At 67.7% G+C, this 57,215-nt stretch carries 51 protein-coding genes, 1 tRNA gene and 1 pseudogene (2 of these 53 only partly in view); 32 read left to right on the top strand and 21 right to left on the bottom strand.

From position 1 onward, the window contains the following. Positions 1-21, top strand: partial view of a division/cell wall cluster transcriptional repressor MraZ gene (gene mraZ, locus AC5Y4H_RS22815; RefSeq protein WP_067352892.1) — the end only. It extends 411 nt beyond the left edge of the window; the window shows 21 of its 432 coding nt (coding positions 412-432); the start codon falls outside the window, past its left edge; the stop codon is at positions 19-21. Further along, on the top strand, positions 1-1,261 hold the 3' portion of the coding sequence (gene rsmH, locus AC5Y4H_RS22810) for a 16S rRNA (cytosine(1402)-N(4))-methyltransferase RsmH (protein ID WP_499985422.1). It extends 5 nt beyond the left edge of the window; 1,261 of the gene's 1,266 nt are visible here — the last part of the coding sequence; its start codon lies off the left edge, out of view; it ends in the stop codon at positions 1,259-1,261. The genes mraZ and rsmH overlap by 26 nt, the downstream gene beginning before the upstream one ends. Next, on the top strand, positions 1,258-2,520 hold the full coding sequence (gene ftsL, locus AC5Y4H_RS22805; protein WP_499985420.1) for a cell division protein FtsL: 1,263 nt from the start codon (positions 1,258-1,260) through the stop codon (positions 2,518-2,520). Before rsmH ends, ftsL begins: the two co-directional genes overlap by 4 nt. Continuing rightward, positions 2,517-4,580, top strand: a complete 2,064-nt coding sequence (locus tag AC5Y4H_RS22800) for a peptidoglycan D,D-transpeptidase FtsI family protein (RefSeq protein ID WP_499985418.1) — start codon at positions 2,517-2,519, stop codon at positions 4,578-4,580. Before ftsL ends, AC5Y4H_RS22800 begins: the two co-directional genes overlap by 4 nt. A gap of 105 nt (positions 4,581-4,685) precedes the next feature. Further along, a complete protein-coding gene (locus AC5Y4H_RS22795; protein WP_499985414.1) occupies positions 4,686-6,272 on the top strand; it encodes a UDP-N-acetylmuramoyl-L-alanyl-D-glutamate--2,6-diaminopimelate ligase in 1,587 nt (528 codons plus the stop codon). Continuing rightward, positions 6,269-7,804, top strand: coding sequence for a UDP-N-acetylmuramoyl-tripeptide--D-alanyl-D-alanine ligase (locus tag AC5Y4H_RS22790; RefSeq protein WP_499985412.1), 1,536 nt, complete (start codon positions 6,269-6,271; stop codon positions 7,802-7,804). The genes AC5Y4H_RS22795 and AC5Y4H_RS22790 overlap by 4 nt, the downstream gene beginning before the upstream one ends. Beyond that, positions 7,801-8,880: a phospho-N-acetylmuramoyl-pentapeptide-transferase gene (mraY, locus tag AC5Y4H_RS22785; RefSeq protein WP_499985409.1), complete on the top strand. Its 1,080-nt coding sequence runs from the start codon at positions 7,801-7,803 to the stop codon at positions 8,878-8,880. The genes AC5Y4H_RS22790 and mraY overlap by 4 nt, the downstream gene beginning before the upstream one ends. Further along, entirely contained in the window at positions 8,880-10,349 is a 1,470-nt protein-coding gene (gene murD, locus AC5Y4H_RS22780; RefSeq protein ID WP_499985406.1) for a UDP-N-acetylmuramoyl-L-alanine--D-glutamate ligase, read from the top strand. Before mraY ends, murD begins: the two co-directional genes overlap by 1 nt. A 7-nt stretch (positions 10,350-10,356) precedes the next feature. Next, complete coding sequence (gene ftsW / locus AC5Y4H_RS22775; protein ID WP_499985404.1) at positions 10,357-12,048, top strand: putative lipid II flippase FtsW; 1,692 nt, start codon at positions 10,357-10,359, stop codon at positions 12,046-12,048. Next, complete coding sequence (murG, locus tag AC5Y4H_RS22770) at positions 12,045-13,271, top strand: undecaprenyldiphospho-muramoylpentapeptide beta-N-acetylglucosaminyltransferase (RefSeq protein ID WP_499985399.1); 1,227 nt, start codon at positions 12,045-12,047, stop codon at positions 13,269-13,271. The genes ftsW and murG overlap by 4 nt, the downstream gene beginning before the upstream one ends. Beyond that, positions 13,268-14,734: a UDP-N-acetylmuramate--L-alanine ligase gene (gene murC, locus AC5Y4H_RS22765; RefSeq protein ID WP_499985395.1), complete on the top strand. Its 1,467-nt coding sequence runs from the start codon at positions 13,268-13,270 to the stop codon at positions 14,732-14,734. The genes murG and murC overlap by 4 nt, the downstream gene beginning before the upstream one ends. Continuing rightward, positions 14,731-15,711 carry a cell division protein FtsQ/DivIB gene (locus AC5Y4H_RS22760; protein ID WP_499985391.1) on the top strand — a complete coding sequence of 327 codons (981 nt, stop codon included), beginning with the start codon at positions 14,731-14,733 and terminating at the stop codon, positions 15,709-15,711. The genes murC and AC5Y4H_RS22760 overlap by 4 nt, the downstream gene beginning before the upstream one ends. A gap of 282 nt (positions 15,712-15,993) precedes the next feature. Continuing rightward, the gene (gene ftsZ, locus AC5Y4H_RS22755) at positions 15,994-17,151 is read left to right on the top strand and encodes a cell division protein FtsZ (protein ID WP_007770764.1); all 1,158 of its coding nucleotides are present in this window, start codon (positions 15,994-15,996) and stop codon (positions 17,149-17,151) included. A gap of 91 nt (positions 17,152-17,242) precedes the next feature. After that, positions 17,243-17,950, top strand: a complete 708-nt coding sequence (gene pgeF, locus AC5Y4H_RS22750) for a peptidoglycan editing factor PgeF (RefSeq protein ID WP_499985386.1) — start codon at positions 17,243-17,245, stop codon at positions 17,948-17,950. 5 nt (positions 17,951-17,955) lie between these two features. Further along, the gene (locus AC5Y4H_RS22745; protein WP_499985383.1) at positions 17,956-18,741 is read left to right on the top strand and encodes a YggS family pyridoxal phosphate-dependent enzyme; all 786 of its coding nucleotides are present in this window, start codon (positions 17,956-17,958) and stop codon (positions 18,739-18,741) included. A 66-nt stretch (positions 18,742-18,807) separates the two neighbouring features. Next, positions 18,808-19,452 (top strand): cell division protein SepF, encoded by a 645-nt coding sequence (locus AC5Y4H_RS22740; protein ID WP_499985380.1) that lies wholly within the window; start codon positions 18,808-18,810, stop codon positions 19,450-19,452. A 156-nt stretch (positions 19,453-19,608) separates the two neighbouring features. Next, complete coding sequence (locus AC5Y4H_RS22735; protein WP_499985378.1) at positions 19,609-19,902, top strand: YggT family protein; 294 nt, start codon at positions 19,609-19,611, stop codon at positions 19,900-19,902. Positions 19,903-20,162: 260 nt separating this feature from the next. Further along, positions 20,163-20,972 (top strand): DivIVA-like cell division protein Wag31, encoded by an 810-nt coding sequence (gene wag31 / locus AC5Y4H_RS22730; protein WP_499985376.1) that lies wholly within the window; start codon positions 20,163-20,165, stop codon positions 20,970-20,972. Between the two features lie 91 nt (positions 20,973-21,063). Continuing rightward, positions 21,064-21,396 (top strand): phage holin family protein, encoded by a 333-nt coding sequence (locus AC5Y4H_RS22725; protein WP_499985374.1) that lies wholly within the window; start codon positions 21,064-21,066, stop codon positions 21,394-21,396. 34 nt (positions 21,397-21,430) lie between these two features. Here AC5Y4H_RS22725 and AC5Y4H_RS22720 read toward each other — a convergent pair. After that, positions 21,431-22,096 (bottom strand): annotated as a pseudogene (locus tag AC5Y4H_RS22720) (phosphoribosyltransferase); the annotation flags it as partial. A 125-nt stretch (positions 22,097-22,221) separates the two neighbouring features. On the opposite strand from AC5Y4H_RS22720, the gene AC5Y4H_RS22715 reads away from it, so the two are divergent. Further along, a complete protein-coding gene (locus AC5Y4H_RS22715; RefSeq protein WP_499985372.1) occupies positions 22,222-22,428 on the top strand; it encodes a hypothetical protein in 207 nt (68 codons plus the stop codon). A gap of 171 nt (positions 22,429-22,599) precedes the next feature. Here the strand turns inward: AC5Y4H_RS22715 and AC5Y4H_RS22710 are convergent. After that, positions 22,600-22,685, bottom strand: a tRNA-Leu gene (locus tag AC5Y4H_RS22710). Positions 22,686-22,797: 112 nt separating this feature from the next. Between AC5Y4H_RS22710 and AC5Y4H_RS22705 the strand changes: the two genes are divergently transcribed. The 4 genes from AC5Y4H_RS22705 to AC5Y4H_RS22690 all read left to right on the top strand — a co-directional run bounded on the left by AC5Y4H_RS22705 (position 22,798) and on the right by AC5Y4H_RS22690 (position 26,466). After that, the gene (locus AC5Y4H_RS22705) at positions 22,798-24,171 is read left to right on the top strand and encodes a M20/M25/M40 family metallo-hydrolase (RefSeq protein ID WP_499985370.1); all 1,374 of its coding nucleotides are present in this window, start codon (positions 22,798-22,800) and stop codon (positions 24,169-24,171) included. Between the two features lie 36 nt (positions 24,172-24,207). Continuing rightward, entirely contained in the window at positions 24,208-24,738 is a 531-nt protein-coding gene (locus tag AC5Y4H_RS22700; protein ID WP_499985368.1) for a YbhB/YbcL family Raf kinase inhibitor-like protein, read from the top strand. Between the two features lie 139 nt (positions 24,739-24,877). Further along, positions 24,878-25,087 (top strand): hypothetical protein, encoded by a 210-nt coding sequence (locus tag AC5Y4H_RS22695; protein WP_499985364.1) that lies wholly within the window; start codon positions 24,878-24,880, stop codon positions 25,085-25,087. Next, positions 25,084-26,466, top strand: coding sequence for an HNH endonuclease signature motif containing protein (locus tag AC5Y4H_RS22690; protein ID WP_499985361.1), 1,383 nt, complete (start codon positions 25,084-25,086; stop codon positions 26,464-26,466). Before AC5Y4H_RS22695 ends, AC5Y4H_RS22690 begins: the two co-directional genes overlap by 4 nt. A gap of 250 nt (positions 26,467-26,716) precedes the next feature. Here the strand turns inward: AC5Y4H_RS22690 and AC5Y4H_RS22685 are convergent, their stop codons facing one another. The 6 genes from AC5Y4H_RS22685 to AC5Y4H_RS22660 all read right to left on the bottom strand — a co-directional run bounded on the left by AC5Y4H_RS22685 (position 26,717) and on the right by AC5Y4H_RS22660 (position 32,420). Continuing rightward, a complete protein-coding gene (locus AC5Y4H_RS22685) occupies positions 26,717-27,193 on the bottom strand; it encodes a GreA/GreB family elongation factor (RefSeq protein WP_499985356.1) in 477 nt (158 codons plus the stop codon). 413 nt (positions 27,194-27,606) lie between these two features. Next, positions 27,607-28,230 carry an Rv1733c family protein gene (locus AC5Y4H_RS22680; protein WP_499985353.1) on the bottom strand — a complete coding sequence of 208 codons (624 nt, stop codon included), beginning with the start codon at positions 28,228-28,230 and terminating at the stop codon, positions 27,607-27,609. Positions 28,231-28,418: 188 nt separating this feature from the next. Further along, a complete protein-coding gene (locus tag AC5Y4H_RS22675; RefSeq protein WP_499985350.1) occupies positions 28,419-29,942 on the bottom strand; it encodes a PucR family transcriptional regulator in 1,524 nt (507 codons plus the stop codon). 68 nt (positions 29,943-30,010) lie between these two features. Continuing rightward, a complete protein-coding gene (locus AC5Y4H_RS22670; protein ID WP_499985347.1) occupies positions 30,011-31,081 on the bottom strand; it encodes a quinone-dependent dihydroorotate dehydrogenase in 1,071 nt (356 codons plus the stop codon). Between the two features lie 32 nt (positions 31,082-31,113). After that, a complete protein-coding gene (locus AC5Y4H_RS22665) occupies positions 31,114-31,383 on the bottom strand; it encodes a DUF5703 family protein (RefSeq protein ID WP_499985345.1) in 270 nt (89 codons plus the stop codon). Beyond that, positions 31,380-32,420 (bottom strand): YncE family protein, encoded by a 1,041-nt coding sequence (locus AC5Y4H_RS22660; RefSeq protein ID WP_499985343.1) that lies wholly within the window; start codon positions 32,418-32,420, stop codon positions 31,380-31,382. Before AC5Y4H_RS22660 ends, AC5Y4H_RS22665 begins: the two co-directional genes overlap by 4 nt. Positions 32,421-32,557: 137 nt before the next feature. Between AC5Y4H_RS22660 and AC5Y4H_RS22655 the strand changes: the two genes are divergently transcribed. The 5 genes from AC5Y4H_RS22655 to AC5Y4H_RS22635 all read left to right on the top strand — a co-directional run bounded on the left by AC5Y4H_RS22655 (position 32,558) and on the right by AC5Y4H_RS22635 (position 35,959). After that, complete coding sequence (locus tag AC5Y4H_RS22655; RefSeq protein WP_499985341.1) at positions 32,558-32,860, top strand: hypothetical protein; 303 nt, start codon at positions 32,558-32,560, stop codon at positions 32,858-32,860. Positions 32,861-32,900: 40 nt separating this feature from the next. Continuing rightward, complete coding sequence (locus AC5Y4H_RS22650) at positions 32,901-33,650, top strand: histidine phosphatase family protein (RefSeq protein ID WP_499985339.1); 750 nt, start codon at positions 32,901-32,903, stop codon at positions 33,648-33,650. A 62-nt stretch (positions 33,651-33,712) separates the two neighbouring features. After that, positions 33,713-34,300: a DUF3090 domain-containing protein gene (locus AC5Y4H_RS22645; RefSeq protein WP_499985336.1), complete on the top strand. Its 588-nt coding sequence runs from the start codon at positions 33,713-33,715 to the stop codon at positions 34,298-34,300. Continuing rightward, the gene (locus AC5Y4H_RS22640; RefSeq protein ID WP_499985333.1) at positions 34,284-35,099 is read left to right on the top strand and encodes an SCO1664 family protein; all 816 of its coding nucleotides are present in this window, start codon (positions 34,284-34,286) and stop codon (positions 35,097-35,099) included. Before AC5Y4H_RS22645 ends, AC5Y4H_RS22640 begins: the two co-directional genes overlap by 17 nt. Positions 35,100-35,164: 65 nt before the next feature. Then, on the top strand, positions 35,165-35,959 hold the full coding sequence (locus AC5Y4H_RS22635; protein WP_499985330.1) for a 3'(2'),5'-bisphosphate nucleotidase CysQ: 795 nt from the start codon (positions 35,165-35,167) through the stop codon (positions 35,957-35,959). 13 nt (positions 35,960-35,972) lie between these two features. On the opposite strand, the gene AC5Y4H_RS22630 is transcribed toward AC5Y4H_RS22635, so the two are convergent. Beyond that, positions 35,973-37,526 (bottom strand): aldehyde dehydrogenase family protein, encoded by a 1,554-nt coding sequence (locus tag AC5Y4H_RS22630; protein ID WP_499985328.1) that lies wholly within the window; start codon positions 37,524-37,526, stop codon positions 35,973-35,975. 213 nt (positions 37,527-37,739) lie between these two features. Between AC5Y4H_RS22630 and mshC the strand changes: the two genes are divergently transcribed. Further along, positions 37,740-38,975, top strand: coding sequence for a cysteine--1-D-myo-inosityl 2-amino-2-deoxy-alpha-D-glucopyranoside ligase (gene mshC / locus AC5Y4H_RS22625; protein WP_499985325.1), 1,236 nt, complete (start codon positions 37,740-37,742; stop codon positions 38,973-38,975). Positions 38,976-39,006: 31 nt separating this feature from the next. Then, complete coding sequence (locus tag AC5Y4H_RS22620; RefSeq protein ID WP_499985323.1) at positions 39,007-39,885, top strand: SDR family oxidoreductase; 879 nt, start codon at positions 39,007-39,009, stop codon at positions 39,883-39,885. On the opposite strand, the gene AC5Y4H_RS22615 is transcribed toward AC5Y4H_RS22620, so the two are convergent. Both AC5Y4H_RS22615 and AC5Y4H_RS22610 read right to left on the bottom strand, forming a co-directional pair. Beyond that, positions 39,882-41,345 carry an amino acid permease gene (locus tag AC5Y4H_RS22615; protein WP_499985321.1) on the bottom strand — a complete coding sequence of 488 codons (1,464 nt, stop codon included), beginning with the start codon at positions 41,343-41,345 and terminating at the stop codon, positions 39,882-39,884. The genes AC5Y4H_RS22620 and AC5Y4H_RS22615 overlap by 4 nt on opposite strands. 159 nt (positions 41,346-41,504) lie before the next feature. Next, complete coding sequence (locus tag AC5Y4H_RS22610) at positions 41,505-42,395, bottom strand: PAC2 family protein (protein ID WP_499985318.1); 891 nt, start codon at positions 42,393-42,395, stop codon at positions 41,505-41,507. 479 nt (positions 42,396-42,874) lie between these two features. Between AC5Y4H_RS22610 and metH the strand changes: the two genes are divergently transcribed. Then, positions 42,875-46,633, top strand: coding sequence for a methionine synthase (gene metH, locus AC5Y4H_RS22605; protein ID WP_499985314.1), 3,759 nt, complete (start codon positions 42,875-42,877; stop codon positions 46,631-46,633). Between the two features lie 48 nt (positions 46,634-46,681). Here the strand turns inward: metH and AC5Y4H_RS22600 are convergent, their stop codons facing one another. The 10 genes from AC5Y4H_RS22600 to AC5Y4H_RS22555 are packed head-to-tail and all read right to left on the bottom strand — an operon-like array spanning position 46,682 to position 57,214. Next, positions 46,682-47,449: a mannan-binding family protein gene (locus tag AC5Y4H_RS22600; RefSeq protein WP_499985312.1), complete on the bottom strand. Its 768-nt coding sequence runs from the start codon at positions 47,447-47,449 to the stop codon at positions 46,682-46,684. An 18-nt stretch (positions 47,450-47,467) separates the two neighbouring features. After that, positions 47,468-48,220, bottom strand: coding sequence for an Rv1363c family protein (locus tag AC5Y4H_RS22595; protein WP_499985310.1), 753 nt, complete (start codon positions 48,218-48,220; stop codon positions 47,468-47,470). Positions 48,221-48,247: 27 nt separating this feature from the next. After that, positions 48,248-49,507: an MlaD family protein gene (locus AC5Y4H_RS22590; RefSeq protein ID WP_499985306.1), complete on the bottom strand. Its 1,260-nt coding sequence runs from the start codon at positions 49,505-49,507 to the stop codon at positions 48,248-48,250. Next, complete coding sequence (locus AC5Y4H_RS22585; RefSeq protein ID WP_499985304.1) at positions 49,504-50,742, bottom strand: MlaD family protein; 1,239 nt, start codon at positions 50,740-50,742, stop codon at positions 49,504-49,506. The genes AC5Y4H_RS22590 and AC5Y4H_RS22585 overlap by 4 nt, the downstream gene beginning before the upstream one ends. Further along, complete coding sequence (locus tag AC5Y4H_RS22580) at positions 50,739-51,854, bottom strand: MCE family protein (RefSeq protein ID WP_499985302.1); 1,116 nt, start codon at positions 51,852-51,854, stop codon at positions 50,739-50,741. Before AC5Y4H_RS22580 ends, AC5Y4H_RS22585 begins: the two co-directional genes overlap by 4 nt. Next, entirely contained in the window at positions 51,851-52,906 is a 1,056-nt protein-coding gene (locus tag AC5Y4H_RS22575; protein ID WP_499985299.1) for an MCE family protein, read from the bottom strand. The genes AC5Y4H_RS22580 and AC5Y4H_RS22575 overlap by 4 nt, the downstream gene beginning before the upstream one ends. After that, complete coding sequence (locus tag AC5Y4H_RS22570; protein WP_499985295.1) at positions 52,899-53,954, bottom strand: MlaD family protein; 1,056 nt, start codon at positions 53,952-53,954, stop codon at positions 52,899-52,901. Before AC5Y4H_RS22570 ends, AC5Y4H_RS22575 begins: the two co-directional genes overlap by 8 nt. Next, positions 53,951-55,519, bottom strand: coding sequence for an MlaD family protein (locus AC5Y4H_RS22565; protein ID WP_499985293.1), 1,569 nt, complete (start codon positions 55,517-55,519; stop codon positions 53,951-53,953). The genes AC5Y4H_RS22570 and AC5Y4H_RS22565 overlap by 4 nt, the downstream gene beginning before the upstream one ends. An 11-nt stretch (positions 55,520-55,530) precedes the next feature. Beyond that, complete coding sequence (locus tag AC5Y4H_RS22560) at positions 55,531-56,394, bottom strand: ABC transporter permease (protein ID WP_499985289.1); 864 nt, start codon at positions 56,392-56,394, stop codon at positions 55,531-55,533. Between the two features lies 1 nt (position 56,395). Continuing rightward, on the bottom strand, positions 56,396-57,214 hold the full coding sequence (locus AC5Y4H_RS22555) for an MlaE family ABC transporter permease (protein ID WP_499985287.1): 819 nt from the start codon (positions 57,212-57,214) through the stop codon (positions 56,396-56,398). Position 57,215 lies beyond the last annotated feature (1 nt).

Raw genomic sequence — 57,215 nt, 5'->3', positions numbered from 1 at the left:
GCACTCGGCGACATCATCTGAGGCGCATGCCCGTGCAACGTGGCCTCTGCCCGAACCGACCCTGGCGTACTTCCCCAACGCCAGGTTCGCGACTTCGGTCAGAGACCTCGATGCAGGGGCTGCCCATTTTCCCGAGCACCTGGTAAGGCCCGTCCGGGCGGCACACACCCGAAGCGGCGCGAGGACCCGTGGCATCCAGGCCCGGGTGGCCGACGGGTGCCGGCAGATCCGTGGAGGCGTTGCTGTGGCTGAGAATCCGGGTTCCGACGACTTCGGGCATGTCCCCGTCCTCCTGGAACGCTGCGTCGAACTGCTCACCCCCGCGCTGACCCGTCATCACCCTGACGGTTCGGGTGCGACGCTGCTCGATGCCACCCTGGGTGCGGGCGGGCATGCGGAACGGTTCCTCACCGACCTGCCGGGGCTGCGGCTGATCGGACTCGACCGCGATCCGGGCGCGCTGGACATCGCCCGGGGCCGGCTGGCGCGCTTTGCCGACCGGGTCGTGTTGGTTCACACGCGCTACGACGGCATCGTCGCGGCGCTGGACGAATCAGGTTATGCGGCAACGGGATCGGTGGATGGCATGCTGTTCGATCTCGGGGTGTCGTCCATGCAGCTGGATCGCCCGGAGCGGGGCTTCGCCTACGCCCAGGACGCCCCGCTGGACATGCGGATGGACCCCTCATCGCCGCTGACCGCCGCCGACATCGTCAACACCTACGACGAGGCGGAGCTGGCGACCATCTTGCACCGCTACGGCGAGGAGCGGTTCGCGCGTCGCATCGCCGCGCACATCGCGCGCCGACGCGCCCGTCAGCCGTTCACGTCGACGTCGGACCTGGTAGCCCTGCTGTACGAAGCGATTCCGGCCGCGGCCCGGCGCACCGGCGGACATCCGGCCAAGCGCACGTTCCAGGCGCTGCGGGTCGCGGTCAACGACGAACTGGACACGCTGCGCCGCGCGCTCCCGGCCGCGCTGGACGCCCTGGACGTCGGCGGCCGCATCGTGGTGATGGCCTACCAGTCCCTGGAAGACCGGATTGTCAAGCGGCTCTTCGCCCAAGCGGTCGCGTCGCGCACCCCGGTGGACCTGCCGGTGGAGCTGCCCGGCCATCAGCCGAGATTCCGGTCTCTGACGCACGGCGCCGAACGCGCCGACGAGACCGAGGTCGAACGCAATCCACGCAGTGCCACAGTGCGGTTGCGGGCGCTGCAACGAATGGAACCAGAGCAGGCTAGCGGGGAGGGCCACGCATGAGAGCAGAACGGCAGGCGTCGAAACGGCGCGCCGGCAGCGACCGTCGGGGCGGACGCGACGGTTCTGCCCGGCGGAGCAGCCGGCCCGCGGCCGATTCCGGCTCGGCGCGGCGCACTCGCAGCGGCCGGACCTCTGCGCCCGCCCGCGAAGCCCGCGCGCCCAAGCACGGACCGCAGACCAGTCCCATCGCCCGGCCGGTCGAGCGGCAGGCGCGGCCCAAGAACGCCAGCCAGGCCAAGGCGCGGGCCAAGGCACGGAAAGCCAAAGCGCCCAAGGTGGTTCGTCCCCGCTTGACCGAGCGGCTGGCCACCCGCCTGGCATCGATCGACCTGCGGCCGCGGACGTTGGCCAGCAAGGTGCCGTTCGTCGTGCTGATCATCGGTGCGTTGGGCATCGGCCTCGGGCTGACGCTCTGGCTGTCCACCGACTCCGCTGAGCGCTCCTACAAGTTGAGCCACGCCAGGGAGCGGACCCGGTTGCTGCAGCAGCAGAAGGAAGCGCTGGAGCGCGACGTGCGGGAGGCCGAGGCCGCCCCGGCCCTGGCGGAGGCGGCCCGCAAGCAGGGCATGATCCCCAGCAGGGACACCGCGCACCTGGTCCAGGACCCGTCCGGGAATTGGGTGGTGGTCGGCACACCCAAGCCGGCCGACGGCGTTCCGCCGCCGCCGCTGAACAACAAGCTTCCCGACGAAGTTCCGCAGCCTCCCAAGCCGCCGGCCGCGCCCCCGGAGGTCTCGACCCGGATCGAGCCGGCCCCCGGCGGCCCCACCCCGGCCAGGTCCGGACCCGAAGCGCTGCTGCGCGCCCCCGACGGTGCGTCGACGGTCGGGGGCCAACACCTGCCGCCCGTGGTGCCCCCCGCGCCCGGCGCGCCTGCCGCCCCCGGGCTGCCGGTGACGGGTACGCTGCCCGGCATGCCAGGCGGACCGGCGACGGGTGCATTGCCCGGCATACCCCCTGCACCGGCAACCGGCCCGATCACCGGACGCACACCCGGTGTGCTGCCGGGGTTGCCGACACCGGGATTGCCCGTGCCGGCCGGACCCGCGACCGCCCCAGCCCCGGCCGAGGTGCCGATTCCCCTGGGCGGGCTGCCCATTCCGGCTCCTGGCCAGGTGCCCGTGCCGTTACCCGCCGAGATTCCGGTCCCGCTGCAGTTGGGCCGTCCGGCGGCGCCGGCTCAACCGGTGGCCCCCGGCGCTCCGGCCGGCGCCCTGCCCGGGCCCGCGGTCGTCGCGCCGCCAGGTGCACCCAGGTGAGCCGCGGTGAATCCCCGCGGGCACGGCGGTCGCAGTCCGCACGGCCGACGCGTGGTCCCCGTAAGGACTTGCAGGCCAAGGGCGTACGGCAACCCAAGCGGCGTCTGAAGCAGCAGAAGGAAGACGTTCGCGAGCCGAAGCGATTCCGGAAAGCCAAGCAAGCCAAAGGTGTCGGGGCGGCACAGCGGTCCGAGGCGGTGGCGGCCGGGCACTCGGCGCGGCAGCGTCGCACCCGCCAGATCGTGGAGTTGACCAGCCGCGGCGGGTCATTCGTCTTCCGGCACCGGGCCGGCAACGTAGTCATCCTGGTGCTGATGCTGATGGCGGCCGCCCAGCTGTTCGTCCTGCAGGTGACCAACGCCTCGTCGCTGCGCGCCCAGGCCGCCGGACAGCTCAAGGTCACCGATGTGGAAAAAGCGGTGCGCGGCAGCATCATCGACCGCCGCAAGGACCAGCTTGCCTTCACCATCGAGTCGCGTGCGCTGACATTTCAGCCGAAACGGATCCGCAAGCAGCTGGAGGAGGCCAAAGCCAAGAACTCGACCGCCCCGGATCCGCAGCAGCGGTTGCGCGATATCGCCAAAGAGGTCTCCAGCCGCCTGGGCAACAAGCCGGACTCGGCCACCGTCTTAAAGAAGCTGCAGACCGACGACAACTTCGTCTATCTCGCGCGTGCCGTCGATCCCGCTGTCGCCAGCGCGATCTCGGACAAGTACCCCGAGGTCGGTTCCGAACGCCAGGATCTGCGCCAGTATCCCGGCGGATCGCTGGCGGCCAACATCGTCGGCGGCATCGACTGGGACGGTCACGGGCTGCTGGGACTGGAAGAGGCGATGGACTCGGTGCTGTCCGGCACCGATGGGTCGGTCACCTATGACCGCGGATCCGACGGCGTTGTCATCCCCGGCAGTTACCGCAACCGGCATCGGGCGGTCAACGGCTCGATGGTCCAGCTCACCCTCGACGACGACATCCAGTTCTATGTGCAGCAGCAGGTTCAGCAGGCCAAGAACGTGTCTGGCGCGCACAACGTTTCGGCCGTCGTGCTCGACGCCAAGACCGGCGAAGTCTTGGCCATGGCCAACGACAACACCTTTGACCCCTCCCAGGACATCGGACGTCAGGGCGACAAGCAGCTGGGCAACCTGGCGGTGTCCTCGCCGTTCGAGCCCGGCTCGGTGAACAAGGTGATCACCGCGTCGTCGGTCATCGAGTACGGCCTGTCCAATCCCGATGAGGTGTTGCAGGTTCCCGGCACCATCCAAATGGGCGGGGTGTCCATCCACGACGCGTGGGAGCACGGCGTGATGCCCTACACCACCACCGGCGTGTTCGGAAAGTCCTCCAACGTCGGCACTTTGATGCTTGCGCAGCGAGTCGGGCCGGAGCGCTTCTACGACATGGTCCGCAAATTCGGCCTGGGGCAACGCACCAACGTCGGCCTACCGGGGGAGAGCGCCGGGCTGGTGCCGCCGATCGACCAGTGGTCGGGCAGCACGTTCTCGAACCTGCCTATCGGGCAGGGTCTTTCGATGACGCTGTTGCAGATGACCGGGATGTATCAGACGATCGCCAACGACGGGCTGCGGATGCCACCGCGGATCATCAAGGCCACCATCGCGCCCGACGGCACGCGCACCGAAGAACCGCGCCCGGAGGGCGTGCGAGTGGTGTCGCCGCAGACGGCGCAGACTGTGCGCAACATGCTGCGTGCCGTCGTGCAGAAGGACCCGATGGGTTACCAGCAGGGCACGGGGGCCGCCGGTGCGGTGACGGGCTATCAGATGGCCGGCAAGACGGGCACCGCGCAGCAGATCAATCCGGCCTGCGGCTGCTATTTCGACAACGTCTACTGGATCACGTTCGCCGGAATGGCCACCGTCGACAACCCCCGGTATGTCATCGGCATCATGATGGACAACCCGGAGCGCAACGCCGACGGCACGCCGGGCCACTCGGCGGCCCCGCTGTTCCACAACATCGCCGGCTGGCTCATGCAGCGCGAGAACGTGCCGCTGTCGCCGGACCCCGGCCCGCCGCTGACGTTGCAGGCCACGTAGGGGTCACGGCCCGACGGCCGGGCACGCTGAACTCCGTTCGGGGACCCGGCGGCGCGCGGATCGCCTCACGATCGGTTGCGGCTAGGTAGGGTGTCATGGCCGATCATGAGGATGCCGCGGGCGTCGGAGGGAGGTGTGGCTGTGCCGGTGCCCACTGGGTTACGCCCCAGCGCCACCGCGGGCGTGCCGCTGCACTCGCTCGCCGAACAGGTCGGCGCGGTGCTGGCCGACGGTCCAGGTCGGGGCCGCGCCGTGCCCGACGTGACCATCACCGGCGTGACGCTGCGCGCCCAGGACGTGCTACCCGGTGACCTGTTCGCCGCGCTGCCGGGTCTGACCACCCACGGGGCCCGCTATGCCGGCGATGCGATCGAACGCGGAGCGGTCGCCGTGCTCACCGATCCCGCCGGAGCCGCCGAAATGACCGCGCCGACCGTCCCGACGCTGCTGCATCCCGACCCCCGCGGTGTGCTCGGTGGCCTGGCGGCCACGGTGTACGGCAACCCGTCCGACCGGGTGGCGGTCATCGGCATCACCGGCACGTCCGGCAAGACCACCACCACTTATCTCGTCGAATCCGGTTTGCGTGCCGCCGGCCGCACGGCCGGGCTGATCGGCACCATCGGCATTCGCATCGACGGCGCCGACGTCCCCAGTGCGCTGACCACTCCGGAGGCCCCCGCGCTGCAGGCGATGCTGGCCGCCATGGCCGAACGGGGCGTCGACACCGTCGTGATGGAAGTCTCCAGCCACGCGCTGGCGTTGGGCCGGGTGGACGGAACCGGCTTCGCGGCAGGAGGTTTCACCAACCTGTCCCGCGATCACCTCGACTTCCATCCGACCATGGAAGACTACTTCAACACCAAAGCCTTGCTGTTCGAACCGGATTCGCCGCTGCGGGCGCGCCGGGTCGTGGTGTGCGTCGACGACGAGGCCGGGCGGGCGATGGCGGACCGGGCCGGCGACGCGATCACCGTCAGCGCCGAGGGCCGGCCCGCGGACTGGCGCGCCGTCGACGTGACCCCGATGGGGGCCGGGGGCCAACAGTTCACCGTCGTCGATCCCGCCGGCGCCCGGCATCAGGTCGGGGTCCCGCTGCCGGGTCACTACAACGTCGCCAATTGCCTTGTGGCACTGGCACTTCTGGACATAGTGGGGGTGACGTCGGAGCAGGCGGCGCCGGGGCTGCTGCAGACGCGCGTGCCGGGACGCATGGAACAGATCGACGCCGGCCAGGACTTCCTGGCGCTGGTCGACTACGCGCACAAGCCGGGCGCCCTGCGTGCGGTGCTGACCACGCTGGAGCGTCCGGGGCGCCGCCTGGCGGTGGTGTTCGGCGCCGGCGGCGAGCGCGATCCGGGCAAACGGGCGCCGATGGGCGCCACGGCAGCCGAGTTGGCCGACCTGGTCGTCGTCACCGATGACAATCCGCGCGGTGAGGACCCGGCCTCGATTCGCCGGGAGATCCTGGCTGGTGCCATCGAAAGTGGTTGCGCGGCAGAGGTCGTCGAGGTGGCCGACCGGCGCGACGCGATCAGGCACGCGGTCGCCTGGGCGCGCCCGGGTGACGTGGTGCTGATCGCGGGCAAGGGCCACGAAACCGGGCAGCGCGCCGGCGGTCACACCCGCCCCTTCGACGACCGCGTGGAGCTGGCCGAGGCGCTGCGCGACCTCGACGGGGCACAGCGGTGATCGACCTGACCGTCGCCCAGATCGCCGACATCGTCGGGGGCACCCTGTCCGACATCTCCCCGCAGGATGCCGCGCAACTGCACGTCACCGGAACCGTCGAATTCGACTCGCGCGCCGTGGGTCCCGGTGGTCTGTTCCTGGCGCTCCCCGGCGCCCGCTCAGACGGGCACGACCACGCCGCCTCGGCCGTCGCGGCCGGGGCGGTTGCGGTGCTGGCCGCGCGGCCGGTCGGGGTTCCCGCCGTCGTCGTCACACCCGAGGGGGCTTCGGGATCGCGGGCCGGGGTGCTCGAGCACGACCCCGACGGGTCCGGCGCGGCAGTGCTGGACGCGCTGGCCAAGCTGGCCCGGGTGGTCGCCGCCGAACTGGTGGCCGGCGGGCTGACCATCGTCGGCATCACCGGATCCTCGGGCAAGACCTCGACGAAGGACCTGGTGGCAGCCGTGCTGACGCCGCTGGGTGAGGTGGTGGCCCCGCCCGGCTCGTTCAACAACGAGCTGGGGCATCCGTGGACGGTGCTGCGCGCGACGGCCGACACCGATTACCTGGTTCTCGAGATGTCGGCCCGCCATCCCGGAAACATCGCCGCGCTCGCCGACATCGCCACGCCATCCATCGGGGTGGTCCTCAACGTGGGCACCGCGCACCTCGGCGAGTTCGGCTCACGCGAAGCCATCGCTCAGACGAAATCCGAACTGCCACAGTCTGTTCCGGCATCCGGGGTGGTGATCTTGAACGCCGACGACCCGGCCGTGGCGGCCATGGCGGGCGTGACCGACGCCCGGGTGGTCCGGGTGAGCCGCGCCGAGCGCACCGACGGGGGCCCCAGCGACCTGTGGGCCGGGCCGGTGTCGCTCGACGAGCTGGCCAGGCCGCGATTCGCGCTGCACCGGCGCGACGCCTTCGGGGTGACCGAGGTGCCGGTGCAACTCGGCGTCTACGGCGATCATCAGGTGGGCAACGCGCTGTGCGCCGCCGCGGTCGCGCTGGAATGCGGCGCGGATCTCGAACAGGTGGCCGCCGCACTCGAGGGCACGGGCCCGGTGTCGCGGCACCGCATGCAGGTCACCACCCGGGCCGACGGGGTTACCGTGATCGACGACGCCTACAACGCCAATCCCGATTCCATGCGGGCCGGCTTGCAGGCGCTGGCCTGGATCGCCCACGGCGGCGAAGGGGGCACGCAACCGCGCAGGAGCTGGGCGGTGCTCGGCGAGATGGCCGAGCTCGGTGAGGACGCCGTAGTCGAGCACGATCGCATCGGCCGGCTCGCCGTGCGCTTAGATGTGTCTCGACTCGTTGTCGTGGGAAGTGGGAGGTCGATGAGCGCCATGCACCACGGGGCGGTCATGGAGGGTTCCTGGGGCGCAGGCGACAAGGGCGCCGTCAACGTCCCCGACAGCGACGCCGCCCTGGCATTGCTGCGGGCCGAGGTGCAACCCGGTGACGTCGTCCTGGTCAAGGCGTCGAACTCGGCGGGGCTCGGTGCGCTGGCCGACGCCCTGGCGGCCGAGGGCGGGACGCGCGCATGAGACAGATCCTCATCGCCGTCGCCGTCGCGCTGACGGTGTCGATCCTGCTGACCCCGGCGCTGATCCGGTTGTTCACCCGGCAGGGATTCGGCCACCACACCCGTGAGGACGGGCCGCCGACCCACCACGCCAAGCGGGGCACCCCGTCGATGGGCGGCGTGGCCATTCTGGCCGGCATCTGGGCGGGCTACCTGGGCACGCACCTGGCCGGGATGGCCTTCGACGGCGAAGGCGTCACCGTGTCGGGCCTGTTGGTGCTGGGTCTGGCCACCGTGCTCGGCGGCGTCGGATTCCTCGACGACCTGATCAAGATCCGCAGGTCGCGCAACCTCGGCTTGAACAAGACGGCCAAGACCATCGGACAGGTCGCCGCAGCGGTGTTGTTCGGGGTGCTGGCGCTGCAGTTCCACAACAACAACGGGCTGACACCGGGCAGCGCCGACCTGTCCTACGTGCGCGAGATCGCCACCGTCACGCTGGCCCCGGGCCTGTTCGTGTTGTTCTGCGTCATCGTCGTCAGCGCCTGGTCGAACGCGGTCAACTTCACCGACGGCCTGGACGGGCTGGCCGCCGGAAGCATGGCGATGGTCACCGCCGCATACGTGTTGATCACGTTCTGGCAGTACCGCAACGCCTGTGTCACCGCCCCCGGGCTGGGCTGCTACAACGTTCGCGACCCGTTGGACCTGGCGCTCGTCGCGGCCGCCACGGCCGGCGCCTGCATCGGCTTCCTGTGGTGGAACGCCGCGCCCGCCAAGATCTTCATGGGCGACACCGGATCCCTGGCCCTGGGCGGCATCATCGCCGGCATCTCGGTGACCAGCCGCACCGAGATCCTCGCCGTCGTGCTGGGTTCGCTGTTCGTCGCCGAGGTCAGCTCGGTTGTATTGCAGATCTTGACTTTTCGCACGACCGGGCGCCGCGTGTTCCGGATGGCCCCCTTTCACCACCATTTCGAGTTGGCCGGCTGGGCCGAGACCACGGTCATCATCCGCTTCTGGCTGCTCACCGCGATCGCGTGCGGCCTGGGCGTGGCCCTTTTCTACGGTGAGTGGCTGGGCGCGATCGGTGCCTGATGAGCGGACTTGACGCCCCGCTGGAACCCCTGGCGCCCGGGGCGCCGGTGCTGGTGGCCGGGGCCGGCATCACGGGCAAGGCGGTGCTGGCGGCGCTGAGGAGATTCGGGGCGGCGCCGACGCTGTGCGACGACGATCCCGTCAGGTTGCGGGATTACGCCGACGCGGGAGTGGCGACCGCGTCCACGTCGACGGCCATCGAGCAGCTCTCTCGCTACGTCCTGGTGGTCGCGAGTCCGGGCTTCGCGCCGACCGCGCAGCTGCTGGTCGCCGCGACGGCGGCCGGGGTGCCGATCTGGGGTGACGTGGAGCTGGCCTGGCGGCTGGACGCCGCGGGCCACTACGGGCCGCCCCGCCGCTGGCTGGTGGTGACCGGCACGAATGGCAAGACGACCACCACCTCGATGCTGCACGCCATGCTGAGCGGAGGCGGCCGGCGCAGCCTGCTGTGCGGCAACATCGGCGAACCGGTGCTCGACGTGTTGGAAGAACCCGCCGAGCTGCTGGCCGTCGAGCTGTCCAGTTTCCAATTGCATTGGGCGCCTTCGCTGAAGCCCGAGGCGGGTGTGGTGCTCAACGTCGCCGAAGACCATCTGGACTGGCACGGCAGCCTGGCCGCCTACGCCGCGGCGAAGGCGCGGGTGCTCGATGGCCGGGTGGCGGTGGTGGGCCTCGACGACGACCGGGCGGCGGCGCTGCTGGACACCGCCCGGGCGCCGGTGCGGGTCGGCTTCAGATTGGGCGAACCCGCGACGGGGGAGCTGGGAGTGCGTCGGGGTCACCTGGTGGACCGCGCCTTCGCCGACGATCTGGCCCTGCTGCCGGTCGACTCCATTCCCGTGCCGGGGCCCGTCGGGGTGCTCGACGCCCTGGCCGCCGCGGCGCTGGCGCGCTGCGTCGGCGTGCAGGCCGAGGCGATCGCGGCGGCGATCGCCTCCTTCCGGGTGGGCAGGCACCGTGCCGAGGTCGTGGCCGTCGCGGACGGCATCACCTACGTCGACGACTCCAAGGCCACCAATCCCCACGCCGCCGAGGCGTCCGTACTGGCCTACCCCCGGGTCGTCTGGATCGCCGGCGGTCTGCTCAAGGGCGCATCGGTCGACGCGCAGGTCGCCAGGATGGCATCGCGGCTGGTCGGGGCCGTGCTCATCGGCCGAGATCGGCAACAGGTTGCAGAGGCGTTATCGCGACACGCGCCGGATGTACCCGTCCTGCAGGTTGTGACAGGCGAGGATGCTGGTATGGATGCGACTGCTGTGGTTCTTGGGGCAGATGTGACAGAAGTGGAACAGCCAGGTGGCGATTTGGCCACAGCCGTGATGAACGCGGCGGTCGCCGCGGCTCGCAGCCTGGCGAACCCCGGTGACACCGTCCTGCTGGCACCCGCGGGCGCGTCGTTCGATCAATTCTCGGGTTACGCCCAACGCGGCGACGCGTTCGCGTCCGCCGTGCGCGCGGCGCTCCGGTAGGGCGGGCGTGGGTAACGCATTGGCCCGGCTGTTGGGCCGGGGTAAACACACCACCGCAACTGCCGCGGCCGAGCCCGCCCCGGGCGACGACGACGCCGCCGACGAGGCCACGGACGACGCCCCGGAAGCCAAGGCCGGCAAGAAGGCCGACAAGCCGCCAAAACGCGACAAGGCCGCCGCCAACGAAAGCGCCTCGCCCGGTCGGTTCGGCGCCTGGCTGGGCCGGCCAATGACGTCGTTTCACCTGATCATCGCGGTGGCCGGGTTGCTGACGACACTCGGGCTGATCATGGTGCTGTCGGCGTCGGGCGTGCGGTCCTATGACGCCGACGGGTCGGCCTGGGTGATCTTCGGCAAGCAGGTGCTGTGGACCGTGATCGGCCTCATCGCCTGCTACGCCTCGCTGCGGATGTCGGTGCGGTTCATCCGCCGCGTCGCGTTCACCGGCTACGTCGTCACGGTCATCCTGCTGGTGCTGGTGCTCGTCCCGGGAATCGGCAACCTGGCCAACGGATCCCGTAAGTGGTTCGTGGTCGCGGGCTTCTCGATGCAGCCGTCCGAGCTGGCCAAGATCGCTTTCGCCATCTGGGGTGCCCATATGCTGGCCGCCCGTCGCCTGGAGCGGGCGAGCCTGCGCGAACTGCTCATCCCGCTGGTGCCGGCGGCCGTGATCGCGCTGGCCCTGATCGTTGCCCAGCCCGACCTCGGGCAGACGGTGTCGCTGGGCATCATCCTGCTGGCCTTGCTGTGGTACGCGGGGCTGCCGCTGCGCGTCTTCGTCACGTCATTGATGGCCGTCTTCGTGGCCGGCGCGGTCCTGGCCATGTCGGCCGGGTACCGGTCGGACCGGGTGCGATCCTGGATCAATCCCGAGAACGACCCGCAGGACACCGGGTATCAGGCCCGACAGGCCAAATTCGCGCTGGCGCACGGCGGTATCTTCGGCGACGGTCTGGGCCAGGGGGTGGCCAAATGGAACTACCTGCCCAACGCCCACAACGACTTCATCTTCGCGATCATCGGAGAGGAGCTCGGTTTCATCGGTGCGTTCGCGTTGTTGGTGCTGTTCGGGCTGTTCGCCTACACCGGGATGCGGATCGCCCGGCGCTCGGCCGACCCATTCCTGCGGCTGCTGACCGCCACCACCACCATGTGGGTGCTGGGCCAGGCGTTCATCAACATCGGCTACGTGATCGGCATCCTCCCGGTCACCGGTATTCAGCTGCCTTTGATTTCTGCCGGTGGAACTTCCACCGCGGCAACGCTATTCATGATCGGCATCATGGCCAACGCGGCTCGTCACGAACCCGAGGCGGTGGCCGCGCTACGTGCCGGCCGCGACGACAAGATGAACAGGATCCTGCGGCTGCCGCTGCCCGAGCCCTACTCGCCGACGCGCCTGGAGTCGGTCCGCGATCGCAAGCGTGCCCGGCCGAAGTCGGCCGAGCCGTCACGCAAGGGCGCCGGCGCGCCCGCGCGCAAGGCTTCCCGCAAGGTCTCCCAGAAGGCCTCCCAGAAAGTCGATGCGCCGCTGCGGCCTGCGCCATCGCGAACGGCCGGGCGGCCGGCTCGCCAGACTGGCGGTAGCGCTCGATCACGGGCGAGGCATCATGGATCAGGCCAGCGCCGCGTCAGCCAGGCGGCCGGCCAGCGTCAGCCACGACGCGCTCGCGCACTGGAAGGTCAGCGTTACGGGTGAACGACACGGTCAACAAGCGGACCGGCGGGCGGGGGGGAAACCCTTTGCCCGCCGGTGCCGCGTTGTCCTCTTTTAAGCCTCTCAAGCCACTGTCGGTCGTGCTCGCCGGTGGCGGAACCGCCGGCCACGTCGAGCCGGCGATGGCCGTCGCCGACGCGCTGAGCGCGCTCGATCCGCAGGTCAGGATCACCGCGTTGGGCACCGCCCGGGGCCTGGAGACCCGGCTGGTGCCCGAGCGCGGCTATGACCTCGAGCTGATCACGCCGGTGCCGCTGCCGCGCAAACCCAGCGGCGACCTGGCCCGGCTGCCCTCGCGGGTATGGCGGGCCGTCCGGGAGACCCGTGCCGTGCTGAGGGCGGTCGACGCCGACGTGGTGATCGGTTTCGGTGGGTACGTGGCGCTGCCGGCCTACCTGGCCGCGCGCGGTGTCTCCTCGCGCAAGCCCCGGGTCCCGGTTTTGATCCACGAAGCCAATGCCAGCGCCGGGCTCGCGAACCGCGTCGGCGCCCGCACCGCCGAGCGGGTGCTCTCCGCGGTTGCCGATTGCGGGTTGCCGCGCGCGGAGGTGGTCGGGGTGCCGGTGCGCGAGGTCATTACCTCACTGGACCGCGCGGCGCTGCGCGACGAGGCGCGCCGCCACTTCGGTTTCGCGGACGACGCCCGGGTGTTGCTGGTGTTCGGTGGTTCGCAAGGCGCGGCCTCGTTGAACCGGGCGGTCTCCGGGGCGGCCGCCGAGCTGGCGGCCGCCGGCGTGGCCGTCTTGCATGCACACGGCCCCAAGAACACACTCGACCTGCGCGAACCCCAGCCGGGCGACCCGCCGTATGTGGCGGTTCCCTACCTCGACCGGATGGACCTTGCCTATTCGGCCGCCGACCTGGCGATCTGCCGGTCCGGTGCGATGACGGTCGCCGAGGTCTCGGCGGTGGGTCTGCCGGCCATCTACGTGCCCCTGCCGATCGGCAACGGCGAGCAGCGGCTCAACGCCCTGCCGGTGGTCAACGCGGGCGGCGGCATGATCGTCGCCGACGCCGACCTGACGCCCGAGCTGGTCGCCCGCGAGGTGGCCGGGCTGCTGGGCGACCCGCCGCGATTGGCGGCCATGACCGCCGCCGCCGCGCGGGTGGGGCATCCCGACGCGGCGCGCCAGGTCGCCCAGGCGGCGCTGGACATCGCCAGGAAGGCCCAGCTGGGTCGCCTGCCGGCCGGAGGTAGGCCGTGAGCACGGATCAGTTGCCGCCCGAGCTGCAGCGCGTCCACATGGTCGGCATCGGGGGAGCCGGCATGTCGGGCATCGCCCGCATCCTGCTCGACCGCGGCGGCCTGGTATCCGGCTCGGATGCCAAGGAGTCCCGCGGCATCCACGCGCTGCGCGCCCGGGGCGCGCAGATCAACATCGGGCACGACGCGGCCTCGCTCGACCTCCTGCCCGGCGGCGCCACCGCGGTCATCACGACGCATGCCGCCATCCCGAAAACCAATCCCGAGCTGGTCGAGGCCCGTCGGCGCGGCATCCCGGTGATTCTGCGGCCCGCCGTGCTGGCCAAGCTGATGGACGGGCGCACCACGCTGATGGTCACCGGCACGCACGGCAAGACGACGACGACGTCGATGCTGATCGTGGCGCTGCAGCACTGTGGGCGCGACCCGTCCTTCGCGGTCGGCGGCGAGATGGGGGAGGCGGGCACCAACGCCCACCACGGCAGCGGCGACTGCTTCGTGGCGGAGGCCGACGAGAGCGACGGCTCGCTGCTGGAGTACACGCCCGACGTCGCGGTGGTCACCAACATCGAGACCGACCACCTGGATTTCTACGGCAGCGCCGACGCCTATGTCGCCGTGTTCGACGCCTTCATGGAGCGGCTGGCCCCGGGCGGGGCGTTGGTGGTGTGCGTCGACGACCCCGGGGCCGCCGAGTTGGCACGGCGGACCGCCGAGCTGGGCATCCGCGTGCTGCGATACGGATCCGCGGGCTCGACCGAGGACCTGGCCGCGACGTTGTTGTCGTGGCACCAGCAGGGCGTCGAAGCTGTCGCGCAGATCCGGCTGGCCCCCGAACTGGATCCTGAGCAACGTCCGCGGGTGATGAGGTTGTCGGTGCCCGGCCGCCACATGGCGCTCAACGCGATGGGCGCGCTGCTGGCGGCGCTCGAGATCGGCGCCCCGGTCGAGGCCGTGCTGGACGGCCTGGCCGGATTCGAGGGCGTGCGCCGCCGGTTCGAGCTGGTCGGTAGCGCGGCCTCGGTGCGGGTGTTCGATGACTACGCACACCACCCCACCGAGATCGTCGCCACGCTGGCGGCGGTCCGCACCCTGCTCGAGCAGAGCGGTGACGGTCGGAGCATAGCGGTGTTCCAGCCCCATTTGTATTCTCGGACAAAAGCTTTCGCCGAGGAGTTCGGGCAGGCGCTGGACGCGGCCGACGAGGTTTTCGTTCTCGACGTCTACGGCGCCCGCGAACAATCGCTGGCCGGCGTCAGCGGGGCCACCGTCGCCGAGCACGTCAGCGCGCCGGTGCGCTATCTCCCGCACTTCTCCGCGGCCGCCGAACAGGTGGCGGCGGTCGCCGGGCCCGGCGACATCATCGTCACCATGGGGGCCGGCGATGTGACGCTGCTGGGGCCCGAGATCGTCACGGCGTTGCGGGTGCGGGCCAACCGCAGCGCCCCCGGGGCGTTGCGATGACGCAGCCGGACGACCCCGTCCCTGCCAACGCGGTCGGCGAACAGGCCGAGGCCCGGACTGCCGGCGATGCAGGCGACAGCGCGGTCACCGAACCGCTCGCCGCAGGCGCGAGCGCGGACCGGCCGGGCAGCGATGAGGGCCAGGAGGCCGATCAGGGCGAGGTCGAGGGGCCGCGCCGGCGCGCCCGGCGGGAGCGGGCCGAACGCCGCGCCGCCCAGGCGCGCGCCACCGCGATCGAAGAGGCTCGCCGCGAGGCAAAGCGCCGGGCCAGCGGACGGCTGGTCAACGAGCCCAAACCCGTTGCGCGGGGGGTTGTTCGGGGCCTGAAGATGTTGCTGGCGACGGTTCTGCTGGTGATCGTCGGCATCGGGCTGGCGTTGATCCTCTATTTCACGCCCGCGATGGCCGCCCGCAACATCGTTGTCGTCGGGACCGGGGTGGTGACCCGGGACGAGGTGCTGGATGCGGCGCGGGTGCGGATCGGAACGCCGCTGCTGCAGATCAACACCAGCCAGGTCGCGGACCGGGTGGCCGCAATCCGGCGAGTCGCCAGCGCGCGGGTGCAGCGCCAGTATCCGTCGGCGCTGCGAATCACCATCGTCGAGCGAGTTCCGGTGGCCGTCAAAGACTTCCCCGACGGGCCGCATCTCTTCGACCGGGACGGAGTGGACTTCGCCACCGGGCCGCCGCCACCGGCGCTGCCGTACCTTGATGTCGCGGATCCGGGGCCGAACGACCCCGCCACCAAGGCGGCCCTGCAGGTGCTGACCGCGTTGCGTCCCGAGGTCGAGGGCCAGGTCGGCCGCATCGCCGCGCCGTCGGTGGCCTCGATCACCCTCACGCTGGGCGACGGCCGGGTGGTGATCTGGGGCACCACCGACCGCACCGACGAGAAGGCCGAGAAGCTGGCCGCGCTGCTGACACAGCCCGGCAAGGTCTACGACGTGTCGAGCCCGGACCTGCCGACGGTCAAGTAGCGATCTCCATCACGTCGGCGGGCTCGATGCTCACCGAACGCCCGCGCGCCGGCCGGCGGGGCGAAATTGCCCAAAATTTGCGGGACGCGTTTCGGCGCGCCTGCGGGGTTAGGGCGCGCCATGCCCATACCGTTCTGGTTGCGCGGAACTACTTGACATAACTCTAACTCTATGGTTGAGGTTGAGGGTTTGCTCAGGGTTTATTCGAGGAGGACCGCGAACGTCCGGAGGAGCCCACCGCCGGGAGAGCTGAGCCAAGCCCATCAGGGAGGAAGACGAATGATGACCCCCCCGCATAACTACCTGGCCGTCATCAAGGTCGTGGGTATCGGTGGCGGCGGCGTCAACGCCGTCAACCGGATGATCGAACAAGGCCTTAAAGGCGTGGAGTTCATCGCGATCAACACCGACGCCCAGGCGCTGTTGATGAGCGATGCCGACGTCAAACTCGACGTCGGGCGCGAGTCCACGCGTGGTCTCGGGGCCGGGGCGGACCCGGAAGTCGGCCGCAAGGCCGCCGAGGACGCCAAGGATGAGATCGAAGAGCTGCTCCGCGGCGCGGACATGGTGTTCGTCACCGCCGGCGAGGGCGGCGGGACCGGGACCGGCGGGGCGCCCGTCGTCGCCAGCATCGCGCGCAAGCTGGGGGCGCTGACCGTCGGCGTGGTCACCCGGCCGTTCTCGTTCGAGGGCAAGCGGCGCGGCAACCAGGCCGAGAGCGGCATCTCGGCGCTGCGCGAGAGCTGCGACACCCTGATCGTGATCCCCAACGACCGGCTGCTGCAGATGGGCGACGCCGCGGTGTCGCTGATGGACGCCTTCCGCAGCGCCGACGAGGTGCTGCTCAACGGCGTTCAGGGCATCACCGACCTGATCACCACTCCGGGCCTGATCAACGTGGACTTCGCCGACGTCAAGGGCATCATGTCGGGGGCGGGCACAGCCCTGATGGGCATCGGTTCCGCCCGGGGCGAGGGGCGTTCACTCAAGGCCGCCGAGATCGCCATCAACTCACCGCTGCTGGAGGCGTCGATGGAGGGCGCCCACGGCGTGCTGATGTCGATCGCCGGCGGCAGCGACCTGGGGTTGTTCGAGATCAATGAGGCGGCCTCGCTGGTGCAGGACGCCGCCCATCAGGACGCCAACATCATTTTCGGCACCGTGATCGACGATTCGCTGGGCGACGAGGTGCGCGTCACCGTCATCGCCGCCGGCTTCGACGCCGCCGGCGCCGGACGCAAACCGGTGATCGGCGGCAGTGCCGATAAGGAAGAAAAAGGCGGAGCGCACCGGATCGAGTCGGCGAAGGCGGGCAAGCTCACCTCGACGCTGTTCGAACCGGTCGACGCGGTCAGCGTGCCAGTCCACACCAACGGATCGACCTTGAATATCGGCGGCGATGACGATGACGTCGATGTGCCGCCCTTCATGCGCCGCTGAGGGTCTCAATTTGCTTGCCAGCGCGCGACAAACCGGCCGCGGCCGGATGGCGCTACCCCCTGGCAGGCGCGGCGCTCCGGATACTGGTCATGTGAGCGTTCGCATCAGGCGGGTCACCACCACCCGCGCCGGTGGCGTCTCCAAGGCGCCTTTCGACACCTTCAACCTGGGTGACCACGTCGGGGACGACGCGGCGGCGGTGGCCGAGAACCGGGCCCGGCTGGCCGCCATCGTCGGCCTGCGCGCCGGCCGCGTGGTGTGGATGAACCAGGTTCACGGTGACCGCGTCGAGGTTGTCGACGGGGCGCGTGACACTGCGGTCGACGACACCGACGCGTTGGTGACCCGCACGGCGCGACTTGCCTTGGCGGTCGTCACCGCCGACTGTGTCCCGGTGTTGATGGCGGATGCGCGTGCCGGTGTTGCCGCCGCGGTGCACGCCGGCCGGGTCGGCGCCCAGCGCGGCGTGGTGGCCCGAACGGTGGAGGCGATGCTGGACCTCGGCGCGCAACCCCAAGACATCTCGGCGCTGCTGGGCCCGGCGGTCAGCGGCCGCAACTACGAAGTGCCCGCGGCCATGGTCGACGAGGTCGAGGCGGCGTTGCCGGGCAGCCGTACCACCACCGCCGCGGGGACTCCCGGGCTCGATTTGCGGGCCGGAATCGCTTGCCAGCTAAGGGATCTAGGTGTAACGGCAATCGACATAGATCCACGGTGCACGGTGGACGACCCGACTTTGTTCAGTCATCGGCGGGATGCACCAACCGGCCGGCTGGCCTCGCTGGTCTGGATGGAGTGACCGCGATGGCGGTAGGAATGCCGGTTCCTGACGGTCGGAGCGAGCGCGACTCGGAATTGACCCACGCATTGGCGTCGGTGCGCTCGCGCCTTGCGGCGGCGGCAGAGGCGGCGGGTCGCAATGTCGGTGAAATCGAAGTTTTACCGATTACCAAATACTTTCCAGCAACCGATGTCGTGACTTTGTGCCGATTGGGTTGCCGCGTCGTCGGCGAATCACGGGACCAGGAAGCGAGGGCAAAAGTGGCCGAAGTCACGCGATTGTTGGCGGCGCCGGCGCACAGGGAGGTCGGAAATCCACGCTGGCACATGGTCGGTCATATCCAGCGGAATAAAGCCAAATCGGTGGCAAGTTGGGCACACACCGCCCACTCGGTCGACAGCGCGCACCTGGTGACCGCCCTCGACAAGGGCGTGGGGGCGGCTCTGGCCGAGGGCCGCCGGACCGCCCCGATGCGGATCTACGTTCAGGTCAGCCTCGACGGCGACGAGTCCCGCGGCGGCGTCGACATATCGCGGCCGGGCGCCGTCGACCAGGTGTGCGACCAGGTCGAGGACTCGAAGAACCTGGACCTGGTCGGGCTGATGGGGATTCCGCCGCTGGACTCGGACCCGGACGAGGCCTTCGACCGGCTGCAATCCGAGCATCGGCGGGTTCTCGAGTCGCATCGCGACGCGGTCGGGTTGTCCGCGGGCATGTCGGACGACTTCGAAATTGCCGTGAAACACGGTTCGACATGTGTGCGTGTCGGTACCGCGCTATTGGGCCCGCGGCGGTTACCGTCACCGTAAGTAGTCACTGTAGTAACAGCTTTATCACTGACACCAGCACTCCCAGGGGCTAGAAGGGTCAACGCAATGAGCACACTGCACAAAGTCAAGGCCTATTTCGGTATGGCCCCGATGGACGACTACGAGGACGAGTATTACGACGACCACGCACCGTCCCGTGGTTTTCCGCGCCCCCGATTTGACGACGGCTACGGTCGCTACGAGCAAGACGAATACGACGATCCGCGCCGCGAACCGGCCGAGTACCCGCCGCCCGCCGGCTACCGCGGTGGTTATGGGGACGAGCCGCGATACGGCGCCGTCCACCCCCGCGAGTTCGACCGCGGCGAGCGGGGCGGCCCCCGCTTCGGGTCCTGGTTGCGCAACTCCACCCGCGGAGCGCTGGCGATGGACCCGCGCCGGATGGCGATGATGTTCGAAGAGGGTCACCCGCTGTCGAAGATCACCACGCTGCGGCCCAAGGACTACAGCGAGGCCCGCACCATCGGTGAGCGTTTCCGCGACGGCACCCCGGTCATCATGGACCTGGTGTCGATGGACAACGCCGATGCCAAGCGCCTCGTCGACTTCGCGGCCGGCCTGGCGTTCGCCCTGCGCGGCTCGTTCGACAAGGTGGCGACCAAGGTGTTCCTGCTGTCGCCCGCCGACGTGGACGTGTCCCCGGAGGAGCGCCGCCGGATCGCCGAAACCGGTTTCTACGCTTACCAATAGCCACGCCCGCCGCCCGCTGCGCGGCCGGGCCTCGGAGCGTCGGCGACCCGAAGTGGCCACGTGAGATAGGGCCTCTTACTCGGAGTCGGTAGGCTGGCAGGCGCCGCGCTGGTCGGCGGCGTCTGGCATCTCACGGGTAAGGTCGGGGCACTTCAGTTGGTGTTGTTCTTTCAGATCCTTGGGTTTGCGCTATTCATTTTCTGGCTGCTGCTCATCGCTCGCGTCGTGGTCGAGTTCATCCGCTCGTTCAGTCGGGACTGGCACCCGACGGGGTTCACCGTCGTCGTGCTCGAGATCATCCTGTCGATCACGGATCCACCGGTGAAACTGCTCCGCAGGCTGATCCCGCAGCTCACCATCGGAGCGGTTCGCTTCGACCTCTCGATCATGGTGCTGTTGCTCGTCGCGTTCATCGGAATGCAGCTCGCGTTCGGCGCCGCGCAGACGTGACTCAGTTCCGCCAACCGCCTGGGCCGCATTCCGGCCCGGAGACGGTTCGGCCACGTTTTAGCGTCGGCTTGGTTCCCGCGATTTAAAAACTCTAAGGTTTCGGATTTTATTGCCCTCAAAGTTTGAAATTGGTCCTTATTTATTGGCCTAAACAGCAACGGTCGCGCCTGGTGTGACAGGATGGACGGCAGTTGCACTACGGCTACCACTGCGTTCTACACTTTCCAGAACGTTCGACAGGAACTTGAGGGGACGAAACAATGCCGCTTACACCAGCCGACGTCCACAATGTGGCGTTCAGTAAGCCACCGATCGGCAAGCGGGGGTATAACGAAGACGAGGTCGATGCCTTCCTCGATCTGGTGGAAGCCGAGCTGACGCGGCTCATCGAAGAGAACAGCGATCTGCGCCAGCGGATCGAAGAACTGGACCAGGAGCTGGCCTCCGGTGGCGGCTCGGCCACCCCGGCCGCCGCCGCCGCGCCCACCCAGGCCATTCCTGTACGCGAGCCCGCTCCCGAACCCGAACCGGCCAAGCCGGCGCCGGTTTCGGCCCCGGCAGCGGCGGGCAACAACGAGGAACAGGCCATGAAGGCCGCCCGGGTGCTGACGCTGGCGCAGGACACCGCCGACCGCCTGACCACAACGGCCAGGACCGAATCGGAGAAGATGCTGGCCGACGCCCGCGCCAATGCCGACCAGATTCTCAGCGAGGCGCGCAGCACCGCCGAGACCACGGTCACCGAAGCCCGCCAGCGCGCCGACGCCATGCTCGCCGACGCGCAAACCCGCTCCGAGACCCAGCTGCGTCAGGCGCAGGAGAAGGCCGACGCCCTGCAGGCCGACGCCGAACGCAAGCACTCCGAGATCATGGGCACCATCAACCAGCAGCGCACCGTCCTCGAAGGCCGCCTCGAGCAACTCCGCACGTTCGAGCGCGAGTACCGCACCCGGCTCAAGACCTACCTGGAATCTCAGCTGGAGGAACTCGGACAGCGTGGATCCGCGGCGCCCGTGGACTCCAGCGCGGATTCCGGCAGTTTCGACCAGTTCAACCGGGGCAGCAACTAGCTTTCCGGACGTGCCGGTCACTCGCCAAGCTTCGGGGTTGGCACACTAGGTCATGAAACCGCCGTCCCACTCGTCGCTTGGAGGATGACTGATGCTCATCATTGCGCTGGTATTGGCCCTCATCGGGCTCGTCGCGTTGGTGTTCGCGGTCGTCACGAGCAACGAGCTGGTGGCCTGGGTGTGCATCGCCGCGAGTGTGGTCGGCGTGGTGCTGCTGATCCTCGACGCGCTGCGTGAGCGCCAGCGGCGTGACGTGGGAGGCGACGAAAGTACGGCTGACGAGGCCCGGGCCGACGAGGACGACTACGTCGACTACCCCGAGGAAGCCCCGGCAGAGGACGAACCGGCGGCGACCGGGGAGGCCGCGCAGACCGAGGAGTCCCGGGTGACGGCCGAGGGCCGCGGCGACGAGCCCGCCAAGTAGTTCCTGTCGACGCCCGCCAAAGGTGGTCCGGCGCTCAGCAGGTCGGCGTGATGAGCAGTTCGCGGACCTCGTCGTCACTGATCTGATGAAAGTCGTCGTAGACCTGCCCGACCGCTTCGAATCCGGGCGGCGTCGTCGCGCACACCACATCATCGGCCTCGCGTAAAAGCTCGCGGCAGGTCGACTCCGGTCCCACCGGGACGGCAACCACGATCGATTTCGGGCCGGCGGCCCGGACGGCGCGCACGGCGGCGAGCATGCTTGCGCCCGTGGCGATTCCGTCGTCGACGAGGATGACGATCCGGTCGCGCAGGTCGGCGATCGGGCGATCGCCACGGTAGGCGTGTTCGCGCCGGAGCAACTCGGCCGTCTCGCTGTCGATGACCTCGCGCACCTGCTCGTCGGTGACGTGCAGGCTGGCCACCACGTCCTGGTTCATCACCACGCCACCACCGCTGGCCAGGGCACCCATCGCCAATTCCGACCACTGCGGTACCCCGAGCTTGCGGACCAGGAAAACGTCGAGAGGCGCGCCCAGAGCCGCGGCGATTTCCCAGGCAACCGGCACACCACCGCGGGCCAGCCCGAATACCAGCACGTCGCCCCTGCCGCGGTACGTGGCCAGCCACTTTGCCAGCTCGCGGCCGGCGTCGCGTCGGTCGGCGAACGTCTTCGGTGATGTCCGCCGGACAAAGCGACTCGATCGGGTCATTCGTCTACGCTCCCGGCTGCTGGGCCTCATTCCAGGCTACGTGCGTCGGGCTGATCGCGGTGGCAGAGTTCGGGTTGGCTACGCGGTCAGGCACGACCGAGAGGATCCGCGAGATGAGACGGCGTTACGGCACCTACACGGCCTACAGCATCGGTTGCGCGATCGTTTGGGCGGTCATCTTGGCCGTGGTTTCGATGACGGGCGACGCCGCCAGCCGGCATACGTTCCTGCTCGTGTGTGGCGGGTGGGCGATCGGATGGCTGTCGGCGACGATCGCCAGGGGCGTCTACCCGCCACCGAAGCGGCATATTCGGCAGTGAGTTCCAGGGGTGTGCTCGCGGCTTCGCCGCTCAACACGCTCCATCGGCTCGGAAATGAAGGCAAGCGTCCATTCGCTCGCCTCAGTCGTGTGTGCTCGCCGCTTCACGGCTCAACACACTCCATCGCCTCAGGAATGAATGCGAGCGTTCATTCCATTCGACTCAGTCGTGTGTCCGAGGGGGGACTTGAACCCCCACGCCCATTAGTAGGGCACTAGCACCTCAAGCTAGCGCGTCTGCCATTCCGCCACTCGGACAAGGCCAAACCAGCATGGGTTGGCAGCTAAGGCTATCGGATCGCGCGCCGCGAACCCAATCCAGCTCCGAGGAAGGCCGCGACGATCGGCATCGAGCCGTTCAGCCGCGGCAATGGTAGGAAAGGTGGTTGTGACCATTCAGAGCGGGGCGACCGAGGTATCAACCAACCCGAGCGACGACGTGGTCGAGGTTGTCAGCCAGTTGATCCGGTTCGACACCACCAACACCGGCGAACCGGAAACGACCAAGGGCGAGGCCGACTGCGCCCAGTGGATCGCCGAGCGGCTCGCCGAGGTCGGTTACGCGCCGCAGTATGCCGAATCCGGCGCCCCGGGCCGCGGCAACGTGTTCGTCCGCCTGCCGGGCGCCGACAGGTCGCGCGGCGCGTTGCTGATCCACGGACACCTCGACGTGGTGCCGGCCGAGCCGGCCGAATGGAGCGTGCACCCGTTCTCCGGCGCGATCAAAGACGGTTTCGTCTGGGGCCGCGGCGCAGTCGACATGAAGGACATGGTCGGCATGATGATCGTGGTGGCCCGCCAGCTGAAACGCGCGGGCATCGTGCCGCCGCGCGACCTGGTCTTCGCGTTCATCGCCGACGAAGAACATGGTGGGACCTTCGGAGCCCAATGGCTGGTCGACAATCGGCCGGAGCTGTTCAACGGTGTCACCGAGGCGATCGGCGAGGTGGGCGGGTTCTCGCTGACGGTGCCTCAGCGCGATGGGGGAGAACGCCGGCTCTACCTGATCGAGACGGCCGAAAAGGGGCTGTCCTGGATGAGGCTCACCGCCAGGGGACCGGCCGGACACGGTTCGATGGTTCACGACCGGAACGCGGTCACCGCCGTCGCCGAGGCCGTCGCCCGATTGGGCCGCCACGAATTTCCGCTCGTGGTGACCGACACGGTCGCGCAGTTCCTCGCCGCCGTCAGTGAGGAGACCGGGCTGACCTTCGACACCGAATCGGGCGATCTGCGTGGAGTGATCGAAAAGCTGGGTCCGATGGCACGCATGCTCAAGGCCGTGCTGCACGACACCGCCAACCCCACCATGCTCAAGGCCGGATACAAGGCGAACGTCGTACCGGCGATCGCCGAGGCGGTGGTGGACTGCCGCATCCTGCCGGGGCGCAAGGAGGCGTTCGAGGCCGAGATCGACCAGCTGCTCGGGCCCGACGTGACGCGCGAGTGGATCAAGGACTTCTCGTCGTATGAGACCAGCTTCGACGGCGACCTGGTCGATGCCATGAACGAGGCAGTGCTGGCGCACGACCCTGGCGCCCGTACCGTGCCGTATATGCTTTCCGGTGGCACCGACGCGAAGTCGTTCGCGCGCTTGGGTATTCGCTGTTTCGGGTTCAGCCCGCTGCGGTTGCCGCCGGATCTCGATTTCACCGCGCTGTTCCACGGCGTGGATGAGCGGGTACCCATCGATGCGCTGCGGTTCGGCACCGACGTGCTGGCCCACTTCCTGACCCACTGCTAGACGACAAACGCACGCCGATCACACGAGAGGACCAACATGAGCACTGCTCCTGACCCGTACGCATCGTTGCCGAAGCTGCCCACCTTCGCGTTGACCTCGCAATCGGTCACCGACGGTCAGCCGTTGGCCAACCCCCAAGTCAGCGGAATCATGGGTGCGGGCGGTGAAGACGTCAGCCCCCAGCTGAGCTGGTCGGGATTCCCGGACGAGACCCGCAGCTTCGCCGTCACCGTCTATGACCCCGACGCCCCGACGGCCTCCGGGTTCTGGCACTGGGCGGTGGCGAACCTGCCGGCCGACGTCACCGAGCTGCCCGCGGGCGCCGGCGATGGCAGCAACCTGCCCGGGGGTGCGCTGACGCTGGTGAACGACGCCGGGCAGCGCCGTTATATCGGGGCCGCGCCCCCGGCGGGCCACGGCCCACACCGGTACTACATCGCCGTGCACGCCGTGGACACCGAGAAGCTGGATCTCCCAGAAGACGCCAGCCCGGCCTTCCTCGGGTTCAACCTGTTCCAGCACGCCATCGCGCGGGCGGTCATCCACGCCACCTACGAACAGAAGTAGGGCTTCGGTTCGGGTAGGGGCCTGCCCGAAAGCGGGCTTCCGGTCCGGAGGGGCTTTGGCCCCAAATCACTTGTGCCACTTCTGTCCCGGGGCTCCCACTTCGGCCCGATTTGTCGGTGGGCGGCCATAGTATTCGAACATGCGTTCGAGTTATTACGGAGAGATTGCCGCCGACATTGACGCGTTGAGCGCTGCCTTCTCCCGCTTCGAGGCGATTTCCTGGGAGACGATGACGCCCGCCGAGCTGGTTGACGTCCTGGATGAGTACGCCTTTCTGATCGGCCGACTCGAGGCAGTCGAGTATGAGCTGCTCAGCCCGTTCGCACGGCCGAGTGGGCGGCGCACGTGACTTTGACCGACCGTGAGGAGCTCCGACACGACGTTGACGCCTTGCGCGCCGTCGTCTCTCGCTTCCGTGAGCATTCGTATGATGCGCTGACCAACCCGGAGCGGCTGCAGATGCTGGAGGTGCTCGAGTACGAGGCGCGCAAACTTCAAGCGCCAAGCCATCAGCTCATCAATCAACTTGGTGAGCAAGCTGATTCAACGGAGCTCGGCGGCAAGCTGTCCTGGGTGTTGGCCGACCGGCTGCACATCACCCGGCCCGAGGCCGGCCGCCGCATCGCTGAGGCCGCCGATCTGGGCCCGCGCCGAGCGCTCTCCGGGGAGCCGCTGGCACCGGTGCTGCCGGCCACGGCTGCGGCCCAGCGCGACGGGGCGATCGACGCCGAGCACGTCGCGGTGATCCGGCGGCTGTTCCACCAGCTGCCCGAGTCGGTCGACATCGAGACGCGTGAGCATGCCGAGAAGCAGCTGGCGGCCAAGGCGACCGAATTCCGCCCCGATCAGCTCGCCAAGCTCGCCCGCCGCCTGATGGACTGCCTCAATCCCGACGGCAGCTACACCGACGAGGACCGTGCACGGGTACGCGGGCTGGTGCTCGGCAATCAGCAGGCCGACGGCATGTCGCGCCTCACCGGGTGGTTGACGCCGGAGGCTCGTGCCGGCTGGGAGGCGGTGCTGGCCAAGCTGGCCGCGCCCGGCATGTGCAACCCCGATGACGACAAGCCGACCGTTGATGGAGCCCCGCCGGAAGAGGCGGTGCAGCACGACACCCGCAGCCCCGCACAGCGCAACCACGACGGCCTCAACGCGGCGCTGCGGGCGACACTCGCCAGCGGAAAGTTGGGTCAGCACAACGGGTTGCCGGCCAGCATCATCGTGACCACCACGCTCGAGCAACTCGAAACCGCCACCGGAAAGGGTTTGACCGGCGGTGGCACCATGCTGCCGATGTCGGATGTGATCCGCCTTGCCCGCCATGCTCACCATTACCTCGCGATCTTCGACAAGGGCAAGGCGCTGGCGCTGTATCACACCAAGCGCCTCGCGTCACCGGGGCAGCGAATTGTCCTGTACGCCAAGGACCGTGGGTGTTCGCATCCCGGCTGCGACGTGTCCGGCTACTACTGCGAGGTCCACCACGTCGAAGATTGGTCCAGGACCTACCGCACCGACATCGACCAACTCACCCTCGCTTGCGGACCCCACCATCGGCTCCTCGAAAAGGGCTGGACCACCCGAAAACGCGCCAACGGCGATACCGAATGGTTACCGCCGCCGCATCTCGATCGGAGTCAACCGAGGACCAATACGTTCCATCACCCGGAGGATCTGCTGTGCGAGGAAGAAGACGGTGAAGACGACGACGCAGTGGGTGCAGCTTGAGGCCGCGACTCACATGCGTCCGTACGCGACCGCCATGATTAGGCCCAAACCCGCTAGCAAGAGAAACATGATCGTCACCGGATCGATTACTTCGAAGATCATGTGATCACCCCTGACCGCGCGGGACGGTCGGCGATGGTCGATTGGCCGCATGGTGCATGCACGGCATTGGTGTATGCAGTTGTAGTGCAACACATCCGGGCACCCTCATTGCGTCAATCCGGCCGGGTGTATTCGGTACGGCACGGCTTCACGCAGTGTAACGTTCAAGGTCGCGCCACTGGGCAGGGGTTTGGGTCGCTGTGAACGTCGAGCCGCGGTGGGTTGTCTGAGATCGGGTGCCTTTCGTCAGGTGCATTTCATAGGGGACGGCCTGCAGCAGCGTCACCAGTCGTCCCGCCTCACCGGGAATTGAGTAGATGCGTTGATCGCCGGGGCGCGCGCCGGCTATGGCGCGGCCCAACGGCGACGCCATCGAGTAGACCTTGATGTCGACGCCTTCGCTGCCGCGCCTGCCTAGCAGGAAGGTTTCGGTCTCACCGGTGGCCTCGTAGCGGATGGTCAAAACCATGCCCACTTCGGCGATGGTGTCGCTGGCGGGATTCTCGCCAATGACAGCCTTTGCCAACAGGTTTTCAACCTCACGAATACGTCGTTGGAGCGCTGAGCGTTTGGCGTCGAAGTCCATCAAGTCGTCGGGAACTTCAACGATCAGCCCTGACCGCAACGCGTTGAGTGTGTTCCGCAGCCGGATGTACCGCTGCCGTGTCATCCAGATGGATTCGTTACTCGTCATTTTGAGCGATTTCCTTTACTTTTGTCGGGAAGCGTCGTCAGGGGCGGGCCAAAGGAGGCGGCCGCCGCTGACGACTCGGGCGCCCATGGCGGGCGAAATTCCGGTGCGGTTGAGCGTTTTTCGTGACGCCGTTAATTCCATGGTGGGGTGCGGGGGCTCGACTGTGTTTGCCGGAAACCGACAATGGCGGTGCGAGGCATTGTCACGCCTCGACAACGCTGCTGCCGAGGCCGCCCGAAGCGGCCACAGCCTGAGCGGCGAGAGCATTCCGAAGATGCTCAAACTGCAATCCCTGCAGGCGCTCGCCACGGACTTGGTTGAGGCTTAACAGGTGGGCGCGCCGCTTATCGTCGCTCGATGAGGCGGTCGAAATCCTGTTGCCACTGGTCGTAGCGAACTCGGTCAAGGGTGATACGCGCGCGCGCAAATAGGGCAGCTGCCAAGAGGCTCACGGCCCACCAGGTCGCGACCGCGAAGGCCAGCGCCTCGTCCCGGGCGGTGTTCACCGGTCGGGCAACCGGAAGACCCTCGTCATCTACCCAGATTTCAATAGCGTCGCCGATCTTGGCCGTCAGCGGCGCGGTGACGTCGCCGGTGCGTTCGGCTCCGGCGGCAAACCATCGGGCAGGAACCGTCATTGTCGGGTTTTCAAGGTTACGGCGAGGGTGACTCTCCCCGATGACAGTCGCGGTCACCGGGCGGCGAGTTTGGGACTGCTCGGCGTAGAGACGGCTACGAGAATCATGGACCGCGGTGCCCACCGCGGCACTGATCGGCACGGCGATCAGCGGCACCGCAACGGCTAACACCAGAATGAGCGCTTCCACCCGGTCTACGGCGCGTATCAGCGGGTTACGGCTGAACAGCCGCGCGAACAGCTTCCGCGGCAGAGGCACGGTGAAGGTCTCCATCGCCGCGTCGTCATCTGGTCGGCGGTCATCGATCGATCGATGATCTGACGTGGACATCGAACATTTCCTGTCGGGAGTCGGCGTGGGTCTGAGGTACCGCGTGGTCGCTGAATGGCGATACCACCCGTCACTCAGACCTGCCCTCTGAGCTGGCAACCTCATGATCGCGTGGATGCCCGCCGCAAGCTTGCCGCAGCCAGACAACGACGCGGCCTCGCTTTGTCGAGTTCCGACAGCGCCGCTGCTCAATCGGTGTCAATAGCCGCGAGTTCTATCATCATCGCCAGCCGCTTTCTGGCATCGCCTAGCGGCAGGGTCGTGATCTCGGCCATCTTGCGCAGCCGGTAACGCACCGTGTTTTCGTGTACTCCCAGCCGGTCACCGGCCTCGGCCGGGTCGCCCTGGGCCTCCAGCCATGCCCGCAGCGTGGCCACGTAGTCGGTCGCGTTGGCACGGTCATGCCGGCGCAACTCGGCCACGGGCCCACGCGATGGGGACCGGCCTGAGCGCGCTGCGGTGCGCAACCGCTGCAGCAGGATGTCAGCCCATGACTCGTCGTAGACCGGAGGCGTCGCCCCGGGTGACATCTCATGTAGCGCAAGGCATTCCTCGGCTTCCTGACGCGCCGCGGCCAGGTCTGTCACTTCAGCCGCACCACTTACGCCGGCCAACACCGTCACCTGTTCGGGAAGGGCCGCCCGCAGACCGGTCACCCAGCGCCGCGCGGACGCCGCTTGCCCACCGGGAAGCAGCGTGTAAACGATATTGCCCGCCAAAGCGCTACGCCCCGGGCGTGACCAGCCGAACCCAGTCGTGGCACGCTCGAACGCCAACAACAGAGCGGCATCGCGTTCATCGCCGATGAACGCCTGCAGCGCAATAACTCTCAAATCATCGTGCGGCAGTCCCAGCCTGCTCGCCACCATCGCGGCATCGGCCGTTCCCTCCAGCAACCGAATCACCAGTTCGGATTCGACCTGGCGCTCCAAATCCGCGCTGGCGCGCGAGCGTAGAAGATGCAGGGCCACAGTGTGCGCACCATCGGTTAAGGCGGTGCGCGCCGCTTGGTCCAGCGGCGCCGAACACGCCACCCATACCGATCCGATCAACTCGCCACCGGAGCGCACGGCCACCACCATTCGGCCGATCAAGCCGTGTTCGGAGTCCGCGGGGACAAACAGCGGCTCGTCGGAGGCCCCCAGGTGAGCGAATACGCCCCGAGCATCAAACACTGTGCGCAGGTGCTCCGGTGTCTGTCGCTCCAGGATCGTCTGCACCCGCGCCGGGTCGGCATGTTGCTGCAGTTTCGAATACGCCAACACTCTCAACAGCCGATCGTGGATGACGACTGAACTGCCGACAGCGTCCGCCAGGCTGTCGGCCAGGGCGAACAAATCCGTTGGGCCACGACCGGATTCAGTCTCACGGCCCTCCAGCACCAGCCCGTAGACGACCGTACCCACCTCGCTCCACGTGACCGTCTCATCGACCACCATGACGGCGCCGACCTCGGCGCCACTGTCGAGTGTGATCGGGTCGTCACCGTCGCGTACCAACACCACGACAGCACGCGCTGAAGCCGCCCACTGCACCGCTTCGCGAAACGAGCCGGCGCCGATGGCCAGCAATACATCGCCTACCACCGCGCGATCGGGCGGCGCTTCGTGGATCACCACGCTGCGCAGCTCAGTCGACCGGGGCACGGACGACCAACGCAACCGGACTCCATAACCACCCAGCACGTTCACCAAGCGGTCCAACGTGATCATCAGCCGCTCCTCATGCCGAACTGGTAGTCAGCCTAACCAGGAGTCCAGCTGGGTGCGCGCGGCGTGACTCACTCCGGCGTGTGCGCCGCCGAGCCGACGGCGTCGGCGAGCGAGGCGAAGCCGCCGTCGTGCAGCCGCGCTGCGATGCCATCGTGAATCCGCTTGGCCCACAAGCCTCCGCCGTAGATGAAGCCCGTGTAACCCTGCAGCAGCGATGCACCCGCGGTGATCCGCTCCCAGGCGTCGTCCGCGGTCTCGATGCCCCCGACGCTGATCAGCGCCAGCCGGTCACCAACACGGCCGTACAGCCGGCGCAGCACCTCGACGGCGCGGCGTGCCAACGGCGGCCCCGAGATGCCGCCCGGGCCCAGCTCGTCGACACCCGGTGTCGTCAAACCCTGCCGCGACACCGTGGTGTTGGTGGCGACGATGCCGGCCAGGCCCAATTCGACCGCAAGATCGGCGATCTCGTCCACGTCGGAATCGGAAAGATCCGGCGCGATCTTCACCAGCACCGGCGTGGACGTCTCGGCGAGCACGGCCGACAGGATCGGCCGCAGCGACTCGACCGCCTGCAGATCACGCAGCCCGGGCGTGTTCGGCGAACTCACATTGACCACGAGGTAGGACGCCAACGGGCCGACCAGCCGGGCACTCGCCCGGTAATCGTCGACGGCCTGATCGGCCGGCGTCACCTTCGTCTTGCCGATGTTCACCCCGATCGGCACCTCGGGCCGCTGCCGCGAAAGCCGCATCGCCAACGCGCCCGCACCGAGATTGTTGAAGCCCATTCGGTTCAGCAGGGCCCTGTCGGCCGGCAACCGGAACATTCTCGGCGCGGGATTGCCCGGTTGCGGGTTTGCGGTGACGGTCCCGACTTCCGCATGCCCGAAGCCCAGGGCGCCCCAGGTGAGCAGCCCCAAACCGTCCTTGTCAAAGCCGGCTGCCAGTCCCAGTGGCCCTGGAAAGCGCACCCCGAACACGGCGCTGGCCAGCGCCGGGTCGGTCGGAGCCAGTAGCCGGCGCAGCAGCCGCCGCGTCCAGCCGACCGCGGTCGCACCCCGCAGAACGGCGAACACCAGTGTGTGAATCCGCTCCGGCGGGAGCACGAAAAACAGCCGTCGCAGCAGGCCGTACATCCGGTGTCCGCCCCCGCGTGGCTGAGCCGGCGTCACAGTTCCGGCTGGTCGGGCCGTCGCGCGTCGGAGCCGGCACCGTCCGAGCGAGACTTCTTGCGGCGCAACAACACTCGTCTGCTGCCATCGGTGTAGAGCCGCACCCTGGTCAACTCCCAGCCGCGGTACTCGGCCTCGATGGACAATCGGGTGGACGCGCTGACCCGGGTCACATCCGGTGGCAGGCGCAGGGGCGCCCACTCGTATTCGTCGGACATCTCGGTGTCCCAGCCCGCGGGCAGGCGGCTGCGCCGCGCCGCGGTCAACGCGTGCCCGCCGCGTGCTCGATGACCTGAACTCCCGCACCAGAACCCGACACCACGTAGAGGGTGTCTGACGCCTCGTCGAAGGCCAGCGAGTTCGGTTGCTGCACGGTCGGGTAACGCACCTTTTCGACGGGAATTCCGGTGGATAGATCGTAACCAATGACGATATTGGAAACGGTCTGCGAAACCCAGGCTAACGCGCGCGAGCCGGCCAGGCCGTACGGCGCCTGTGGAACCGGGTAGGCCTGCCGCAGGATCAGCGGATCGACGCCGTAGACCAGCAGCTGGCCGCCGCGGGTATCAGCGACCAGCACCCGGCCGGCCGAATCGGCGGCCATGGTGGTGGCGCCCCGGCCCGCCCGCAGCGCCTGCTGGGCATGCCCGTCGGCGTCGATGGTCGTCACCGAAGTCTGCCCCCGGTCCAGCACGACGGTCGTATTCCCCTGTGTAACAAGCCAATCGACACGCGCGAAGATCTTGGTTTTGTTCGCCACGGCCGCACTGGTCACGGTCCCGGGCGCGTGGGGCGCGAGGGTGTACACGGCGCCGTCCGCGCTGCCCAGCACCAGCCTGCCGTCGGCCCGCTGGGCCACCGCGGTGAATTCGATGTGGGGAGCGTCGGCGACTGCCACCTGCGTCACCCGACCGGTGGAAAGGTCGGCAGCGACGTAGCCGCCGCGGGTGGCCAGGTAGGCGACTCCGCGGCCGTCGTCGGCCAGCGCCGTCGCCGGTCCCGGGAGTTCGATGACGCGCGGCGCGACCTGCGGGTCGCCGAAGACGGTGACGCTGGCGGGCGCGGTCGGGTCGGCGCCCGGCGTCAGGACCGCCAGCTGGTGAGTGCCGCCGTCGAAGGCCGCCGCGGCGGTGTGACCGGCAAGCGGACGCACCGCCCCGGCCGGCCGCTGCGACGCCGGCGGCGACACCGCCGCGTGCGCCGGTTCGATGGTGCGCGGCGCGCTGTCGAGCGGATTCGATGAACAGCCGACGACCGCCATCAGCAAAGCCGACAGGCTCACCGCACCGCTTTGAACTGCCATCTTGTGACGTTGTCGTCGTGACAGCAATTCTCTTCCCTCGTGGCTCGGCGGTGCAACACAAATTGTAAGGAACGCTTTCGCGTCCAATAGGGCCATGCCGGCTGTGTCCATCCCTACGGGCGAGGTATGGTCACCCCATGGCCGTCACCGCTGACCGTCATCTGGCGCAAAAAGAGTTTGCTGTCGAGGACATGTCGACAGGCATTTCCGCAAGCGGGTATGGACAAGCCGGTGATGGGCGGAGTTTTTCGTTCCACATCGAGAACCGTTGCCTTGTCGTCGAGGTTTACCGGCCGCGCCTGGCCGGGCCCGTTCCGCAGGCCGACGAGGTGGTCGCCAGGACCGTCCGCAGCCTGGTCGGCATCGACGTCACCGACGAGCGCAGCCTGAGTGCCGCGGTGCGCGACTCCGTGGCCCACGCGGTGCCCGTTTCGCGCTAGTCATTGACGGGCCCGTCCACCGGGTACCGTCGTGGTCGATATGACCGTCATCCTGTTACGCCACGGCCGCTCGAGTTCGAACACGGCGGGCGTTCTTGCCGGTCGCTCCGAGGGCGTCGACCTGGACGAGAAGGGGCGTGAACAAGCCGACGGCCTGATCGATCGGATCGGCGACCTGCCGATCCAGGAGCTGGTGAGTTCGCCGCTGCTGCGTTGCCGTCGCACTCTCGAGCCCTTGGCCGACGCGCTATGCCTGACCCCGCTCGTCGACGATCAACTCGCCGAGGTGGACTACGGGGAATGGACGGGCCGCAAGCTCGGCGACTTGCTCAGCGAGCCGTTGTGGAAGGTCGTTCAGGCCCATCCCAGCGCGGCGGTCTTCCCCGGAGGCGAGGGCCTGGCCCAGGTGCAGGCGCGGGCGGTGCACGCCGTGCGCGAGCACGATCGCCGGCTCGCCGCCGAGCACGGCGGCGATGCGCTGTGGGTCGCTTGCACGCACGGTGATGTCATCAAGGCGGTCATCGCCGACGCATACGGGATCCATTTGGACGGCTTCCAGCGCGTCACCGCCGACCCCGCGTCGGTGAGTGTGATCCGTTACACCGAACTGCGCCCGTTTGTGTTGCACGTCAACCACACCGGTGCACGACTGTCCGCCGCCCTGCGGGCCGGCCCCGCACCGAAGGACGAGGCCAAGCCCGAGACCGACCCCACGTCCAACGGAGAGCCGCACCAAGCCGCCGCCGCGGCATCGTCGAGCGACGCGGTGGTCGGCGGTTCCACCGATTAATTCGGCGGCTACCTCCATCGGATCGCACGGCGGTGGCAACAGCCGGTATTTTGGGAAGTGCCATGGCCCGCGCAATTCATGTCTTCCGCACACCCGACCGCTTCGTGGCCGGGACCGTCGGCCAGCCCGGAAACCGCACGTTCTACATCCAGGCTGTGCACGACGCCCGAGTGGTGTCGGTGATATTGGAGAAGCAACAGGTGGCGGTGCTCTCCGAGCGCATCGGTGCGCTGCTGCTCGAGGTGAACCGGCGGTTCGGCACGCCCGTTCCGCCTGAGCCCGCCGAGGTCGAGGACCTCGATCCGTTGGTCACCCCGGTGGACGCCGAATTTCGGGTCGGAACCATGGGCCTGGGCTGGGATTCGGAGGCCCAGACCGTGGTGGTCGAGCTGCTGGCGGTCACCGATGCCGAGTTCGACGCGTCGGTGGTGCTCGACGACACCGAGGAGGGTCCCGACGCGGTGCGGGTGTTCTTGACGCCGGAGTCGGCGCGCCAGTTCGCCACCCGCTCCAATCGCGTCATCTCCGCGGGACGTCCGCCGTGTCCGTTGTGCGACGAACCGTTGGACCCGGAGGGCCATATCTGCGCACGCGCCAACGGATATCGGCGCAGTGCGCTGCTCGGGCCTGACGATGACCCAGAGGTCTGACGACCGTGAGGTGTTGCGCGACGGCGAACTGACGGTCATCGGACGGATCCGCTCGGCCAGCAACGGCACCTTCTTGTGCGAATCGACGCTTGGCGAGTCCAGCGTGCACTGCGTCTACAAGCCGGTCGCCGGGGAGGCGCCGCTGTGGGATTTCCCGGACGGAACGTTGGCCGGCCGCGAACGCGCCGCGTATCTGGTCTCCGCGAAGTTGGGCTGGAATATCGTGCCCTACACGATCATTCGGCACGGGCCGGCGGGACCCGGCATGCTGCAGCGCTGGGTTCAGCAACCCGGCGACGCGGTGGACACCGAGCCGCGGCCGGGTCCGGATCTGGTCGACCTGTTTCCCGCCGGCACCAGGCAGCCGGGCTACCTGCCGGTGTTGCGTGCTCTCGACTACGCCGGCGACGAGGTCGTCCTGATGCACGCCGACGACATTCGCCTGTGGCGGATGGCGGTGTTCGACGTGCTCATCAACAACGCCGACCGCAAGGGCGGTCACGTGCTGCGCGACCTCGACGGCCATATCTTCGGGGTCGACCACGGCGTGTGCCTGCACGTGGAGGACAAACTGCGCACGGTGCTGTGGGGATGGGCCGGCAAGCCGATCGACGATCACACCCTGGAAGCCGTCGCCGGCCTTATTGATGCGATCGATGATGGGTTCGGCGACGAATTGGCCGAGCAGATCACCCGGGCCGAGATTGCCGCGCTGCGCCTGCGCGCGCGGGCGCTGCTGGACAATCCGGTCATGCCCGGACCCAACCGGCATCGCCCCATTCCATGGCCTGCTTTCTAGCGGTAATCCCAAGAGCGCGCCGCCACAGGTGAAGGCCGCCGTTCGCCGTCGGCGATACTTGACCGGTGAGCCCCGCCGCCGACGAGACGACCGATGCCGCTTTGGCCGCCGATCTCGCCGCCGACGCGGGGGAGCTGCTGCTGAAAGTTCGCGACGAAGTCGGCTTCGGGTATCCCTGGGCGCTGGGTGATGCGGGCGACAGCCTGGCGAACGCACTGATCCTGCGGCGGCTGGCCGAGGAGCGGCCCGGCGATGCGGTGCTCAGCGAGGAGGCGTACGACGACCTGTCCCGGCTGCAGCACGACCGGGTTTGGATCATCGACCCGCTGGACGGTACCCGGGAGTTCTCGACGCCGGGCCGCGACGACTGGGCGGTGCACATCGCGTTGTGGCAACGCCCCAACGGCGACCCCTACGACGGCGAGCGCGAAATCACCGACGCGGCGGTGTCTTTGCCGGCCCGCGGGAACATCGTCTACCGCAGCGACACCGTGACCGCCGACGCCGCGCGCGTCGGCGTCACCGACACCATCCGAATCGCCGTGAGCGCCACCCGTCCTCCCGCGGTGCTGCACCGGATGCGGCAGACACTGCCCATCCAGCCCGTCGCGATCGGCTCGGCCGGTGCCAAGGCGATGGCCATCATCGACGGGGATGTCGATGCTTACGTGCACGCGGGCGGTCAGTGGGAGTGGGATTCGGCGGCCCCGGCCGGGGTGGTGATGGCCGCCGGCATGCACGCGTCGCGGCTCGACGGATCGCCGATGCGCTACAACCAGCTCGACCCGTATCTGCCCGACTTCGTGATGTGCCGCGCGGAGCTGGCGCCGATCCTGCTCGGCGCCATCCGCGGCAGGTAGCGCCGACGGGGCGTTACCGGCCCAGTCGACGCCGCCAGTCTTTCGCCGAAAGCATCCGGACCATGTTTTCGACGAGGCTGCCCTTCCTACGGCCGTAGGGGTACCAGAGCAACTCCTTTTTCATCGCGACCCGGTCGGCGACGATGGCCTTCTGTCGGCAGTATTTGCGGATGCCGTCGGCCCCGCCCGAGCGGGAACCGATTCCCGAGTCCTTCCATCCCACCATCGGAAGCCCGAACTGCAGCAGGCTGGTGATGACGTTGTTGACGTTGACGCTGCCCGTATGCATTTGCCGTGCAACGGACATCGCCTTGTCTTTGTCCCGCGTCCACACACTGCCGGACAGCCCCAGGTTCGAGTCGTTGGCCCGCTCGATGGCCTCGGCGACGTCGCGCACCTTCATGACCGGCAGCGTCGGGCCGAACGTCTCTTCTCGCATGCAATCCATATCGTGGTTCACGTCGACCAGCACGGTCGGCTCGTAGAACAGGCCGTCGCTCGCGTCGCCCGCCTTCCCGCCGACAAGCACTTTGGCGCCCTTGTTCACGGCGTCATCGACATGGCGGGACACGATCGCGAGTTGCTGCGCAGTGGTCATCGACCCAACCTCGCAGGAATAGTCGTGTCCCGAGTCCATGCCGTTGCGCAGCGCAGATGCCTTGGCTACCAACTTGTTTACGAACTCCTCGTAGACCGGCTCTTCGACATAGACCCGCTCCACCGAGATGCATACCTGCCCGGTGTACACGAACCCGCCCCACACCGCACCGTCGACGGCGCGGTCGATGTCGGCGTCGGCGCACACAATCATCGCGTCCTTGCCGCCCAGCTCCAGGCTGCAGGGGATCAGCCGCTCGGCCGCCGCCACGGCGATACGTCGTCCGGTGTTGACCGAGCCGGTGAACATCACGTAGTCGACCGTGTTCACCAGTGCCGCACCGGTTTCCCCGTAACCGAACACCACGTCGAGTACATCGGGAGCGCCGATCTCCTTCCAGCCCTCGACCGCCACCCGCCAGGCCAGGGGAGTGAACTCCGATGGCTTGGACAGCACGGCGCAGCCGGCCATCAGGGCCGCGGGAATGTCGAGCAGCGGCACCGACAGCGGTCCGTTCCACGGGGTGATGACCCCGACGAGGGGGTAGGGCTGGTAGACCAGGGTCAGCTTCTTGCCGGCGTTGGCGGCGCCGTAGGGGCGCACCGACTGGTCGGCGAGGAATTCCGCGGCGTTGTCGATCCAGTAGTTGATGATCTGGAGCGCCGCGATCTCCACACCGGTGTCGCCCCAGGACTTGCCCGTCTCGAGCTGCAGGGGCGTCAGGAGCTCGTCGCGGTGGTCCAGCATCCAGTCGCGCCACTTGCCCAGCCACCGTGCGCGTCCGTCGATCGTCATTTGCTGCCACAACGGCTGTGCCTTGCGCAGCCGCGCGGCCACGGCGTCGACTTCGGCACCGGTCGATACGGGGACGCTGCCGACAACCTGTGCCGTCGCGGGGCATCTGACCACGACTTCTTGGTTAGCGGCCGCTCCCGCGGTGTCCGGTCGGTCAGCTATATGAGTCGACATCACAACCACCTCGCTCGTTGACGGTGAGCGAATTTGCCCGATACCGGATTCAGCAAACCACAGATGGCGCGGTGGCGATACAGCCTCCAGGGGGCGCGACGGCGGGCGGCCCGGATGTGCATCGTCGGCGCGCCCCGGCTGATTGCGCGCCTCCTGCTCAGCCCCCGCGGGCTGCATCCTGCGGACCGCGTCGGCGCGCCTAGGCTGATTGCCATGCAGTCGTGGTCGTCCCCACATGTTCCCGTGTTGCCGGGACGCGGTCCGGAACTTCGGCTGTATGACACGTCTGACCGGCAGGTGCGTCCCGTGGCGGCCGGCTCGACCGCGACGATGTACGTCTGCGGCATCACCCCGTACGACGCGACCCACCTGGGGCACGCGGCGACGTATCTGGCGTTCGATCTGATTTACCGGCAATGGCTGGATCTCGGCCACGACGTCCACTACGTCCAGAACGTCACCGACGTCGACGATCCGCTGTTGGAGCGCGCCGAGCGCGACGGCATCGACTGGCGTGACCTGGCCGAGCGCGAGGTGTCGCTGTACCGCGAAGACATGGCGGCGCTGCGCATCCTGGCACCCCGCGAATACGTGGGGGCGACCGAGGCTATCGCCGAGGTCGTCGAACTCGTCGAGAAGATGCTGGCGTCGGGCGCGGCCTACGTTGTCGACGGCGAATACCCGGACATCTACTATCGCGCGGACGCCACGCCGCAGTTCGGCTACGAATCCGGCTACGACCGCGACACCATGCTGCGTCTGTTCTCCGAGCGCGGCGGCGACCCGCAACGGCCCGGCAAGACCGATGAGCTCGACGCCCTGCTGTGGCGGGCTGCGCGACCGGGAGAGCCCAGCTGGCCCTCACCATTCGGTCCCGGCCGACCGGGCTGGCATGTCGAATGCGCGGCTATCGCCCTCAGCCGGATCGGCAGCGGTCTGGACATCCAGGGCGGGGGCAGCGACCTGATCTTCCCGCATCACGAATTCACCGCCGCCCACGCGGAATGCGTCCGCGGCGAGCGAAGATTCGCGCGCCACTACGTGCATGCCGGGATGATCGGCTGGGGCGGGCACAAGATGTCCAAGAGTCGCGGCAACCTGGTGCTCGTCTCGCAGCTGCGCGCCCGGGGTGTCGAGCCGGCCGCCATCCGGCTGGGGCTGTTGGCCGGCCACTATCGCGGTGACCGCTTTTGGAGCGACCAGGTGCTCGACGAGGCCGTCGCGCGGCTGCGGCGTTGGCGCGACGCGACCGCGCTGCCGGCGGGTCCGGACGCGGCCGACGTGATCGCGCGGGTGCGCCAATACCTGGCCGATGACCTGAATACGCCCAAATCGCTTGCTGCACTTGATGGTTGGGCCACCGACGCGCTGGAATACGGCGGCCACGATGCCGACGCGCCCAAGCTGGTGGCGACCGCGATCGATGCGCTGCTGGGCGTGGCCGTCTAGCCGGCGCCGCCGCAACGGTACGTTGGCAAACATGAAGTCGCTGCAGGATCAGGTCGTTTTCATCACCGGCGGCGCGCGGGGGATCGGGGCCGAGACCGCTCGCCGGCTCTGCGCCAGGGGCGCCAAGCTTGTGCTGACCGACCTCAACGAAGGCGACCTGAAGTCGCTCGCCGCCGAACTCGGCGAAGAACGTGTGCTGACGGCGGTCGCCGATGTGCGCGATCTGCCTGCGATGGAGGCCGCCGCCGCCCGCGCCGTCGAGCGGTTCGGCGGCATCGATGTGGTGGTGGCCAACGCCGGCATCATGAGTTACGGGTCGGTGACCCAAGTCGACCCGGACGCGTTCAAACGGGTGCTCGACATCAACATTCTCGGGGTGTTCCACACGGCGCGCGCCACGTTGCCCGCGCTGATCGAACGCCGCGGCTACCTGTTGGTCGTCTCGTCGCTGGCCGCCTACACGGCCGCGCCGGGGCTGGCGCCGTACAACGCGTCGAAAGCCGGCGTCGAAATGCTGGCAAATGCTCTGCGGCTGGAAGTGGCCAGCCACGGCGTCCGCGTCGGCTCGGCGCACATGTCTTGGATCAACACCGCGCTGGTTCGTGACACCCAAACCGACCTGTCCGCCTTCAGCCAGTTGCTGGCCAGCTTCCCGTGGCCGCTGAACAAAACCACGACCGTCGACAAGTGCGCGGCCGCTTTTGTAAAGGGCATTGCGCACCGCCGCACCCGCGTCTACTGCCCGCGCTGGGTGGCGCTGTTCCGTTGGGTGAAGCCGGTGCTGTCCAGTCCGGTGGGCGAAATGCCCCTGCATAAATCCACTGCGGAGTTGTTGCCCCAATTGGACGCCCAGGTCGCCGCGCTGGGCCGCTCCACCAGCGCCTACAACCGCGACCTCGGCGCGTCCTAGCGGATCTGGGCCGCGCGCTCCGAGGCGACGGCAGCCACCCGGTTGCGGACCAGGAACCATCCGGCGCTCAGCGCCGGGACGACGACGACCACCGTCGCGATGGTCCAGGTGCCGGTCTCCTTGTCGAACGCCATCATGACCAGGACGCCGGCCAAGAACGCCAGGGTGAGATAACCGGAATACGGGGCCCACGGCATCCGGAACCGTGGCCGTTGAATGATCCCGGCCCTGGCCAGCCGGTAGGCGCGCAGCTGACACAGAACGATCGTCGCCCAGCACGCGATGATCCCCGGCGCGACGATGTTGAGCACGATCTCGAAGGCTTGGCCGGGTTTGACGGCGTTCAGGGCGATGCCGAGCAGGCAGATAGCGGCCGCCATCGCGATGCCGACATAGGGCACCCCGTTTCTGGACATCCGGGTCGCGAACCCGGGCCCACTGCCGCTGAAAGCCATCGAGTGCATGATGCGCCCGGTGGAGTACAGCCCCGCGTTAAGGCTGGACAGGGCGGCGGTGAGCACCACCACGTTCATCAGGTCTCCGGCGCCGTGGAAGCCGATTTTGGAAAAGAATGTGACGAAAGGGCTTTCGGTGGCCTTGTACGACGTGTACGGCAGCAGCAACGCTAGCAGCGCCACCGACCCGACGTAGAAGATCGCGATGCGCGCGATCACCGCATTGATGGCGCGCGGCATGACCTTCTCCGGCTCGGCGGTCTCCCCGGCGGCCGTGCCCACCAATTCGATGGCGGCGTAGGCGAACACCACGCCGGAGGTCGTCAGCAGCACCGCCAGCACGCCGGAGGGGAACAGTCCGCCATGGTCCGTCCACAGACTCAGCCCGGTGCTGCGGCCGTCGACCCGATATCGGCCCGCGAGGACGACGATCCCGACGACCAGGAAGGCGACGAGCGCGAGAACCTTGACCAGCGCCGCCCAGAATTCCAGCTCACCGAACCACTCCACCGAGATCAGGTTCATCGACATCACGACGACGAGGGCGAGCAGTGCCAGCACCCACTGCGGAATCGATTCGAAGGTCGTCCATCGACGCAGATACGTGGCGATCGCGGTGGTGTCGACGATGGCCGTCATCGACCAGCCCAGGAAGTACATCCAGCCGATCGCGTAGGCGGCCTGCTCGCCGAAGAATTCGCGGGAGTACGACACGAATGAGCCGGAAGACGGGCGATGCAGGACCAATTCGCCCAGCGCTCGCAGGATCAGGAAGACGAAAACGCCGCACACGGCATATACCAGGAACATCCCGGGTCCGCCCTTGGCCAGCCGGCCGCCCGCGCCCAGGAACAGCCCGGAGCCGATCGCGCCGCCGATGCCGATCATCTGCACTTGCCGCGGCTTGAGTCCCTTGCGATACCCGGCGTCTTCGCCGACTTCGCCGGCTGCAGGTTGTGGGCCGGCTACAGGTTGTGGGTTGCCGTCATCAGGCAACGCGGGCATGAAACGTCCAATCGGTAGGTCGCGAAGCGATGCTTCCGTACGTGATCGGTCGACGGCAAATCCGACCCGCTTCGCCCGGCTTTGCCGCGCTCGCGATCGCCCCGTAGTTTCGATGGTGGCGACCCGCTTCGCCCGGCTTCGCCGCGCTCGCGATCGCCCCTAGCGCCCGAAGCCGGGGCGACGGCGGCGCAGGTAGCGCTCGAACTCGGCCGCCAGCGCGTCGCCATCGATCTTGCCCAGGGCGTCGTTCATGTCGACCTCGGCGTCGCCGCGTTGCTCGAGCGACAGCACGTACTCGGCGAGGTCCTCGTCCTCGGCGGTCATCTCGGTGACCGCCTGCTCCCAGTCCTCGGCGTCCGTCGGCAGGTCGGCCAGCGGCACCTCGATGTCGAGCACGTCTTCGACGCGGCGCAGCAGGGCCACCGTCGCCTTCGGGTTCGGCGGCTGCGAGACGTAGTGCGGCACCGCGGCCCAGAACGTCACCGCAGGTATCCCGGCTGCCACGCAGGAGTCCTGAAACACGCCGGCGATGCCGGTCGGGCCCTCGTAGCGACTTTCTTCCAGGCCGAAACGTTTCGCCGACTCGGGGGAGTAGGCGGCGCCCGACACCGGGACCGGCCGGGTGTGTGGGGTGTCGGCCAGCAAGGCGCCCAGGATCACCACGGTGTCCACGTTGAGCTTGTCGGCGATGGCCACCAGCTCCGAACAGAAAGTGCGCCAACGCATGTTGGGTTCCACCCCATGCATCAGCACCACGTCGCGGTCGCTGCCCGGAGGCCGGCAGTGCGAGATCCGCATGGCCGGCCACACCAGCTCGCGGGTCACGCCGTCCACCTGCCGGATCACCGGGCGATTCACCTGGTAGTCGTAGTACGCCTCGTCGTCGATCTCCAAGATCGGGTCGGCTTCCCAGATCGCCTCGAGGTGCTCCAGCGCGTCGCTGGCCGCGTCACCGGCGTCGTTCCAGCCCTCGAACGCAGCCACGACGACGGTCTGGTGCAGTTCAGGCAACGCGGCTTTGCCGAAAGGGAGGCCGTCGGGCGGGGTCACAGAATTAGCGTACGGCCTAACGGCCCGATGTTCGGGGCGCGGTGGCCGTGGATTGTCGGCCGATTGACGCTCAACCGGGGACTTTGCATAGAACGACTATTCTTATGGCGTGAGCGCCGCTGACGAACACCACTACGACACCGCCATGCTCGCCACTCCGGCGCCGCGCGTGGCAGTGGGCGACGGCGCGACGGGTACGCGGTTGCGGGCTGCGGATCTGACCCCGGGCGACCTCCACATCCGGCGTCGCCGCGGTCAACACGAAATACCTTCGGCTGCAAACTGGTTAACCTTGTTAAGTACCTCGCCGCCAGTATTCGCGAACTGTCGATCGCGGCGATGAGTTGGGCGTCCAGTCGACGATCGGGTGACGACGTAGACTTTTGTGGTCGAGAGGCGTTGCAACGGTTCCGGTTTTTTGCCGGGGGCCGCCACGCTCGGCAGAGTCAAGGACGCCTTCCGCTACGGAAGGAACGTACGTGAACGCCGCTGAGTCGAAGACATTCGCGCCGAACATCCGCCCCGACTGCACCGACGAACTGACGGCTGCCCTGCGCGAGCGGATCATGGTGATCGACGGCGCGATGGGCACGGCGATTCAGCGGGACCGGCCGGACGAGGCCGGCTACCGCGGCGACCGGTTCACGGAGTGGCCGACCGCTCTTCAGGGCAACAATGACCTGCTCAACCTGACGCAGCCGCAGATCATCGAGGGTATCCACCGCGAGTACCTCGAGGCGGGCGCCGACATCCTGGAGACCAACACGTTCAACGCAAACGCGATCTCGCTCTCCGACTACGACATGGCGGACCTGGCCTACGAGCTCAACTACGCCGGCGCCGCCCTGGCGCGCAAGGCGGCCGACGAATTCAGCACCCCGGAAAAGCCCCGCTACGTCGCCGGCGCAATCGGGCCGACGACGCGCACCGCGTCGATCTCGCCCGACGTCAACGACCCCGGGGCCCGCAACGTCTCCTACGACCAACTCGTCGCCGCCTACCTCGAAGCCGCCAACGGCCTGGTCGACGGCGGTGTCGACCTCCTCATCATCGAGACGATCTTCGACTCGTTGAACGCCAAGGCGGCGGTGTTCGCGGTCGAGACGCTGTTCGAGGAGCGTGGACGCCGCTGGCCGGTGATCATCTCGGGCACCATCACCGATGCCTCCGGGCGGACACTGTCCGGCCAGGTCACCGAGGCGTTCTGGAACTCGGTCAGGCACGCCAAGCCGATCGCGGTCGGCCTCAACTGCGCCCTGGGTGCGCCGGAGATGAGGCCCTACATCGCGGAGATGTCGCGGATCGCGGACACCTTTGTCTCCTGCTACCCGAACGCGGGCCTGCCCAATGCGTTCGGCGAATACGACGAGACTCCGGCGCGTCAGGCCGGCTACATCGCCGACTTCGCCGAGGCCGGTCTGGTCAACCTGGTCGGTGGCTGTTGCGGGACCGCGCCGCCGCATATCGCCGAGATCGCCAAGGTCGTCGAGGGCAAAGCGCCGCGGCAGGTCCCCGGCGTCCCGCTGGCCACCCGGCTGTCGGGCCTGGAGCCGCTGAATATCACCGAGGACTCCCTGTTCGTGAACATCGGTGAGCGCACCAACATCACCGGCTCCGCGCGGTTCCGCAACCTGATCAAGGCCGAGGATTACGACACCGCACTGTCGGTGGCCCTGCAGCAGGTCGAGGTCGGCGCGCAGGTCATCGACATCAACATGGACGAGGGCATGATCGACGGCGTCGCCGCTATGGACCGGTTCACCAAGCTGGTCGCGGCCGAGCCGGACATCAGCCGCGTCCCGGTGATGATCGACTCCTCGAAGTTCGAGGTCATCGAGGCGGGCCTGAAGAACGTGCAGGGCAAGCCGATCGTCAACTCGATCTCCATGAAGGAGGGCGAGGAGAAGTTCGTCCGCGAGGCCCGGCTGTGCCGCAAGTACGGCGCCGCCGTCGTGGTGATGGCCTTCGACGAGCAGGGGCAGGCCGACAACCTGGAGCGCCGCAAGGAGATCTGCGGGCGCGCCTATCGGATCCTGACCGAGGAGGTCGGCTTCCCGCCCGAGGACATCATCTTCGACCCGAACTGCTTCGCGCTGGCGACCGGTATCGAGGAGCACGCGACGTACGGGATCGACTTCATCGAGGCCTGCGCCTGGATCAAGGAGAACCTGCCGGGGGTGCACATCTCCGGCGGCATCTCGAACGTGTCGTTCTCGTTCCGGGGCAACAATCCCGTCCGCGAGGCGATTCACTCGGTGTTCCTGTTTCACGCCATCAAGGCCGGGCTGGACATGGGCATCGTCAACGCCGGTGCGCTGGTGCCCTACGACTCGATCGACCCCGAGCTGCGGGACCGCATCGAGGACGTCGTCCTGAACCGTCGCGAGGACGCGGCCGAGAGGCTTTTGGAGATCGCGGAACGGTTCAACAGCTCAGAGAAGTCCGAGGACCCGGCGGCGGCCGAGTGGCGCGGCCTCCCGGTCCGGGAGCGGATCACGCACGCTCTGGTCAAGGGCATCGACGCGCACGTCGATGACGACACCGAGGAGTTGCGGGCCGAGATTGCCGCCGCGGGTGGTCGCCCGATCGAGGTGATCGAGGGCCCGCTGATGGACGGCATGAACGTTGTCGGTGACCTGTTCGGCTCGGGCAAGATGTTCCTGCCCCAGGTAGTGAAGTCGGCCCGGGTGATGAAAAAGGCCGTCGCCTACCTGCTGCCTTTCATCGAGGAGGAGAAACAGCAGAACGGCACTGCCGCCGCGAAGGACACCAACGGCACGATCGTGATGGCCACGGTGAAGGGCGACGTCCACGACATCGGCAAAAACATCGTCGGAGTCGTCTTGCAGTGCAACAACTTCGAGGTAATCGACCTCGGCGTGATGGTGCCCGCCCAGAAGATCCTCGACGCGGCGAAGGAGCACGACGCCGACATCATCGGGCTGTCCGGCCTCATCACCCCGTCGCTGGACGAGATGGCCAACTTCGCCGTCGAGATGGAACGCGAGGGGTTGGAGATCCCGCTGCTGATCGGTGGCGCGACCACCTCGCGCGCCCACACGGCCGTAAAGATATCGCCGCGTCGTAGCGGTCCGGTGGTCTGGGTCAAGGACGCGTCCCGCTCGGTGCCGGTCGCCGCGGCGCTCCTCGACGACAAGCAGCGTCCGGCCCTGCTGGAGGCCACCGAGAAGGACTACGCGTCCCTGCGCGAACGGCACTCGCAGAAGAACGAGCGGCCGATGCTGACCCTGGAGAAGGCCCGTGCCAACCGGACCCCGATCGAGTGGGACGGCTACACGCCGCCGGCGCCCGCCCAGGGCCTCGGCGTCCGGGAGTTCCTCGATTACGACCTCGCCGAGTTGCGTGAGTACATCGACTGGCAGCCGTTCTTCAACGCCTGGGAGATGAAGGGCAGGTTCCCCGACATCCTCAACAACCCGGCTTCGGGTGAGGCTGCCCGCAAGCTCTACGACGACGCCCAGCAGATGCTCGACACCCTGATCAAGGAGAAGTGGCTGACGGCCAACGGGGTGATCGGGTTCTTTCCGGCGAACGCGGTCGGCTCGGGTATTGAAGACATCGAGGTCTACACCGACGACACCCGTACCGAGGTGCTGACCACGTTGCACAACCTGCGCCAGCAGGGCGAGCACCGCGAAGGCATCCCGAACCGGTCGCTGGGCGACTACATCGCGCCCAAAGACACCGGTCTGGCCGACTACGTCGGCGCTTTCGCCGTCACCGCCGGGCTCGGCAGCCAGGAAAAGATCGCGGAGTTCAAGGCGGCCCTCGACGACTACAGCGCGATTTTGCTGGAGTCGGTCGCAGACCGGCTGGCGGAGGCCTTCGCCGAACGGATGCACCAACGGGTCCGCAAGGAGTTCTGGGGATTCCACCCGGACGAGCAGCTGGACAACGAAGCGCTCATCGATGAGAAGTACAGAGGAATCCGCCCCGCCCCCGGTTACCCCGCCTGCCCGGAGCACACCGAGAAGGTGACGCTCTGGAAGTTGATGGACGTGAAGGAGCGGACCGGCATCGAACTGACCGAGTCGATGGCGATGTGGCCCGGTGCCGCCGTCAGCGGCTGGTATTTCTCGCACCCGCAGTCGCAGTACTTCGTGGTCGGCCGGCTGGCCCAGGACCAGGTCGCCGACTACGCGAAGCGCAAGGGCTGGACCCTGGCCGAAGCCGAGCGCTGGCTCGCCCCCAACCTCGGCTACAACCCGGAGGACTGAGCCTGGGCGCCGGCGTCTGAGTCCCAGTCGTCGCCGGACTGGCAGGTCTTACACGCGGAGCACCGGGCTCAGAGCGGATAGCGGGATGTGCGCTTGCACGGTGCCGCCGTCCATGAACCATTGCGGCAGGCCGGGGGAGAAGTTGATCGGCTCGTCGTGGCCGACCGGATAGTCGGGCATGTAGATGATCAACTCGTCGGGCGTCAGCGCCCACGCCTTATACGCGCCCGAGTAGACCTTGTCGGGGGTCCAACGGTCGAGGATGAACGGGTATGTGCCCGGATCATGGGGTGGCGGAGCCTGATTGAGCGCCGTATCGATGAACGGCGCAGCCAGCGGCGGGATGGCGGTCAGCGGATTCGACGTCGTGAGATCGGCGAGCTGCACCCGTCTGCCCGCCGCCATGTCGAAGGTGAAGGTCCGGTAGGCGTTGTTGGGCTTGGGCCCGTCGGCGTGATAGTCCTCGTGGAACACCGCGCTGAGCAGGTTTCCGTGCCGGAAAACCTCGAAGTTCTCCTCGCCGTAGCTGTCGGCGGCCATGCTCCCGTTGGCGGTCTTCCAGTTGTTGACCAGGGTGCGCAGATAGTCCCGAATCACCGGACCGGTGGTCGGATTGTCGACCAGATCGTCGGGCACCGCGACCTTGATGTCGCGCACGGCATTGCGTTCCGAGGTCACCGCGGTGTGGCAGTACTGGCCGTCCCAATTACCACCGAGTTCGCCGCAGAATGACGGCGCCGACGCGTGCGCGGTGGCGACGCTGGGAATGGTTGCGGCCGCGGCCAATAGGAGGGCCGCCGACAGTCGATTGAGCATGAGATCGCTCCGCTCGGCTCAGAGGAGTTGGACTTTGCTTGCCCGCCAGCGACCGTCGACCTTTTCCATGGTCATCTTGATCCTGCTGCGGTCGATGCGCGGGTCGGGGGCGGCCGTGTTGGTGACGGTCTGGTCGATGAAGAGCAGCACGACGACCCTGTCGGTGGATTCGGACTGAATGGCAGAGTCCACCACAACTCCGTGGGCGGTCGCCTTGTTGTCGATCAGCAACTGCCGGAGTTTGACGCTGGACTGGGTGTACATGTCCTTGAATTCGCCGGTCGCGCCGTCGAGCACCTGCTTGAAGTTCTCGTCGACCTTGTTCGAGTCGATGCTCGTCAGCACCTGCGCGTAGGCGATAGCCGCCTGTCGGGCCTGTTCACCCGCCGCCTTGACCTGATGGTCCTGCCACTGCAGCCACCCGAAGTACCCCGAAACGGCAAGTGAGGCAACAACTAATGCCGGCAGCGCGCCGCGACGCAGATACTGGCGCCAGGGCCGCTTGGCGCGCTCGGCCTTGGGGCTCTTGCGTTTGAGGAGCCCGCCTTCGTCATCCTCGTCGTCGTCGGCCTGCTCGTCATCCTCGTCGTCGTCGGCCTGCTCGTCATCCTCGTCCGCAGTCGCCTCGTCGGCCGAATCCTCGGGCGCTGCGCCGGATTCGTCGGCGCGCTCCTCCTCGGCTTCTTCGCCCGCAACTTCGGGTGCCTCGGCCCCCGGTTCCGTGTGCGTTTCGGCGTTGGGGTCCTTCTTGGTGGTCACGACCACGATCATCTCCTAAGGGTCGATGGGTTCGGACGCTCAGTGCGGCGGTTCGATCGGCAACTGCGGACCGCCATACGGGGTGGGAATGGTGTAGCGGCCGCGCGGGGTCGGGTCCGTTCGCTGACCCAGGTTCGCTCCCGGCGGGGGACCGGCGGTGTCGTCGCCGCCCGGGCGTGGCGCGTTCTTGGCGCCGCGGATCGAGACCGCCGGGTCGTCGTCGCGGCAGTAGGTGTACATGAACGGCTCGTAGTAGTCGGCGGCGGACGGCGCGTGCGACGGCGTCCCGTAATCGCACACGTAGCGGGGATACAGGTCGGCCGTCGCCCAGACTCCGCCGTCGTGGAAGGCGCTCGTCACCGCGTCCAATACCGACCCGCGGTAGTCGGGGAACAGCGCGTTGAGCGCGGGCACCCGCAGATAGAACAGGTGTGACATGGTGGCCATGCTGCCCAGCAACTGCACCATGGTGTCGGAGTTGTCCGTAAACAGATTGTCGACTGCCGAGAGGGTGCGCGGCGTCTGCTGAGTCAACCGGCGGTAGCCGGCCTGCATTCGGGCCACACCGGTCAGCGTTTGATTGAGTTCGGTTGCGGTGGCGCCCAATCCGGTGTTCTTGTCGCTGGCGAGGGTGAGCACGACGCGGCTGGTCTTAATAATGCTGGTGGTTTGGGGCAGCACCGAATCCAGCGTCGAAAGCAGGAACGTGCCGCCGTCGACGATGGCGGCCAGCTTCGCCGGGCCCTCCTTGCTCAGGCTCAATTCCTTCTTGATCAACTCGATCTTGTGTGGGTCGACCTGTGCCAGCAGCCCGTCGGCGTCACCGAGCAACTGCGCCAAGCTGACCGGCACGGTCGTGTGGTCCAGTGCGATGAGGCTGCCGTCGTGCAGATACGGCCCCGCGTCGGACGTCGCTTCGAAATTGATGAACTGTTCGCCGGCCGGCGAGAGGGCCGCCACGTGCGCCACGCTGTTGGCCGGGATCCGCACCTTCGACGTGATGCTGGCGACCGCGTTCACCCCGGTGTCGGTGATCTGCAGCGACTCGATGCGGCCGATGCGCACCCCGCGCAGTGCGACGTCCTGATTGGGCAGCAGGCCGCCCGATTCCGTCAACTGCACGGTGACTCGGTAGGAAGAGGCGAAGGGCTTCACCCGCAGCGCTCCGACGAGCAGGTAGGCGGTTGCCACGACCAGGATGAGCACCAAGCCGGCCACCGACAGCCAAACCTGCTGCCGGTGAGCCGTGCGCACCGCGCGGACAACGACATTGGCGGAGTTGCCGACGGCGCGCATCATGGCTGTGGCCCTGGCGGTGGGGGTGGTCCCGCCGGTGGCGGGGCCGGAGCCGGCGGTGGCCCGGGGGCGACGTCGATTTGGCCCGGGATGTTCGGATCCGGGATGACCGGAACCTGTGGCGAATTGGGTCCCCGGCCGACCACGCGTTCCTGCAGCCGCCACAGGGTGTACTTGAGGGTGCCGACGAGCAGGTTCACGTTGTAGTGATGCGGCCCGTGCAGCCCGATGTCACCGGGGAATCCGATGTCGGGCAGCGACCCGAGCATGATCTTGTCCACGCTGACGTTCACCGAAATCGAATTCCCGGCAGTCGATTTGACCAGGGCGGGGATCAGCCGGTTGAGCGACAGCCAGCTGGTGTCCGGGCTCATTGCAACGTCGTTGGCTGCCCCGGCGATCGTGTTCAGGTCGCGGATCACGCTGCGGCCGCTGGTGTCGGTGCCGCCGATGGACGGGAACCGCGCCAGCAAGCGGGAGGTGTCGCCCACCTGGACGGCCAGATTGGAAAGCTGACTGGTGTTGTCGGCCAGGGCCGAAGTGGCGGGGCTGGCGGCGGTCATCAGGTCGCTGATGGCCTGATTCTTTGCGTCGAGTTGATCGGCCAGCCGTGACAATTGGGTCAGCGCGTGCGAGATCTGCTCGGACCGGGCATCCAACGTCCCCAGCAACTCGTTGGACTTGCGGATCATGTCGCCGAACGCCTGGCCCTGGTCGCCGGTCGCCTTGCCGAAACCGTTGATGATGTTGGTGAAGTTGCGCACCGCCCCGCCGTTCACCAGAATCGCCGCCGAGCTCAGCACCGACTCGACGGTTGCGGCGGCCGCGGTGGAATCCAGGCCGATGGTGTCGCCGTTGCGCAGCAGCGACGTATCCGCGGGATCGTCAGCCGGTGGCTTGAGCGCGACGAACACGTCGCCCAGCGGTGTCGCGGTGCGCAGTTCGGCGGTGCTGCCCCGCGGCAGTTGGACGCCGTCCCGGATCCGCAGCCGGGTGACCGCGGTGTAGTTGCGTGCGACCATCGATTCGAGCTGTCCGACGTCGGCGCCGGCGAGCTTGACCTTGGCGTTCATCGGCAGGTTCAGCGCGTTGGAGAAGATAGCGTTCAGCGAATAGCCTCCCGAGCCCAGCCCCGGGGCCGGAAGGGGCAGGCTGGCAAGGCCGTTCGTGGCGCAACCCGCGGTGACCATCGCCGCGGCCATCGCGGTCAACATGCCCCGCGCGCCCACCGTCATCATTTCTGCCCCATGGCGGCCATGCCGTCGAGCACATACGTCAGCCCGAAATCGGGGCCGAAGTCTTGGATGGTCCCCGTGCTGCAGCCCAGTTGGCGAAGGCCCATCAGGTTGCAGATCTCTTTGGTGTACTGGCTGTCGAAGAGCAACCGATCCGTGAGGAAGCGGGCCCGCACGCTGCCATTCGCGCGGTCGATCATGTTGTAGGCGTTGTCTGCCACCAGCGGAGCCAGATCCAGGAGCTCGGCCAGGTCGCGGCGTTGGTCGGTCACCGTCTTCAGCGTGTCGTTGCCGTGGAGCACGGTCTGCTTGACACTGTCCCGGTTTTCGCCGAGCAGGTCGCCGGCCCGCTGGATCAGCTGATCGAGCTTGTGTCCGGTGCTGCCGCTGCCAAGGTCCTCGTCGGCCATGATCTGACTGACTTGGTGGATGGTGGAGGCGAATTCGCGCAACTTCGTGTCATTGGCGGCCACAGCGTCGAACAGCGTGCTGATGTTTTTGACGATCGTGGTGATCTGCTCGCGGGTCGCCGCGCCGCCGTCGCTGGACAGCCGCAGCGCCTTGGACAGCTCACCCAGTGCCGCCTTGATCTTCTCGCCGTTCCCGTTGACCACCTCGGTGCCGCCGTCCAGCACGTCGGCGATCGGCCCACCGCCGTGGCCGTCGCCCTCGAGCGACTTGGTCACCTTGTCCAAAACGTTGAGGACGCTGCTGAATTCGACGGGCGTCTTGGTCCGGGGCAGCCCGATGGTGTCGTGGTTCTGCAGGGTCGGCCCGCCGTGATAGGGCGGCGTGAGCTCGATCTGCCGGTCGGTGAGGATGGAGGTCGACACCGTGACGGCCTGCGCGGTGACGGGCACTTTGACATGCCGGTCGACGGTGAACTCGACTTCGACGTAGCCGCCCTTGGCGTTGATCTTGGTGATCTTACCCACCGGCATGCCCAACACCGCCACCTCGTTGCCCTCGTAAAGACCTGAGGCACTGTCGAATTGGGCGGTCAGGGTGATCGTCTCCTGGTCGGAACTCAACATCCACCAGCCGGCGCCGACCGCCGCGACGATGACCACGACCGCGGCGACGATGGCCAGCGCCTTGGCGCCCAGGCCCCTCACTTGCAGTCCTTGAAGTACTGGATCATGCCGAACTGCTTGGCACGGCCGCTGATTGCGCACATCCAGGAGTCGATCGCCGGGACGTTGGGGGCGTTGAAGTTGATGGCGTTGCCGTCACCGGTGAGGTTCGCGGCTTCGCGGAAGAAGATCGGGCTGGTCTGCAGCATGCTGTGCAGCAGGTCGTCGTGTTGCGACATCAGGTTGGTGAAGTCGCGCATGTCTTTGATCAGCGCGTCCAGGCCCGAGCGATCGTTGACCACGACCTGACTCATCGTATCGACCAGGCTCGACAAGGACTGCATCATCGCGTGGAAAACGGCGCGACGCGCGACGAAATGACCCAACAGGTCTTGCCCCTGGTCCACCAGAGCGCCGATGCCGGCCTGCTGGCGCCGCAGCGTGTTGGTGACCTGCTCGGTGTTGCGGAGCAGCTGTCCCAACTGGTCGCGTCGTACCGCGATGATCGATGACAGCGTGTTGATGTTCGTGATCGCCTGCGGCACAACGGCGGGCAGGCCCTCGAGCTGCTTGCCCAGCACCGCCAGGGACTGCGCGAACCTGTCGGAGTCCACCTGCTCGAAAGTCGTGGTGGCGTCCTGCAATGCGGCCTGCAGGTCGTAGGGCACCTCGGTGTGCGCCAGGTCGAAGGTGTCGTGGGGCAGGCGCGCCGGGCCGTTGGGTTCCAGTGCGAGGTAGCGCGAACCCAGGATGGTGGTGACCCTGATCTGCGCTCGGGAGTCCTTGCCCAGCTTGATGTCGTCGCGGACCTTCAGGCCTGCCTCGACATGGTCGCCGACGAGTTTCATGCTGGTGACGTTGCCCACCGGGATGCCCGCGACGACGATCGGGTTGCCGGCCCGCAGCGAGGCCGCCTGGAGGAATTCCGCGGTGTAATGCCGATAGCCGGCGCCGATCGCATGCACCAGCAGCATGACTGAGATCACCACCGCGACCACCGCCACGGCGATGAACCCGAGCCAGGTCTTGTTGTAGCTTTCCAACGGACGCTTCTTCATCCCCGAAAGCCGTTGCCGTATCGATGCGTCAGCCATCGACCGTGCTCCTGCACCTCGGCGTGTGCCATGCCCTGTTTCCCGGCGTGGCGGCATTGATGATGATCGGCACCACATCGTTGAGCCCCGGGAAGAACCCCATGAAGTTCACGTCGCACACGTAGGCGTTGCCGTAGGCGCCCTGATTGCCCACCCGGGCAAGGCCTTTCAGTAGCAGCGGGATGTTGTCGCCGAAGAACGCCACCTGCGGCTCGACATCCATGATGTGTTTGGCGACGCCAGGCTGACGATCGATGAATTCGCGCAGTGCCGGGTATACATCCGTCGCCGAGGCCGACAGCCGGTCGGTCACCCGCGCCAGCGAACCCACCGAGGCGACCAGGTCCGGACGCCGCCGGTCGAGCTCGCCGACGACGCTGCGGGTCTGTGTGATGACTCCGTCGAGATTGTCGTTCTGCTGGGCAAGATTGCCGACCACCTTGTTCAGATTGGTGATCACGCTGCCGAGCGCCTGATCGCGGCCGGCGAAAGTCTCTGTGAGCGTGGAGGTCTGGCTGACCAGTGTGGTGAGCGATGACGTGTCGCCCTGCAGCGACTGGATGATGCCCTTGGTGAGGTTGTCGGCATCGTGCGGGTTCAGCAGGCTGAACAACGGTTCGTAGCCGTTGAGCAGGGTGGTCACGTCAAAGGACGGCTCGGTGCGCTCCGGCGGGATCGTGCTGCCGGGGGGAAGCAGCTGCGGACTGCCTTCCTTGCCGATGGACAGTCCGAGGTAACGCTGCCCCACGATATTCTGATAGGTCACCGACGCGAGCGTGTTTCCGAACAGCCGTTGTTCGGACTGCACAACGAACGACACCTTCGCCAGCTTGCCGTCCAGTTCGACCTTTTCGACGCGGCCGACGCGAACCCCGGCCATCCGGACGTCGTCGCCTTCGCGAAGCCCGTACACATCGGTGAATACCGCCGAATACCTGGCGGTGTCGCCCGCTACGTCACGCCGCAGGCTCACATAGACCAGCCAGGTCAGCGTCAACGAGACGATCATGAACAGGGTCAGCGCGATCAGTGGGCCTCGAAATTTCATTTGGCCTCCCCGGGCGGACGGGTCAGCGACACCGTGGTCCCGCGGGCCACCGGACCCAGCAGCAGCTCGGTGGCTTCCGTCGCGGGGGCACCGGTGATCACGCCGAGCATGTTTCGCTCGTACTGGCTCCCGACGGGGCCCACGTTGCCCCCGAAGGAGGCCTGCGGAATCCAGGGCGCCTTGGGTGCCACGGGGGCGACCCACGGCTCGTGCTCTTGTGGCGTCGCGGGCGCCCCTGGCCTGGGGTTGTCGGGATTCGCGCTGCCGGGCACCGGTGGAGACGGCGTAATCCCCGGGGCCAGAGGCGGATTGGGATCGGTCAAGTTGGGAGTGGGGTTGATCAGCGGCGGTCCCACCGCGACGAGGTTTCCATCCGGGCCGATCACCGTGCCGGGCGGCGGAGCCAGATCCTTGGGCGGGTGATAGTTCTGCGGCAGCAGCACCTCGGGCAGATCGGGCCGCACCGGAATCAGCGGTGCGGTGAAGCAGCTGGGGCCCTTGAGCTCGCCGTAGTGGGGACAGTCGGCCCGCGTGTACGTGGAACTGGGCGTGAAGGTGAGCATCGCGCGCATGTTGCCCAGGTTCGTGCGCGGGTTCCACACCTGCTCCATGAACTGGTTGGCCAGGTTGTCCAGCTTGGTGACGGCGGGCACGAAGTTGTTGGACTTCTGCGCCAAGATGCCAAGCACCGGTGTGAAATCGGTGGTGATCTTGACCAGTTGATCGATGTGGTTGTCAAAGGATTGGCGCGTCGTGCCGACGGTGTAGTCGGCGCCCGACAGCAGCGAAGCCAACTGTCCGCGGGTCTCGGCGAAGGTCTGCATCGGCTCGACGGCTTGATGCAACGCATCGAGAAGATCGGGCGCGGTCTGCGCGAGCCCGGTCGTCGCGTCGAGCAGCGCCGACACCGTCGAGGGCCCGCTGTCGGTACTGACAATCGAATTGAGTTGATCGAGAGCGCGATTCAGTTGTGCACCCGCATTCAAAAGGGTGACACGGCGGTGGTCGGTGGCGGCGCCCAGGGCCGCAAGAATCCCGACCGACCGGTCGTCGCGGCCGCGCCCCGCGGCGGCGAGCAGGTCACGCAGCTTGCTGACGGTCGTCTGAAACAGAACGGTCGGCAGCCGCTTGTCCTCCAAGATGTGGGCGCCGGCGCGGATTTTTGCGCCGGGGCCCTCCTGGTTTGGGGAGCCCACCAGCTGGACCGACGAGACGGCGAACACGTTGCTGGGCACCACGCGTGCGGTCACGCTGGCCGGAATCGACTTGGCGTATTCCTCTTTGAGGTCGATGTGGACATAGTTGGGCTTGCCGTGCTCCGCCGGGACGACGCCGTTAACCATTCCGACGAGCACGCCGTGGTACTTGACGTCGGACTTCTGCGGAAGCCCGTCACCCACGTTCACCAGATCCGCTACCACCCGCACGTAATCATTGAGTCTGCCAGTGGATTTGACCAACATCGCGGTGGTGACCAGGGCGCTGACCACCAGCACCGCAATGCCGATGCCGAACAGCTGCCGGTCCGACGGGCCGCGTCCGTCCAGCTCAAAGGAATTGGGCATGTTCCACCGACTTAGCCACCAAACCTTGCGCCGGAGTCGACGCCCCACAGCGCCATGGTGAGCAGCATGTTCACGATGATCACGACGGTGATGCTGGCCCGCATGCCGTGCCCCGCGGCGACCCCGACGCCCTCAGGCCCGCCGCTGGCGTAATACCCGTAGTAGCACTGGATCGTGGACGCGATCCAGACGAAGATGACCGCCTTGATCAACGAATACACGATGTCCTGGCCGGCCAACATCAGCGTGAAGTAGTGCAGGTAGGAGCCGGTGGACCCGCCACTGCCGAAACTGACCACGATCTGTGTGCTCAGGTACCCGATCGCCAGGCATGCGGCGTACAGCGGGACGATCGCCACCACCGAAGCGATCAGCCGGGTGGTCACCAGGTAGGGGATCGGGCGGATGGCGATCGATTCCATCGCGTCGATCTCCTCGGCGATGCGCATGGACCCCAATTGCGCGGTGAAGCGGCAGCCGCCCTGCATGGCGAACGCGAGCGACGCCATCAGGGGAGCCAGCTCGCGGGTGTTGACCAACGACGAGACGAACCCGGTGGCGGGCCCGAGCCCGAGCAGGTTCAGGAAGTTGTAGCCCTCGATGCCGACGAGGGCGCCGACGGTCATCCCCAGCACGACGGCCACACCGGCGGTGCCCCCACCCACCACGATCGAGCCGTTGCCCCAGGTGATGTTCGACAGCAGCCGCAGGAATTCGGCGCTGTACTGACGCAGGGCCAGCGGAACGGCGACCAGCGCCCGGACGAAGAAGACCAGCAGGTGGCCGAGCCGGATGATCGGCACCTTGCCCCGGCGGTACATCCGGACCAGGGGCGTCGAAATCGGTGCGAAGGGCCGATAGGCGGAGGCCGTCACGTCACAGCCCCGTCCTGGGTGACAACATGATGTAAAGCTGGCTGATGGCCACGTTGACGATCATCAATATGAGGATGGCCTCGACCACAGCGGCATTGACGGAGTTCGCGACACCGGTCGGTCCGCCCTTGGTGGACAAGCCTTTCTGGCTCGAGACGATGGCTACGATGGCGCCGAACACGACGGCTTTGATCAGCGCCAAGATCATGTCGCCGGTCGTCGCGAACGACGCGAAGGTCGACACGAAGCTGCCCGGCGCCCCGTTCTGGAAGTACACGTTGAACATGTAGCTCGCGAAGAATCCGGCGAAGCACACGACGCCGGTGAGGGCGACGCCGATCATCACCGCCGCGGCGAAGCGCGGGACGACGAGTCGGCGGATCACCGAGACGCCCATCACCTCCATCGCGTCGGTCTCTTCGCGCATCGTCCGCGAACCCAGGTCGGCAGTGATCGCCGACCCAACCGCCGACGCCATCAGCACCGCGGCCACCAGCGACGCCCCTTGCCGGATGACCGCGAGCCCGCTGGCCGCCCCGGCCAGCGAGGTCGCACCGACCTGGCCGGCCAGCAACGCGAACTGGATGGACAATGTGACGCTGATCGGCAGCGACACCAGGATCGTCGGTAACACGGCGGTGCCGGCCATGAACGCGCCCTGCCGGACGAACTCCTGCCACTGGAATCGCCCGGTCGCCAGGTCGTAGAAGAAATATTGCGCGGTCCGCACGCCCAGAACGAACTGTTCACCTACCGTCGTCAGCGAGGCGACCGGGGTTGCGTCCAGCAGAGTGGTGTACGAGTCGGGCCTGATCAGAATG

The sequence above is a fragment of the Mycobacterium sp. NGS58 genome (assembly GCF_059812385.1).
Note: the sequence above shows the minus strand (reverse complement) of the source record. Positions and strands in the feature narration are given on the sequence as shown.

Excerpts from the sequence above, each read along its gene's own strand:
- ftsL (WP_499985420.1), top strand. The coding sequence starts at position 1,258 with ATGAGAGCAGAACGGCAGGCGTCGAAACGGCGCGCCGGCAGCGACCGT.
- AC5Y4H_RS22795 (WP_499985414.1), top strand. The coding sequence starts at position 4,686 with ATGAGGATGCCGCGGGCGTCGGAGGGAGGTGTGGCTGTGCCGGTGCCC.
- mraY (WP_499985409.1), top strand. The coding sequence starts at position 7,801 with ATGAGACAGATCCTCATCGCCGTCGCCGTCGCGCTGACGGTGTCGATC.
- murD (WP_499985406.1), top strand. The coding sequence starts at position 8,880 with ATGAGCGGACTTGACGCCCCGCTGGAACCCCTGGCGCCCGGGGCGCCG.
- AC5Y4H_RS22760 (WP_499985391.1), top strand. The coding sequence starts at position 14,731 with ATGACGCAGCCGGACGACCCCGTCCCTGCCAACGCGGTCGGCGAACAG.
- ftsZ (WP_007770764.1), top strand. The coding sequence starts at position 15,994 with ATGACCCCCCCGCATAACTACCTGGCCGTCATCAAGGTCGTGGGTATC.
- AC5Y4H_RS22745 (WP_499985383.1), top strand. The coding sequence starts at position 17,956 with ATGGCGGTAGGAATGCCGGTTCCTGACGGTCGGAGCGAGCGCGACTCG.
- AC5Y4H_RS22740 (WP_499985380.1), top strand. The coding sequence starts at position 18,808 with ATGAGCACACTGCACAAAGTCAAGGCCTATTTCGGTATGGCCCCGATG.
- wag31 (WP_499985376.1), top strand. The coding sequence starts at position 20,163 with ATGCCGCTTACACCAGCCGACGTCCACAATGTGGCGTTCAGTAAGCCA.
- AC5Y4H_RS22725 (WP_499985374.1), top strand. The coding sequence starts at position 21,064 with ATGCTCATCATTGCGCTGGTATTGGCCCTCATCGGGCTCGTCGCGTTG.
- AC5Y4H_RS22715 (WP_499985372.1), top strand. The coding sequence starts at position 22,222 with ATGAGACGGCGTTACGGCACCTACACGGCCTACAGCATCGGTTGCGCG.
- AC5Y4H_RS22705 (WP_499985370.1), top strand. The coding sequence starts at position 22,798 with ATGGTAGGAAAGGTGGTTGTGACCATTCAGAGCGGGGCGACCGAGGTA.
- AC5Y4H_RS22700 (WP_499985368.1), top strand. The coding sequence starts at position 24,208 with ATGAGCACTGCTCCTGACCCGTACGCATCGTTGCCGAAGCTGCCCACC.
- AC5Y4H_RS22695 (WP_499985364.1), top strand. The coding sequence starts at position 24,878 with ATGCGTTCGAGTTATTACGGAGAGATTGCCGCCGACATTGACGCGTTG.
- AC5Y4H_RS22680 (WP_499985353.1), bottom strand. The coding sequence starts at position 28,230 with ATGTCCACGTCAGATCATCGATCGATCGATGACCGCCGACCAGATGAC.
- AC5Y4H_RS22675 (WP_499985350.1), bottom strand. The coding sequence starts at position 29,942 with ATGATCACGTTGGACCGCTTGGTGAACGTGCTGGGTGGTTATGGAGTC.
- AC5Y4H_RS22670 (WP_499985347.1), bottom strand. The coding sequence starts at position 31,081 with ATGTACGGCCTGCTGCGACGGCTGTTTTTCGTGCTCCCGCCGGAGCGG.
- AC5Y4H_RS22660 (WP_499985343.1), bottom strand. The coding sequence starts at position 32,420 with ATGGCAGTTCAAAGCGGTGCGGTGAGCCTGTCGGCTTTGCTGATGGCG.
- AC5Y4H_RS22655 (WP_499985341.1), top strand. The coding sequence starts at position 32,558 with ATGGCCGTCACCGCTGACCGTCATCTGGCGCAAAAAGAGTTTGCTGTC.
- AC5Y4H_RS22650 (WP_499985339.1), top strand. The coding sequence starts at position 32,901 with ATGACCGTCATCCTGTTACGCCACGGCCGCTCGAGTTCGAACACGGCG.
- AC5Y4H_RS22645 (WP_499985336.1), top strand. The coding sequence starts at position 33,713 with ATGGCCCGCGCAATTCATGTCTTCCGCACACCCGACCGCTTCGTGGCC.
- AC5Y4H_RS22640 (WP_499985333.1), top strand. The coding sequence starts at position 34,284 with ATGACCCAGAGGTCTGACGACCGTGAGGTGTTGCGCGACGGCGAACTG.
- AC5Y4H_RS22630 (WP_499985328.1), bottom strand. The coding sequence starts at position 37,526 with ATGTCGACTCATATAGCTGACCGACCGGACACCGCGGGAGCGGCCGCT.
- mshC (WP_499985325.1), top strand. The coding sequence starts at position 37,740 with ATGCAGTCGTGGTCGTCCCCACATGTTCCCGTGTTGCCGGGACGCGGT.
- AC5Y4H_RS22620 (WP_499985323.1), top strand. The coding sequence starts at position 39,007 with ATGAAGTCGCTGCAGGATCAGGTCGTTTTCATCACCGGCGGCGCGCGG.
- AC5Y4H_RS22615 (WP_499985321.1), bottom strand. The coding sequence starts at position 41,345 with ATGCCCGCGTTGCCTGATGACGGCAACCCACAACCTGTAGCCGGCCCA.
- AC5Y4H_RS22600 (WP_499985312.1), bottom strand. The coding sequence starts at position 47,449 with ATGCTCAATCGACTGTCGGCGGCCCTCCTATTGGCCGCGGCCGCAACC.
- AC5Y4H_RS22595 (WP_499985310.1), bottom strand. The coding sequence starts at position 48,220 with ATGATCGTGGTCGTGACCACCAAGAAGGACCCCAACGCCGAAACGCAC.
- AC5Y4H_RS22590 (WP_499985306.1), bottom strand. The coding sequence starts at position 49,507 with ATGATGCGCGCCGTCGGCAACTCCGCCAATGTCGTTGTCCGCGCGGTG.
- AC5Y4H_RS22585 (WP_499985304.1), bottom strand. The coding sequence starts at position 50,742 with ATGATGACGGTGGGCGCGCGGGGCATGTTGACCGCGATGGCCGCGGCG.
- AC5Y4H_RS22575 (WP_499985299.1), bottom strand. The coding sequence starts at position 52,906 with ATGGCTGACGCATCGATACGGCAACGGCTTTCGGGGATGAAGAAGCGT.
- AC5Y4H_RS22570 (WP_499985295.1), bottom strand. The coding sequence starts at position 53,954 with ATGAAATTTCGAGGCCCACTGATCGCGCTGACCCTGTTCATGATCGTC.
- AC5Y4H_RS22565 (WP_499985293.1), bottom strand. The coding sequence starts at position 55,519 with ATGCCCAATTCCTTTGAGCTGGACGGACGCGGCCCGTCGGACCGGCAG.